The organism is Alishewanella aestuarii B11 (assembly GCF_000280055.1).
Lineage (GTDB): Bacteria > Pseudomonadota > Gammaproteobacteria > Enterobacterales > Alteromonadaceae > Alishewanella > Alishewanella aestuarii.
In genome coordinates, this window is the sequence record NZ_ALAB01000041.1 from 57,672 (window position 1) to 115,342 (window position 57,671).

A 57,671-nucleotide genomic window follows, 5' to 3' on the forward strand; every position below is an offset into this window, starting at 1 on the left:
TCCTGTTAAGATGCAGCCAATACCACGCATTCTGCAGGCAGCGGTATCGGTAAACCAACCTAAAGTGTACCTTAAGCCTGAACGCAGTACAGTAAAACTGAGGCCAACTGCGGGAATTTTCGCCAGTTAAAACGCGGTGTCTTGAAAGGATCACTTCTGACCAGCATTTCAGTTATACTGAGTGCCAAAAGTGCAAAAGGTTCACGCCGCGCGACGCTAGCGGCCAGCGTGAAACTGATAGTAGATAAATAACGGCGCAGACAAGGTGAAAGTATGCAGCAGGTGGTGATTAGCGGCTCAGGGTTATTTACCCCACAACACATTATTAGCAATGACGAGCTGGTCGTAAGTTTTAATCAATACGTTGATCAGTTTAATACCGAGCATGCGGCACAGATTGCTGCTGGTGAACTGGCGGCACTGGAGTATTCCAGCAGCGAATTTATCGAAAAAGCCTCCGGTATTAAAGCCCGGCACGTACTGTATAAGGATGGCATTCTTGACCCCAAGGTAATGCATCCGGTGTTTCGTAAGCGCGGCGAAGATGAACTGCCAGAAATGGTCGAAATGGCGGTGCAGGCGGCGACTCAAGCCTTAGCGCAAGCAAATAAAACCGCTGCCGATATTGATTTAATTATCTGTGCTGCTTCGAATATGCAGCGGCCTTATCCGGCGTTATCAGTGGAGCTGCAGCAGGCGTTAGGTGCCGGCGGCTATGCCTTTGATATGAACGTAGCGTGCTCTTCGGCGACCTTCGCGATCAGCAATGCGGTTAATGCTATCCGTGGCGGCAGTGCCAAAGTGGTGCTGGTGGTCAACCCGGAATTTGCCTCACCGCAGGTGGATTACCGCAGCCGCGACAGTCACTTTATTTTTGGTGATGTCTGTACCGCAACCATTATTGAAGCCGAGTCCAGCTGTACCAGTAGCCAGGCATTTCGCATTCTGGGTATGCGTCTAAAAACCACCTTCTCCAATAATATCCGCTGCGATATTGGCTATACCGAGCATTGCTTTAGTGAGCAGGACCCGAAGGCCCCGTTTTTTAAACAGCAGGGGCGTAAAGTGTTTAAAGAGCTGTTGCCGATAGTAGCTGAGGTGATTCTTGACGAAATGGCGGCACAACAGGTTACTGCCGACGATTTAAAACGGTTATGGCTGCATCAGGCCAATATCAATATGAATATCTTTGCGGCCAAAAAGATTCTCGGCCGCGATCCGTTGCCGGAAGAGGCACCGCTGGTGCTGGATACCTATGCTAATACGGCGTCGGCAGGCTCGATTATTGCGTTTCATAAATACCAGCAGGGGCTACAAAGTGGCGACAAAGCGATTCTTTGCTCCTTTGGTGCCGGCTATTCGGTGGGCTGCTTAGTACTGGAAAAGTGTTAAGGCGCTGCGCTTAAGCTGAATGGAGAAAGGGGCCTGGCCCCTTTTTTCAGAGCCGGATCACCGAGTTCTCGTCGTATGATACCCGCGATGGCAGATAGGCATCGGCGTCCTCGTCGTTAAGCCAGGTGTCACCATCAACCAGATAGCGGAATTGATACTCACTATTAACCGGCAAGGTTACAGTGGCACTGAATTCGCCACTTTTGCTTTTCTTCATCGGCAAGGCTGCCGGATCCCAATCGTTAAATTCCCCCAGTAAAGCAACCTGTGTCGCGGCTGGTAGCCTGTCGGCAGTCAGTTTAAAGGTCACTTTGCAAGCGGGTTTGGTCTTTAAATACTGCTTACTGATGCTCATTGCTCACTCCTGTTGCTTTGGCGTAACCGGTAACGCACCGGCTACCTGTTAAAACTAACCTAAAGTGGACTTTTTGCCAATGGTCAAAATTTACGCATTCGTTTGCAGTGCATAGCAGGTAACTTTGTAACAAAATATATTTCTGTTAACTCTATCGGCTGCGTTGTTTTAGTCTCTGATTAGTCAATAAATCTTTGCCAGGCTAATAATGGCGGGCTTTGTAAAATCTGCCAGTAAGTTATTAGCGTAATAGAAGCCTTGAAGGCCGGATATTTATGATTGAATTGAAATAAAAATTAACATTCATGCTACTGCAGCATTTTTCGTAGCAGGTAAAATTGGTAGCAGTAAAACTATAATTAGCGGGACATCAAGTTCATGGCAACAAAATTTATCAAAGTTGGATTACCGATCATTATTCTGATCAGTGCGGTGGGATTAGCTATAGGTTTAGGTGCAATGCGAAAGCCCCCGGCGAAAGTCGTTGAGCAGCGACTGCCGTTACTGGTCAATACCATTGAATTGGCACCTCAGGACCTTACCTACCGTATTGCCTCGCAAGGCACAGTGTCACCCAAGTTAGAAACCACGCTGATGTCAGAAGTCAACGGCCGGATTATCCGGGTAGCCGAGAATTTTGTTGCCGGCGGTTTCTTTAAAAAAGGCGATTTATTAGTTCAGGTTGAACCGGCAGATTATCTGACCGCGGTGAAAGCGGCAGAAGCGGCACTGGCCGGCGCAAAAGCCCAACTGGAAGAAGAGCGGGCGCGGGCGCGGGTAGCGGAAACCGAATGGCGTTCTTTTACCGAAGGTAAAGCTCCGGCTCTGGGTTTACGTCAGCCACAGCTGGCCAGCGCACTCGCCAACGTGCAGTCAAAAGAAGCCGAGCTGGAGCGGGCGCAGCGAGACTTGGCGCGTACCGAAATTCGTGCACCCTACGACGGGATGGTACGTAGCCGGATGGCCAATCTGGGCCAGTTTATCAGCCGCGGTAGCCAGCTTGGCAGCATCCTCGGTACTGAGGTCGCGGAGGTACGCTTGGCCTTATCCGATACCGATTTTGGATTCTTACCACAGCAACAGGGACAGGTGCAGCAGGTGCCGGTAGTGTTAAGCGCGACGATAGCTGGCCAGTCTTTGCAATGGCAGGCCAATATAGTTCGCACTGAGGGGGTGTTGGATGAACGTAGCCGGGTAATTTATGCCGTGGCGGAAATCCAGGATCCCTATCAGCGCGAAGGCACTGGCGTACCGCTGCAGTTTGGCCGTTTTGTGCAGGCTCAAATCAGCGGTATCGCAGCGACTCAGGTGACCAAGGTACCGAGGCATCTGTTACGCCCAGGCAATCAGTTATTGGTGGTTGATGCCGAGCAACAACTGCAATTTCGCCAGGTGCAACTTAGCCGCGCCGATGCTGACTTTGCTTATATCGGCAGTGGCTTTGAAGCGGCTGATCGGCTGGTCGTTTCACCTGTTACCAACCCGCTGGCCGGGACCCAGGTACGGCTGACCGAACAGCAAGCATTAGCTGAGACGGTCGCAAATGCCTCTGCAGTGCAGCAGGAGGCACAATAAGTATGGATACTAATAAAGGTATCATCGCCTGGTTCGCTCGCAATAGCGTGGCGGCCAATCTGTTAATGATCGTGCTGCTGTTGGCGGGTTTGGGCTCAGTCTTAACCATTAAAAAGCAAACTTTCCCGGAAATTGAAACCGAGGTGGTGACGATACGGGTGCCCTATCTGGGGGCTGCACCACAGGAAGTAGAATCCGGAGTTATTGATAAAATTGAAGAAAGTATTCGCAGTGTTAACGGCATTAAGCGGGTGCGCTCAACTGCGGTAGAAGGGCTGGCAACGGTCAATGTTGAAATCACATCCGGCTACAATATCAGCGAAGTGATGGAAGAGATTAAAACCCAGGTTAACTCCATCTCTACCTTACCCGAGCAAACTGAACGGCCTGTGGTATACCGGGTGCGCTTTCAGAGTAATGTGATGTGGCTATCTCTTTATGGTGAAGCCACTGAGGCCACATTAAAAGAACTGGCAAAAAGTATTCGGGATGAAATTAAAAAGCTGCCGGGTGTCAGTAAGGTTGATGTGGTAGCCGCGCGCAATTACGAAATCTCAATTGAAATCCCGGAACACCGGCTGCGTGAGTATGGCCTGACTTTTGAGCAGGTCGTCAGTGCCGTACGCGGCAGTTCAGTCGATTTACCCGGTGGCGCTATCCGCTCGGAAAGCGGCAATATTTTGCTGCGAACCAAGGGCCAGGCTTATTATGAAGATGATTTTGCCAGTATCCCGTTAGTGCGCAATGCTGATGGCACCCGTTTGCTGCTGGGCGATATTGCGACTGTTACCGACGGCTTTATCGAGCGGGCGCGGCTGGCGACCTTTAATGGTCAGAACAGTGTGTCGATCCGGATTGATGCAGTGGGTGAAGACGATACCTTGCGCATTGCCGGCACAGTAAAAAGCTATATTGAGAAAAAACGCCAGGAATTACCGGCAACCATTACACTCGATTACTGGGGCGACTCTAGCTATTACCTGCAAGGCCGTCTGGACTTGATGACCAGTAACCTGATTTATGGCGTTATTCTGGTACTGCTGGCGTTAACGCTGTTTCTGGAGTTCCGGGTGGCGTTCTGGGTGATGGTGGGTATCCCGATCTGTTTTCTCGGTGCCCTGGCGTTGCTGCCGCTGTCGTTTTTTAATGTCTCGATCAATATGATCAGCCTATTCGGCTTTATCCTGGTACTTGGGATAGTGGTCGATGACGCCATTATTATCGGCGAAAGCGCCTATAGTGAAATTGAAAAACGCGGTAAATCAACGGATGCGGTCATTGCTGGTGCTAAAAAAGTGGCAATGCCGGCGACTTTCGGCGTGTTAACCACCATTGCCGCCTTTGTGCCGATGCTAATGGTTGGGGGGGCGCAATCCGCGATTTGGGGCTCGATTGCCTGGGTAGTAGTGCTCTGTCTGGCGTTTTCTATTGTTGAATCCAAATTGATCCTGCCGGCGCATATCGCCAATATGAATACCAAACCATGGGATCCAAACCGTCGTGGTGTTTATGCCTTAGGACGATTCGGCAGTAATACTCTTAAGCGGGTGCGCGGCGCTGTTTCGCGGGTACTGTTTAGCTTTATTGAAAACCGTTACCGGCCCTTTATCGAGAGATGTATTGAGTTTCGCTATGTTACCATGGCGGTATTTTTTGCCATGTTGATTGTGATGTTTGGCGTGATGTCAGCAGGTTTTGTGCGTTGGGTGTTCTTCCCGAATGTGCCAAGCGACTTTATGCAGGCCAGTGTGCAGATGGAAGAAGGCGCCTCGAATGAGTCGACGGTGTTGGCGATCCAGGAAATCGAAGCCGCGTTGATGCGGGTTGATCAACAGCTACTGGCTTCAGGTGAGGACATGGTCGTGAAGCACCGGCTGGTGTTTTTAAACAGCGATACGGCCGGTCAGCTGGTGATTGAACTGGATAAAAGCGAAGGCCGCGAAATTGACGCCTTCGAGATCGCCCGCTTATGGCGCGAGCAAATTCCGGAGATCCCGGGTTTAAAAACCTTCCGTATCAATAATTCAACCATGGGTAGCGGTGCAGATATCGCGCTGCAATTACGTGGCCGTGATCTGCTGCAGTTGCAAGCCGCAACAGAAGAGTTAAAGGCGGCGCTGGCGGGTTATGAGGGCGTATTTGATATTGAAGATAACCTGCGTGGGGGCAATGATGAAATTGTGCTGGCGTTAAAACCGGAAGCCGATCTGTTAGGTTTGACTCTGGCTGATTTGGCGCGGCAGGTCAGAAATGGCTTTTATGGTGCCGAAGCACAGCGCGTGCAACGCGGCGGTGAAGAAGTAAAAGTAATGGTGCGCTACCCGCGGGAGGAGCGCCGTTCGTTGGGTGATTTGGAGAATATGCGGATCCGTACTGCCAATGGTGGTGAGGTGCCGTTCTCACAGGTGGCCAGCTATACCTTGCAACCAAGCTTTAGCGCCATTAACCGGGTCAATGGTGAGCGGGCAGTGACCATTACCGCTGCGGCAGATAAGAGTCTGGTGGAGCCTGGCAAGGTGGTGTCTGAAGTGCGTCGCGGCATCCTAAAAGAACTGGAGCAAAAATATCCCGGCGTCAGTGGCCAGTTGGATGGTGCCAGCCAGGATGAAATGGATGCCCAGCGCGATCTAATGAAGGCTGCTGTGTTTGCGATGTTCTGTATCTATGCGTTAATGGCGGTGCCATTAAAATCCTATACTCAGCCGCTGATTATAATGAGCGTGATTCCTTTTGGCCTGATTGGTGCGGTGATTGGCCATATGGTGCTGGGCTTGTCAATGAGCATTATGTCGGTGTTTGGCTTAGTGGCTCTGGCCGGGGTGGTGGTAAACGACAGTCTGATTATGGTGGACTTTGTTAACCGCGCCCGGGCACAGGGTGTGGCGATTAAGCAAGCCGTAGTCGATGCAGGAACGCAGCGCTTTAGGGCCATTTTACTGACTTCATTAACTACCTTTGTAGGTCTGGCACCGATAGTACTGGAGCGCAGTTTACAAGCGCAAATCGTGATCCCGATGGCAGTGTCGCTGGCATTCGGTATCCTGTTTGCAACCGTAATTACCCTGGTCTTGATCCCGGCACTTTATGTTATGCTGGAAGATGTAAAAAGACTGCTCCGTGGTAAGAAAGCCATAGCGGCGACCTCCGAGCAGGGCTTCTCTAAATAACATCTGCAACTGGCATAAGCGGAGGTTGAGTGACCTTGCTGCAACTGCTGACAGCGGCGATGCCGCTGTTCAGCGTTTTTATCCTCCTGGTATTATTGCGCCTGCCGGCCCGGCAGGCGATGCCATTGAGTTTACTGTTATCCGCGTTATTAGCCCTGTTGGTATGGCAGGTACCGCTATTACACTTAACGGCTGCCACCCTGGAAGGCCTGGTGATCGCTGCGACTATTCTGTGGATTATCTTCGGCGCTTTGGTGCTGTTAAAGGTCTTGCTGTTATCCGGCGCCATGGAGGTAATTAAACAAGGCTTTGCCCGGCTTTCTACCGACAAAAGAGTCCAGCTGTTGATTATCGGTTGGCTCTTTGTTGGCTTTCTGGAGGGCGCGGCCGGTTTTGGTACCCCGGCGGCGATCGTGGCGCCTTTGTTGGTGGCGCTGGGCTTTACTCCGCTCTCGGCTGTAGTGCTGGCACTGGTCGCGGATTCGGCGGCAGTGTCCTTTGGTGCCGTTGGGACGCCGGTGCTGGTCGGGTTGGCACAGGGTGTACCTGGGATCAGCGCGGCAGAGCTGCAACAAACGGCACTGCTGGCAATCAGTATCGATATCTTTGTCGCCAGTTTTTTACCTCTGCTGATGGTGCTGCTATACAGCCGTTATTTTAGTACTCAGGCTAACTGGCGTTATGGCCTGGCTGCCACGCCCTTTGCGTTATTCGCTGGCTTTGCCTTTACCTTACCAGCCTGGCTGGTGACCTGGTTGCTTGGTCCGGAGTTTCCCTCTGTCCTGGGTGCGTTATTGGGGCTGGCGCTAACCGCGACGGCTGCAAGTCGGGGCTGGTTAGTGCCAAAACCTGTGACAGCCGACAACAGTCTGCCTGCTGCAGAAAACACGCCTGAGAATACAGCGCACAGCAGCCAGATACCGCTTTGGCAAGCCTGGTTGCCCTATGCGCTGGTGGCCACATTATTGGTGTTAACCCGGGTGCCGGAGCTGCCCTTTCGAGCGATGCTGCAGGGGCTAAATTGGCAATGGCAGCAGATCTTAGGCTCTGAACTCAGTGTTACGGTGGCGCCGCTGTATTTACCGGGTACGGTATTCCTGCTCACAGCCTTACTGGCACTGTGGCTGTTTAAGGCTAAGTTCAGTATGCTGCAGCAGGCGTTAACCCAGAGTAGTAAGATGCTGTTACCGTCCTGTATTGCGCTCGGTGCGGCGGTGCCGATGGTGCGGATTTTCTTGCATTCCGATGTTAACAGCGCCGGTTTACCGGCGATGCCGCTGGCGCTGGCTGAACTGGCGGCGGCACACCTGGCAGATTATTGGCTGGGTTTTGCAGCCATTGTTGGCGCCTTAGGCTCCTTTATTGCCGGCTCCGCTACCTTCTCTAACCTGATGTTTGGCAGCTTTCAGCAGCAGATGGCGCTGCAGGCGGAACTGCCGCAGTCTCTGGTACTGGCGCTACAAATGCTCGGTGCCAACGCCGGCAATATGATTTGTGTGGTCAATGTGGTGGCAGCGGCCAGCGTAGTGAATTTACATGGCCGCGAGGGGGAGATTATCCGTTATACGCTGTGGCCGATGCTGTTTTATTGCAGCGGGGCGGCACTGGTGGCTTACTGGTTTTTCAGCTAAGCTGTCATAAAGAGGGGCGTTTATGAAAATTATCTTTCGTGCCAACGATATATTGGAAGCCCATATTATCGCCGGGATGCTAAATAGCCAGGGGATTGACACCTACGTCGGTGGTCATTATTTGCAGGGTGCGGTAGGGGATTTGGCCGCGCTGGGTTTTGCTAATGTGTTTGTCGCCGACGAGCAGGCGGAGCAGGCTGAACAATTATTGCAGGATTATCAGCAAGCGGAACTGGTTGATTTTCCGCTTACTGATGAAGATGGCCTGGCACCGGCCGGCTAGCCGGCACAAATAGCACCACAGCGCTTTAACACTCGATAATATTTACCGCCAGACCACCGCGTGAGGTTTCTTTGTACTTGGTCTGCATATCCTTACCGGTATCCCACATGGTTTTGATCACCTTATCCAGCGATACCTTGTGATCGCCACTGCCACGTAGCGCCAGTCGCGAAGCGTTAATGGCTTTAATTGACCCCATGGCATTGCGTTCAATACAGGGCACCTGCACTAAACCGCCAACCGGATCACAGGTTAAGCCCAGATTATGCTCCATGCCGATCTCAGCCGCGTTCTCAACATGCTGCGGGCTGCCACCTAGAATTTCGGTTAGTGCCGCTGCGGCCATTGAGCAGGCTACGCCAACTTCACCCTGACAGCCCACTTCGGCGCCGGATATCGAGGCATTTTTCTTATACAAAATACCAATGGCGGCCGCGGTTAACAGATAGCGACTGGCGATTTCCGGGCTGACCGGCTGAATAAATTTGTCGTAGTACATTAACACCGCCGGAATAATACCGGCAGCACCGTTAGTCGGTGCAGTAACGACCCGACCACCGGCGGCGTTTTCCTCGTTTACCGCCAGCGCAAACAGATTGACCCAGTCCATTACCTGCAGTGGATCGGCACTTTTCTCTGCCATCAGCTTTTTATGTAAGGCGGGGGCGCGGCGTTTCACTTTTAAGCCACCGGGTAAAATACCCTCGGTGCGAATACCGCGTTCAATACAGGCGCGCATGGTCAGCCAGATATTATTCAGCTCACTTTCAATTTGCGCACTGCTACGCAGTACGCGTTCGTTTTCATGCATCAAGCCCGAAATCGACAGGCCATGCTCTTTACACAGTGCTAATAACTCTGCGCCTGACTCAAATGGGTAGGGTGGTGGGTTAGCCGCGACGAACTGACTGGCTGCTTCTTTTTCTTTGGCAAAATCTTCGGCTTTCACGATAAAACCGCCACCAATGGAAAAGTAGACTTCGCTTAGCAGCACATTTTTCTCGCTGTCATAAGCAATCAGCTCCATGCCATTGGAGTGCTCTTTCAGCGTTTTACGGCGGTGGAACACAATGGCGCCGTCGCGTGGGAAATTCACCGCGTGTTGCTGTGCCAGTTGTAACTTTTGGCTGTCATGCACCTGGCGCAGAATACCTTCTACTGCATCCGGGTCGACGCTTTCCGGCAAGTAGCCAGACAACCCCAGGATCACCGCCTTGCCAGTGCCATGGCCAATACCGGTTTGGCCCAGCGAGCCGAATAATTCCACTTTTACGCTATCACAACGGCTTAACAGTTGCTGTTGTTGCAGCTGCTCAGTAAATTTCTTTGCTGCACGCATTGGGCCCACCGTATGGGAGCTGGAGGGGCCAATGCCGATGCTAAACATATCAAATGCACTAATGATCATAAATACGACTTATTATAGTTAGAGTAGGGAGCCTGATAGTCGGTATTCTAACTGATAGATGCCATGGCTGTCAGGGCGCCAGAGGTCTGTTCAGTATCTGCAACAGCTCTATTCAGTGTCTTTTTTCGCGCGAGAGTGCAGTTTTCTTTACAAAATTCGCATATTGCAGGCTGCGCTCAGCGGATCTGGGTTAATAATTGCTGAATAATGCCGGCTGTGGCGCCCCAAATCAGCTTGTCCTGATAAGGTATTACGGTCAGGTGTTGCTGTTTACCGCGCCACCAGACTGGCCATCCCTGCTGACTGGCAGGGTTCAGAAAAAAGCTAAGCGGCACTTCAAAGACTTCACTCACTTCCTGTTGATTCAAACGATAGGCCTGACCTGGCGTTACCAGGGCAACCACCGGACTGATATGAAAGCCGGTTAATGTTTGCAGTGGCTGTAACTCACCCAGTACCCGGATAGTTGTTGCTGGCAAGCCTATCTCTTCTTCGGCTTCGCGGCAGGCCGCCTGAATAGCCGTCTCACCTGTTTCCAGCATGCCACCGGGGAAGCTGATTTGCCCCGGATGATGGGCCAGTGTCAGAGCGCGGCGTGTCAACAGCAGGTGTAGCTCGTCTGCGTAGTGCAGCAGCGGTACCAACACAGCGCTGCGCCTTAGCTCTGCAACTAGCGGCTGTGGCGTGGTTGCAGGCAATGGTCTGAGTAGGTAGCGGTTCAAAAATTGTTCGGCTTGCACCTGCTGTTTATTCCTTTAAGCTCGCGGTATCGCAGTTAATACCGGCAGAATTTTTGCCACCTTATCCAGCGTTTCCTGATATTCGCTGTCAGCTTTCGAATCCGCCACCAGACCACCACCGGCCCAGCAATGGATCTGCCCCTGTTCGCAAACCAGAGTGCGGATAGCGATATTGGTATCCATGCGGCCGGTACTGCTGATATAGCCGATAGCGCCGCAATAGACGCTGCGCCGGTGGGGTTCCAGCTGTTCAATTAATTGCATGGCACTGATTTTCGGAGCGCCGGTAATAGAGCCGCCGGGAAAAGCTGCCCGCAGCAAATCACAGGCGGTATTCGGTGTTGCCAGGGTACCGGTAACGGTACTGACCAGATGATGCACGGCCGGAAAGCTTTCAATGGCAAACAAGGCCGGTACCTCAACCGAACCCGGCTGACATACTTTACCCAGATCGTTGCGCAGCAAATCGACAATCATCACATTTTCGGCGCGATCTTTCGTCGAGGTTTGCAGATTTTCGGCTTCAATCTGGTCGGTTTGGGCACAGAACCCACGCGGCCGGGTACCTTTTATTGGTTTGGTTTCAATCTGACCATCCTGCAGCAGCAGAAAACGTTCCGGCGAGATACTGAGCACCGCAGCGGCTGGCAAGCGGATAAAGGCAGAAAAGGGCGCTGCATTTTTTTGCCGTAGCTCTAGATACGCCTGCCATTCGTCGCCCTGATAGGCAGCGCTAAAGCGCTGTGCCAGATTGATTTGATAGCAGTTACCGCTGCTTAACTCTTGCTGTACCCGGGCGAATTTATGCTGATACTCAGCCTGAGTCATATTGGCTTGCCAGTCACTTTGCAAACTAAAGGGGCTGCTTAGCGGCGGTTGCGTGCGTAATCTTTGCTGCAACTTATGCCAGTGTTGTTCTGCATCCTGCCGGTAGTCGGTGTACCAGAGCTGCTTCTGTTGTTGATCATAAATCAGCGCCCATTGATACAGACCCAGCGCCATATCCGGAAGCTGTAAATCAGCCTGCGCCTGCTCCGGCAATCGTTCCAGATAGCGGCCCAAATCATAACCAAAATAACCAAGGGCGCCACCGACAAAGGGCAGATCACTGTGACAGGGCGTCGCAAAGTAACGCTTTAGCGCACAGTCTAATACCTTGAACGGATCGGTTGTGTAATGATGGCTGCCGTGCTCGTCGGTCAGAATGGTGTTACCGTGCTGGCTATGCAGGGTTGCCACCGGCTGTGCCACCATAATCTGGTAACGGCTGTTCGGGTGACTGGCATCCGCGGAATCGAGCAACATTGACCAGGGCTCGCTGGCAAAATGAGCAAAGATCTCCAGCAGAGAAAATTCGGGTTCAGATTTGGCGTCGTATATCAGATACTGCTGCATGATTTGGACTAGCCGCTGTTGGGGATGCGCGCTATCATACCAGCACCCACACTAATAGTTAAATGTCTCGCCGCTTGGGCGACAGAGGAAGGGCAAGCATGACGGTTATTCGCCAACAAGATTTTATTGAAAGCATCGAAGATGCGCTGCAGTACATCTCCTATTATCACCCGCTGGATTTTATTCAGGCACTGGAAGTGGCTTATCACAAAGAGCAAAACCAGGCCGCGAAAGATGCCATTGCACAAATTCTGATTAATTCGCGGATGTCAGCCGAAGGCCATCGTCCAATCTGTCAGGATACCGGCATTGTTACCTGCTTCGTTAAGATTGGCATGGATGTGAAATGGGATAAAACAGACCTGACGGTGCAGCAAATGGTGGATGAAGGCACCCGCCGTGCTTATATGAATCCGGATAACCCGCTGCGGGCCTCTATTGTTGCCGATCCGGCCGGTTTACGTAAAAACACCAAGGATAATACGCCAGCGGTAGTGCATATCGATCTGGTGCCTGGTCATCATGTCGAAGTGATGATCGCCGCTAAAGGCGGTGGTTCAGAGAATAAAACCAAGATGGCAATGCTGAATCCGTCCGATTCTATTGTCGATTGGGTGCTGGAAACCCTGCCCAAAATGGGTGCTGGCTGGTGTCCGCCAGGCATGCTTGGCATCGGTATTGGCGGTACGGCGGAAAAAGCCGCGGTGCTGGCGAAAGAATCGCTGATGGAGCCGGTGGATATTCAGGAGTTGCTGGCCAGAGGGCCGCAAAACGCGGAAGAAAAACTGCGGTTAGAGTTGTATGAAAAAGTGAACAAACTGGGCATTGGCGCCCAGGGCTTGGGTGGCTTAACCACGGTCGTAGATGTCAAAATCAAATCAGTACCCACCCATGCGGCCTCATTGCCGGTGGTGATGATCCCGAACTGTGCCGCCACCCGCCATGTGCATTTCCATTTAGATGGTTCTGGCCCGGCCGATATTACGCCGCCGAAACTGGAAGACTGGCCGCAGGTGACCTGGGAGCTTGGTAGCAATGTGCGCCGGGTCAATCTGGATACCGTGACGCCAGAGGATGTACAAAGCTGGCAAGCCGGTGAAACTGTGCTGTTAAGCGGTAAGATGTTAACCGGCCGTGATGCGGCACACAAACGCATTGCCGATATGCTGAATAAAGGCGAAGGTTTACCACAAGGTGTGGATCTGAAAAATAAATTTATCTATTACGTTGGCCCGGTTGATGCCGTACGTGATGAAGTAGTAGGCCCGGCCGGCCCGACAACCGCGACCCGGATGGATAAGTTTACCGATATGATGTTGTCGCAAACTGGTCTGCTGGGCATGATTGGTAAATCCGAGCGCGGTGATCAAACGGTTGAGAGTATCAAACAGCATAAAGCTGTTTATCTGATGGCCGTGGGCGGCGCCGCTTATCTGGTGTCGAAAGCCATTAAGAAAGCCCGGGTCGTGGCCTTTGCCGATCTGGGTATGGAAGCGATCTATGAGTTTGAAGTCGAAGATATGCCGGTAACTGTAGCAGTGGACAGCAACGGTAATAACGTGCATAAGCAGGGGCCGGCAATTTGGAAAGCCAATATTGCTGAGCTGGATGCCAAACTGAAAGCCTGATTCTAACAAGGCCGCAGCGATGACTGCGGCTTTTTACTAACTGGGGGAACCATGAAACATCAGAGTTTAGTGGCGTTAGCACTCTTTAGTGCTGGTGCGCTGGCCAAGGGACCACTGACGGTCGAACATCTGAATCAACATAATAAAGTTGGTAATCTGGCTTTGTCGCCGGATGGCCGTTCGCTGGTTTATAGCCAGACTAACGGCGGTTTTGCGCCGGCTGATACCAGCCATGATCTCTATTTAATGCAACTGGGTGAAAATCGGCAAGTTCGCCGTTTAACCGAAAACAGCAGCCGCGAAACAGCGGTGCAGTGGCACCCGGATGGCAAGAGTATTTTCTTTTTAGCTAATCGCACTGGCAGCACCCAGCTGTGGCAACTGTCGCTGGAAGGCGGTGAAGCCCGGCAGGTGACCCGGCTACCCTTACCAATTAACGGCTTTAAACTGGCCAGCGATGGCAAAACCCTGGCGCTGAGTTTAACAGTGAAACCCGGTTGTCAGACGCTGCAATGTACGCTGGATGCCAAAGCCAAAGAAGCGGAGCGCAAAGATACTGCGCTGGCCTATGACCAGTTGATGGTACGGCACTGGGATCACTGGCTGGATCAGTATCGTGAACATCTGCACGTGGCCGTGCTCGGCGATGCCCCTGTTACCGATGCGAAAAACCTGATGGCCGACTGGAATACCAATATCGCCGGCATCAGTGAAGTCGCCTTTACGCCGGATAATCAGCAACTGGTGTTCAGTGCCAAGATCCCGGCGGTTGATCAGGCCTGGCACACTAACTTTGATTTGTTTCAGGTGTCGATTAATGGTGGTGAGAAGGTCAATCTGACGGCCGACAATCCGGCCTGGGATGCCAAACCCAAGTTCTCCAATGATGGCCGTTTTCTGGCCTATCTGGCGATGCAAAAGCCGGGCGCTGAGGCAGATCGTTTTGGCCTGATGTTGCTGGATTTGATTACCGGCGAGCGCAAAGAAGTGGCGCCGAACTGGGATCGCTCGATTTCTGATTTCTATTTTGGCCGTGATAACAGAACCATCTATGTCACCACTCAGGATGTCGGGCAGTACAGCATCTACGCCATTAACACCAGTTTTGGCGATGTGATTAAACTGTATGGTGATGGCTATGCCGGTAATCTGCAAGTTGCGGCGGATAAGCTGGTATTTACCAATCACCGGCTGAATATGCCAGCCGAAATTTTCCAGACCAATGCGGATGGTTCACAGCCACAGCAGTTAACTCAGGTTAATGCCAAATGGGCTGAAGGCATTCAGTTTGGTGACTTTGAGCAGTTTAGCTTTAAAGGCGCGGAAGATGCGACCGTCTATGGTTATCTGGTTAAACCCTGGAACTTTGAGCCAAACAAAAAATACCCGATGGCCTTTTTAGTGCATGGCGGCCCACAGGGTAGCTTTGGCAATATGTTTAACGAGCGTTGGAATGCCCAGCTTTATGCCGCCAAAGGCTATGCGGTGGTGATGGTCGATTTCCATGGCTCTACCGGCTATGGTCAGGCCTTTACCGACTCGATCAGCCGTGACTGGGGTGGCAAGCCGCTGGTTGATTTACAAAAAGGCTTTGCGCATGTGGTGCAGGCTTATCCGTGGATCGATGGCAACCGTGCCTGTGCACTCGGCGCCTCTTATGGCGGCTTTATGATGAACTGGATCGCCGGTAACTGGCCGGATGGCTTTAAGTGTCTGGTCAACCATGCCGGTTTATATGATATGCCAAGCTTCTACGGCAGCACCGAAGAGCTCTGGTTCCCGGAGTTTGATTTAGGTGGCACCGCCTGGAACCCGGAGTCAGACTATCAGAAATTTAACCCGGCGGCGCATGCTGATAAATGGCAAACGCCGATGCTGGTGATCCATGGCCTGAAAGACTATCGGGTACCTTATGCGCAAGGCTTAGGCGCCTTTACTAACCTGCAGCGCAAGGGTATTGAGTCGCGCCTGGTGATTTTCCCGGATGAGAACCACTGGATCTTAAAGCCGGATAACCGGGTGCGCTGGTATAACGAAGTGTTCCAGTGGCTGGAAAAGTATACCCGTTAAAATGCTAGGTCGTTGTGAAAACCCCGCGCTGTTTGACGGGGTTTTTATTTGCCAAAGTGCGACACGAAATGACGTTAGTACTCGGCAAAAGGCTTTTCATTGCGCGAAAGCTGGCGTCGCGGTGCTGGTACGCCGTATTTTAACCGCAGACGCTCGGCAAAACCTTCACGCTCCAGCTGAAACAACATCTGCGTTAGCCTCGGGATCAGCTCCTGATGTTGTCGGTGTAGAAAATGATAATCCGGCAGGCTTTGTAGAATTTGCTCACTGATCGGGAATGGGCTAGTGGCATTGAGTTTGTATGCCGGAAACAGTACGCCATCGACTTTGCCAGTCAAAAACATTTGTTTGGCGGCATCCAGACTACCGCTGCCAATCACCTGACGCGAGGCGGGTAACTTCCGCAGTAACTCTTCGACAATTAAGGTGCCGCGAACATAGGCCAGGCTTTGGACTTGTGACAGCTGACAACCGGCACAGCGTTGCTGGTTAACATAGAGGTAAACATGGGTATCAAACAGCACATAAGGCACTGGCAACAGATTCTTATACTGTTGGTTAATATGCAGCACGCGCGCCAGCTCACCGGCCAGATTACCTTTATCGGATTCGATTAAACTGCGACCCAGCGGCACCTCGATAAACCGGGCTTCGACACCAAGCCGTTGATAAGCTTCTGTTAGCAGGCTTTGGCTATAGCGGGAAGCCGGTGAGCCCAGCGCCTGGCGAAACTCCAGCACAGACTCAGCCGGCGCGGTGGCATAAACCGGCAGCATAACACTCAAAGCTAATAACAATCCCAGAATCCGCATCAGCTATTTATAAATCCTTTTATCACCCAACACTCACCTGGCACTCACCCAACATAGCTATGGCTGACGCCTTGCAGGCAAAGACCAGGCATTGCGCCCTTAAACACGCGATATTATAACACTATTTTCGCTTACGTCAGCCAACAGGCAGGCTTAATTGTTTCTGCCAAAGGGACAATGCTTGCAGCAATTGCCGGATATTGTCCTGGATCTTTTGGTCCAGCAAGTTACCCTCGTGGTCAAAGGCGCCGCTAAAGGCATTAGCAAAGACTTCCGGCTTATTCAGGGGGTGTAAGTCCAGATAAACACAGACCTGGCGTAAATGGTATTGTGAGCGCGAGCTGCCCATACCACCGGCAGAGCCGAGGATCGCCACCGGTTTGCCGCGTAACAAGTGGTTATCCGGCTCCCGTGAGGCCCAATCCAGCGCATTTTTCAACGCTGGCGCCAGTGAGTAATTGTACTCCGGACAGGCCAGTAGCAGGGCATCCGCCTCGGCAAACTCTTGCAGCAGGGTGCTTACGGCCGCGGGTTTCTCTGCCAGATCGGCATTATAGAAAGGCACATCCAGCAAATCGGCAATATGGATCTTCATGCCGGTGGGGGCGTTTGCCTGGGCAAAACGCAATAAACCGCGGTTAGTCGAGCGGGCGCGTAAACTACCACAGATCGCAAGCACCTTAATTGTCATAACTTATCCTCGTCATAGCTAAATACCCTTAACAGCTTAGCTGAATTTAGGGTGTGTTGACGTTTGCTGCTTAGATTTTGTTCGCTAGCGCGGACTCTTCAGGCCGCAAACATCACTACGCCCATGGATTTTTACTGCAGTTCGACGCTCTGGCAGTTGGCGGTCTTAGCTGCTAGAATGCCGCAGTCTGGTGAGCAACGTGCTTGAAAAGGGAATCAGGTGGAATACCTGAACTGTACCCGCAACTGTGAAACGCGCTGCAGCTAATACCACTGTGTCAGTATTGATAACGGGAAGGTGGCTGTGGGTTATCGCGTTAAGTCAGGAGACCTGCCAGAACACGAATTATGCCTTTGATACGCCCGTGCGGGAATACACGGTAGCGCCTTTGCCCTGCCTGCAGCTTGCACTGCCGGTTGTCCTTGGTTGCTGCCCATTAACTAACTGGACAATCGCGTGAGCGCCATTTATTCATTACAGCAAATTAGTCTGAGCTATCCGCAGCAGCGCCAGCGCACTCAGGTGCTGCAGGATATTAGCCTGGAGCTGGCACCCGGTGAGCTGGTGGGAATTATTGGCCCGAATGGTGCCGGCAAAAGCTCTTTGCTGTCGCTGTTAAGTGGTTGTCCGGCGCCGGACAGTGGCAAGCTGTTGTTTGCCGGTAAATCTCTGGCCAGCATCCCACTACGGCAATTAGCCAGGCAGCTGGCATTCTTACCGCAGCATAATCCACCTTTAACCGGTTTAAGCTGTTATCAGGTGGCTGCACTTGGGCTCTTGCCGCACAAAAGTTGGTTTGAACCGGATAACGATTATGACCGGCAACAAGTGTTGCTGGCGCTCAGTCAAACCGGTTTGCTGGAGAAACAACAGCAGCCGGTCGAGAGCCTGTCGGGTGGCGAATGGCAACGCCTGACGTTGGCCCGGGCACTGGTACAACAGGCCAGTGTGTTATTGCTGGACGAGCCGACTAATCATCTGGATGTGAAACATCAGCATCAGTTGCTTCAACTGCTGTTGCAGCTGAAAAAAACCGTCATTTGCGCTATCCATGATCTGGATCTCGCTGCGCGCTATTGTCACACATTATTGCTGTTGGACCAGGGCAAGGTGCGTGCCTTTGGTCGTCCGGATCAGGTGTTGCAACCGGCATTACTGAGCGAGGTATTTGAGTTACCGGTAGCAGTCAGTCAGCATCCGCAATATGGTTGGTGGCAGGTACAGTTTATCAGCCCGCAGGTCGCATTATGAGCCGCTGGAGCCGTTATTACCCGTTGGCGTTAACTGCGCTCGCACTGGTGTTGCTGGTAAGTGTCGTGATAAGCCTGTTGCTTGGCAGTGTCTCCTTTCCGTTGTCGACGCTGGCGGCGGCACTGCAGTTCAACGGGACTGAGCCACTGGCCGAAACCATTATCTGGCAATTGCGGTTGCCACGGGTACTGACTGCCTTACTGGTTGGGGCTGGCTTAGCGGTCAGCGGCGCTGTGTTACAAAATGCCAGCCGTAATCCACTGGCCGATCCTTATTTATTTGGTTTGATGGCCGGTGCAGCACTGGGCGCGACTATTGTCAGCATCGTGTTGCCAGAGCAGCAACTGAGTATGGCGCTGGGTGCCTTTGTCGGGGCTATGCTGGCGATTGTGCTGGTGCTGGCGGTAGCCATGCGTCAGCAACGACAACGTATTGAGATCACGCTGTTAGCCGGGGTGGCGGTATCCTTTATGCTCAGCGCCATCAGCAGCTTTATTTTGTATTTTGCCGAGCCCTTTGCCGCCAATCGGGTGATCTTCTGGTTAATGGGCAGTTTAAGCCGCAGCAGCTGGCAAAGCTTAATGTTAATTGGCCCTCCGGTCGTCTTGCTGCTGCTGCTGGCGCTGGCACTACGACGGCAACTGGATGCACTGTTATTATCAGACAGTAGCGCCCGCAGCCTCGGCATCCGGCCCGAGCGGCTGCGCCTGGTGTTGCTGATTGCCACGGCGCTGGTCAGTGCGGTGATTGTGTCACAATGCGGCGGTATCGCCTTTGTCGGTCTGTTGGTGCCACATATGGTGCGTTATTTGTTTGGTGTCACCGCTGTGCCCTTGCTGCTGGGATCGGCCTTATTGGGCGCGGTCTTTATGTTATGGGTCGATAATCTATCGCGGACCTTGTTGGCACAGCAGGAAATCCCGCTAGGGGTCATTACCTCAGTGCTGGGAAGTCTCTTTTTCTTATTGTTGCTACGGCGACGGGTGTAATGGGGAGTACAGATGTCAGAGCAGCTTAAACAACAGCAGCATCAGGCCAGACAGCAACGGCTAAAAGCTCAGGTTGATGCGGCGGTAGCCCGTGCCAATATTGAGAAAGGGCTGCTATTGGTGTTAACCGGCAATGGTAAGGGGAAGTCCACAGCCGGTTTTGGTACTGTGGCCCGTGCCGTCGGACATGGCTTAACGGCAGCGGTGGTGCAGTTTATTAAAGGTAGCTGGGACTGTGGTGAGCGTAATTTACTGCAGCAACATGGCGTGGAGTTTGCGGTAATGGCCACCGGCTTTACCTGGGATACGCAGGATCGGGCCGGTGATATTGCCGCGGCAGAGTTGGTGTGGCAGGAAGCGGAGCGCTTTTTGGCTGACGACAGCATCGATCTGGTGCTGCTGGATGAACTGACCTATATGCTGACCTTCCATTATCTGCCGCTGGAGCGAATTGAACGGGCGCTATTAAATCGGCCAGCAAAACAACATGTGGTGATCACCGGCCGCGCCTGTCATCGTCGTTTAATTGAGTTAGCTGACACGGTCAGTGAGGTACAGGTGGTGAAACATGCTTTCGATGCTGGTGTCAAAGCACAGCGCGGTCTGGATTGGTAAGATGCGCCCATATCTGCTGCTTTGCCTGCTACTGTGGCTGCCTTTAAGTAGCCAGGCCGCGACCAGCGCAGTACCGCAACGGCTGATCAGCCTGACCCCGCATCTGACCGAATGGGTGTATTTGCTCGACGCCGGTGAGCGGCTGGTGGCGGTAAGCGATTATTCCGATTATCCGGAGGCGGCCAAATCCTTGCCGTCCTTTAATACCTTCGGTGCCTTAAATGTCGAGGCGATCCTGGCGCTGAAGCCAGATCTGGTGCTGGCCTGGCGTGGCGGTAATCCGGAGGCCGATTTACAGCGCCTGCAGCAATTCGGCATTCGGGTGTTTTATTCTGAGCCAGTATTACTGGATGATATTGCCAGCGAGCTTGTTGAGTTAGGGCTGCTACTAGGTCAGGTAGAGCAAGGACAGCAGCAGGCCGCTGCTTTCCGGCAACGACAACAGCAACTGGCGGCACAGTATCAGGCCAAACCAGCAGTGCCGGTATTCTTTGCGCTCGGGACTGAGCCTTTAATGACGGTTGCCAATCAAGCCTGGCCAGCGCAGGTATTATCGCTGTGTGCGGCACAAAATATCTTTGCCGATGCGAAAACCGATTATCCGCAGGTAGCGCTGGAGCAGTTGTTAGCCCGCCAGCCAGCAGTAATAGTGCAGGCTAGCCGCGAAGCGAAAACTGAACATAATGCGTTCTGGCAGCGCTTTACGCAGCTACCGGCGGTACAGCAGCACGCCTTTATCACGCTGGATGCTAATCAGCTATACCGCGCGACGCCACGGATCCTGGATGCTGCAGCGACCTTGTGTCAGCAGTTGGAGATTTATCGCGAGCCCTTGCTACAGTAACTCAAGTTGATAATCGCCGCTGGCAAAGGCGGCGGCCAGTTCATGTGAGCGCTGCAGGACTTCCTGCCAATAGACGATACGCTCAGCATCGGGCAGTTTAAAGTCTTTGCGATCCGGTATCTTGGCATAGGGCAGGCTGCGCACCCAGGCGTCGCTGGGACAGAGGATCACCACATTATGCAGCAGCGCCGGCTTCACCCGGCGCCAGGGCAGGGCTTTATCAAACCAGCCCGGCGTCAGGCTGGGGTAAAAATGTGGGTAGAGTACCAGTCCCTGTTCAGTAAAGGACTGATTAAAATGATAGTCGGTAATGCCGCCGTCAAAATAGCGGCCCGGTTTGGCGTGGCTGATATTCTCAATCGGTTCCAGTACCATCGGGATGGAGCCACTGGCAAGAATCGCCGCTTTCAGATTGTCATCGTTTAGGGCGACATGTTCGGTCGGCAGTTCCGCACTGTGCATCAGAGAGGCGCAGGCTCCGGGCGCATAAAAATGTACCCGCTGATAAAAAAACTGCAGTAAGGAGCGGTTCAGCAGGTTGGCAGTAGCGGTCAGGCCGAGCGCTGCACCCTGTAACAGGCTGTTGCGGGTGCGGGTCAGACCTTTCGCCCGATCAACAATCAGATGTAGCTTCATCACCGGATTATCCAGCACTTCGCGACAATGGTTGGCTGTTGGCAGGACCTGGTCGATAATGGCATGCGAGATCCGGGTAATCAGCTTCAGATCGGCACCTTTCGGGTAGCAGATCTCAGAATAGGCTTTGGCGAAACGGGCTGATGCGGCGACGGCATCCTGCTGGGCATAGCAGCTAAAACGCCAGGCTCCGGCGGAGCTGCCTAATAAATGTAATGGTTTCTGACGGCCGGCAAAAAACTCAGATAACAGATACTGATCTAAACCATAGAGGCAAAACCATTTCGGACCGCCGCTGGCGCCGACCATCACCTCAATATCATCCGCCTTCAGGCCAGCCTGCTGGATATGGCGCCAGGCGGTAGCACCGGCTAATACGCGTAGTGGTGACTGCACTGTCACTCCTTTTCTGACTGATAGTGTTCTTTCCAGTTAATTATGAATGATTCAGTCGGAATTAAAATGCCCTCAGGCAAGGCGCTTGTTTGCAGGTTTAGTGGCGCTAAATCAAAAACAAGCAACGATGTCTGAGGGCATTTTAAGCCGACCCTGCGGGCGTTTGCCAGGACTTCCAATGCCGCGTTGTCTCGTCTTGACAGAGCACCACTATGCCTTCAACGAGTCGCCTTGCCTTGAAAGCCCTGGCAAACGCTGAACACGTCATAATTAACTGGAAAGAGCACTAGTTCCCAAACAATGTCTGATGCATCCGTTCGGCGTAATCGTCAGTCATTCCGGAAAGATAATCGCAAATAACCCGCTGTTTGGCAGTGTTATCAACCGCAGCCTGCCAGCGGGCCTGGGTATTTAGCGGTAACAAGCGCTGTGGATCTGAGCTAAAGGCATCGAACAACTTTAACAGCATATTCTGACAGCGAAAACGCGACTGCTGGATCTCCGGCAGCTGGATCACGCAGCGGTAAACCAGATTTTTCAGGGTCTGTAACATATGCTGCTCAGCATCTGCCAGCCGGGCATTGTAGCGGATCAGCGGTTCTTGGCAAGACGGCAGGCTTTGATAGAGGCTAACCGAGGTAATTAACTGATTAACCAGTGAGCCAATGGCATCTTTGCGTAAATGATGTTTGGGACTAAATAACTTAGTGGCCAGTTCGGCCAGCTGTCGCTGATATGCTTGATCCAACTGGGCAAAAGGTGCGGCAGTAAAATCCTGCCATTGTTGATAGCGCAGGTTGCCAAGCACTATCGCATCTTCCAGATCATGCACGCCATAAGCGATATCGTCGGCCAGTTCCATAATGGAGGCATCCAGAGACTTGTGGCAGGACTTTTGCCACGGCGACTGTGTCAGCTGTTGTACCTGCTGAAAGCTTTGCCGATCGGCTGCACTGAGCGGCGCCAGCACCCAGTCCAGAATATCACTGTCGGCGGCGAAAATGGCCTTAGCCGGTTTCCAATCGGCCAGACTCAGTGGATTATCGACGCTGGGCAGCAGTGGGATTTCGGGTTGTAATACCGGGTACTTCAGCAAGCCAAGCAGGGTGCGGCGGGTAAGGTCCATACCATGAAACTCGGTATAGGGTTCGAGCTTGGCAACGATCCTTAGCGTTTGGCCATTACCCTCAAAGCCACCATAGGCTAACATTTTAAAATTCAGTGCGGTTTCACCGCCATGACCAAAGGGCGGATGCCCCAAATCATGCGCCAGACAGAGTGCTTCCATCAGGCTATCATCGGGTAATAAGCCTTGCAGCGCCGGTGGACAATTTAACCTTAGTTGGTTAACCAGGCCGGTGCCTATTTGCGCGGCTTCCAGCGAGTGAGTCAGGCGGGTGCGGTAAAAATCGTTCTGACCGATGCCGAGGATCTGGGTTTTCGACTGCAGACGGCGAAATGCTGCCGAGTGCAATACTCTGGCCCGGTCGCGCTGCCAGGGCGTACGGTGATCTCTGGGTCTGTTATCCGGCGCATCAGAGCGCCGGGCTTGCCATTTTTCCGTCATCCTAGTCCACCAATTAATAACGATTCAGTAACTTATCATAAAGTAAATGCGATCCAGAAGCGATGCTAGACTTCCCTAAATTTATACTGTATAAATAAACAGTTTCGGATAATAACGCAGTCAGCGTACTGAGGAGTCAAAAAATGGCAGTGATCACCAAATATGTCGTGGAACGCAGTGGAGTAGAAAAAATGACCTTTACCAGTAAAGCGGAAGCCGATGCCTACGATAAAATGCTGGATACGGCTGATGCGCTACAGGTGTTGTTGTCTGCGTCTGGTCAGCTGACAGATGAAGCTCAGGCAGAGGCGCTGGCACTGTATCTGGCGCAGCAAAAAGAGCCCTTGCTGGTGGCGCTGGGCGTTAAAAAAGCGGCCAAAGCCGGCAAGCAGGACAGCGAGGAGCAGTCCACAGCAAAGCAGGATGATACCAACAGCAAAGGGCTGAAAGCTGTTGCTGCCGGCCACGCCGCCTGATTTGGCATCGCATCACGCCAGGATCCCCTAGGACAACGCTAAGCCATCCGCTTTATGCGGCGGCTTAGCGATTGCCTTGGGCTAAGCCTGTTTACCGGCTGTGGCTCGCGCCGTGATTTTTTGCTGCCAGTAATGCTGCAGATCGCGTTTTACTTCCGGCAATAATAAGTACAGCGCCAGGATATTCGGCACTGCCATCAAAAAAATCATCGAATCGATAAAATCAAACACCGCCATAATGCTCGGCACCGCTCCCATCGATACCATGCCACAGAACAGCAGTTTGTATAGCGTAGTGAGTCGGGGGTGGGTGCCGACGATATAACGCCAGCCGGTCAGGCCATAGTAAGACCAGCTGAGTACCGTCGAAAAGCCAAACAGCAGCAAGGCCACCATCAAGACCAGTGGGAACCAATCGAATACCGAGGCAAAAGCACTGGAGGTAATTTGTACGCCGTCCAGCCCCTGCATCTGATAGGCACCGGTCAGAATAATCACCAGTGCAGTAATAGTGCAGATCACCACCGTATCAATAAAGGGCTCTAGCAGGCCAACAAAACCCTGGGATACTGGATCCTTGGTTTTCGCGGCGGCATGGGCGATCGGTGACGAGCCGATGCCGGCTTCATTGGAGTAAGCGGCACGGCGAAAACCCTGAATTAACACACCAATAAAACCACCGTAGGCGGCGTCGGGAGCAAAGGCGCTTTGGACAATCAGCCAAAGTGCAGCCGGTACCGCAGAGAGATGGCTGCCAATCACGATCAGCGCTGCCAGCAGGTAGATGGCGCACATTAGCGGCACCAGCTTGCTGGTGACATTGGCGATACTTTTAATGCCGCCGATAATCACAGCGCCAATCAACGCAGCGTAGATCGCGCCAAACAACCAGGCATTATCAAAGCCAGTGACGCTTTGTACCTGCACAAAGCCCTGATTCACGTGCACAAAGCCAGCTGAGCCAAAGATCACGGCAATGGAGAAGAATACTGCCAGCGCGCTGCCAAACCAGGGTAACTGATATTTATCCAGCGCCGCCTTAATATAGTACATCGGCCCGCCGGAGACGCTGCCATCCGCATTAAGCTGGCGGTACTTCACCGCCAGCGTACATTCCACAAATTTGGTCGACATGCCAAGCAGGCCGGCCATAATCATCCAGAAGGTCGCGCCGGGACCACCCAAACTAATGGCTACTGCCACCCCGGCAATATTACCGGTACCAACGGTACCGGATAAGGCTGTGGTCAGGGCTTTATAGGGCGAAATCTCGCCGCTGCTGCCGGCTTCCGGCTTGGCAAATAAGCGCCGGATAGCGTAGCCAAAGCCGCGGATATTAATAAACCCGAGATAAAAGGTAAAAATCAGGGCGCCACTGATCAGCCAGATCATCACCAGCGGGATTGGTACCCCATTAAAGGAAAAGGCATAAAACACTACAGCGGCCAGCTGATTGGTAAAGGCTTCAAAGCTGGCCTGGAACGAGAACTCTGCAGACATATTGCTATCCGGATGGCTATTGACTGTCGGAGCATACCTGCTAACTGTGGCGCTGACAATACAGCAGGCTCTGACAGTACCCTGAATGCGATTAACCGCGGATTCAGATAGTTGAGCTAAGCTCTATGCTGTTAAGGTCGCTAAGACAGTCAAAGAGGAGAGGGACTATGTGGATAAAAACAGCTTTGCTGGCGGTACTATTATTTATGCTACAAGGCTGCGCCGCCGGGTTAAATGCTACCCCGACTGAGCAGCGTACTGCTATTAATGAGATGCGGCAGCAGGTGCTAACTGAGTTGTATCGCGAGAAAGCCAGTGCCCGGCCTGAAGTCGCCAGCGCACCGGGCTATGCGGTATTTAGCAATGCCAATGTCAATCTGCTGCTGGCCAGCTTTGGTGGGGGTTATGGCGTGGTGCGTAACAACCGTAGCGGCGCCGATACCTATATGCGCATGGGCGAGGTCGGTGTCGGCTTGGGCGCCGGTGTGAAAGACTTTCGCTTAGTGATGGTGTTTCACACTGAGCAGGCGATGAACCGTTTTATTGAACAGGGCTGGGCCTTTGGTGCTCAGGCGGACGCCGCCGCCAAAGCCGGTGACAAAGGCGCTGCCGTCGGGGCTGAAGCCAGTGTTGATGAGGTGACTATCTATCAGTTTACTGAAGCAGGCCTGGCGTTACAGGCTACCATCAAAGGAACTAAATTCTGGGTCGACCGTAAGCTGAACTAAGCGCCAGGTTAAGAGCCGCTGCGGCCTGTTGTCAGGCCGCAGCCATATGCAGCTTAATATTGACTGTAGCTTTGTAAGAACTGGCCCAGGCGGCTAATCGCCTGCGTCAGTTGTTCTTTGTGCGGTAGCGTGACAATACGGAAATGATCCGGCTCTGGCCAGTTAAAAGCCCGGCCATGCACCAGTAATACCTTGTGCTGGCGCAGAAAATCCAGCACAAACAGCTCGTCGTCCTGAATCCGGTATTTTTTAAGATCGATCTTCGGAAACAGATACATCGCTCCCTTGGGGCGCATACAGCTGATGCCATCAATCTCGGTCACCAGTTTGTGCGCCAGATCCATCTGATCATATAACCGCCCACCCGGTACCACCAGCTCATTAATACTCTGATAGCCACCCAGCGCGGTTTGTACTGCATGCTGGCAGGGCACGTTGGCACAAAGCCGCATCGAGGCCAGAATATTCAAGCCTTCGATATATTGGCGTGCCGCCTGCTTGGCGCCGGAAATAAATAACCAGCCAATGCGAAAACCGGCGATGCGGTAATTTTTTGATAAGCCACCAAAGGTCAGCATCACCAGATCGTCGGCCAGCGCGGCAGTGCTAACATGCTCAGTGCCATCGTACAGCACCTTGTCGTAGATCTCGTCGCTAAGCACCACCAACTTATGCTCGCGTGCGATCTGCAGTAACTGACGCAGAAAATCCGCACTATAGACAGCGCCGGTCGGATTATTCGGGTTAATCAGGACCAGGGCCCGGGTTTTTTTGCTGATTTTCGCTTTGATATCATCCAGTGCCGGCAGCCAGTCCTGTTGCTCATCACACAGGTAATGTACCGCCTTACCACCAGCCAGATTCACTGCGGCGGTCCACAGCGGATAATCCGGCATCGGCACCAGCACTTCATCACCATTATTCAACAGTGCCTGCAGCGACATCAGGATCAGCTCCGAGACGCCATTACCGATATAGACATCATCCGCATCGGCACCGAGAATACCACGTTGCTGGTAGTACTGTGCTACCGCCACGCGGGCTGGATAGATACCCTGTGAGTCTGAGTAGCCCTGTGCCGTTGGCAGGTTGTGGATCACATGCTTAAGAATTTCATCCGGCGCTTCAAAACCAAAGGGCGCCGGGTTACCAATATTCAGTTTCAGAATGCGGTGGCCTTCTTCTTCCATCCGTTTCGCTTCACGTGCCACCGGGCCACGAATATCGTAACAGACCCCATCCAGTTTATTTGACCGTTCTACCGCTTTCATCTTGTTTGCCTGCTTCAGTAAAATATCCATCCAGACAGCTAAAACTGCCTATGGCAGTGTTTCTCAGTACAGAAAAATTTGCAATATTTTCAGGCAATAAAACAGAAAAAAAGCGCAGTTCGAACTTTTTCATCGAATCCTGGCCTCATTGGCGGTAGAATATGCGGCCGTTTTGGTCGTTATTTGTACAAATCCAGTATTAAAGGTGGTGAATGCTCTTAATTCGTAAATTGATTCTGCTACTGTTTTGGCTTTGGGTAGTTATTGCTATCGCCAGCCCTTTTAGTCAGCTGGAACCAATTAAAGAGCCGGAAGCCTTGGAAGAATGGCAGATCCCAAGCCGGCTGACTGCGTTATCAGAAGCGGATCAGAAAAAGCTACTGCAGCGCCTGGCGTATCCGAAAGCAGATATTCCAAAACAGCCATTACCGGACTTTAATGCGATCCGCGACATTAACCGCAAAAAACAGGCCTTTTTTGATTACCTGCGGCCACATGTAAAACGCGAGAACCAGCGTTTACTTTGGTTGCGCGAGCAGCTATTAGATATTGCGGAAAAGAAGCAGAAAAACCTGCGTATCTCGCTGGAAGAATACGCTTTTTTATACAGCCTGTATGAAGAGTTTAAACTGGATGTGGCCGAAACCGATCCGCAGGCGTTGCAGGAGCTGTTAAAGCGGGTGGATATTCTGCCGGAAAGTCTGGTGTTGATGCAGGCTGCCAATGAATCCGCCTGGGGTACCAGCCGCTTTGCGGTCGAGGGCTATAACTTTTTCGGGCAATGGTGTTTCCGGGAGGGCTGTGGCCTGATCCCACAAAATCGTGCCGAAGATCAGTTTCATGAAGTCGCCCGCTTCGATAGCCCGGCGGCCAGTATCCGTAGTTACTTCTACAATCTGAATACCTTTCATACTTATGAGAAGCTGCGGCATATCCGGGCTGAGCACCGCGCCGAGAATAAGCCGCTGCGTGGTGAAGCCCTGGCGCACGGTTTAAGCGCGTATTCTGAACGCGGTCATGAGTATATTGAAGAAATCACTGCCATGATCCGTTTTAATCGCCGTCTGCTGGAAGAATAAGCAAGCTAGAATTAAAAAGCCCGGTTTTAACCAGGCTTTTCTAAAGCAAAATACTTAAGGTAGATTGCGGCTAAACTAGCTTAGTTCTACCGTCTGATGCACGCTCAGCTCTTCATCATCCTGCTCAAAACCTACCGGTACTGATGGTACGGCCGGTTTATCAAAGGCGGTATCACCATCGCCGTTTAACGGGCTGTCTTTGCTGATGGCTTTAAAATCGAACAAACTGTTATCGGCCAGATGCGAAGGTACAATATTTTGCATCGCCTGGAACATGGTTTCAATGCGGCCGGGGAAGCGCTTATCCCAATCCTGCAGCATTTCTTTTACCACCTGCCGCTGTAAACCATCCTGTGAGCCACAGAGGTTACAGGGGATAATAGGGAAGCCTTTCGCCACTGAGTATTTTTCAATATCTTTTTCTCTGCAGTAGGCCAGTGGCCGGATCACGATATGTTCACCATTGTCGCTGATCAGCTTGGGCGGCATCGACTTCATCTTGCCGCCGTAGAACATATTTAAAAACAAGGTTTCCAGCATATCATCTCGATGATGACCCAGCGCTATCTTGGTCGCGCCCAGCTCCTTTGCCGTGCGATATAAAATACCGCGGCGCAGCCGTGAACACAGTGAGCAGGTGGTTTTACCTTCCGGGATCTTCTCTTTGACGATCGAGTAGGTGTCTTCAGTAACAATTTTAAAATCGACGCCGATGCTGCTTAAATATTCCGGCAACACATGCGCCGGGAAGCCGGGTTGTTTCTGATCCAGGTTAACTGCAACGATGCTGAAATTCACCGGCGCAGATTGCTGCAGATTAAGCAGGATATCTAACAGCGTATAGGAGTCTTTGCCGCCGGATAAACAGACCATGATCTTGTCACCTTCGCTGATCATGCCAAAATCAGCAATGGCCTGGCCGACATTACGGCGCAGCCGTTTATGCAGCTTGTTCAGATTATATTGGGCTTTCGCTTGTGCCGCGTGAGACATCATTAACTACCAGACAGAAAAAAGGCGCACATTATACCCAAGGGTGCGCCCGTTCAAAAGAGGCAGAGGCTGGAAGGCTAGGATTTCTCCAGCGGACAGACAAAATTGGCCGGTTTTAAGGCCAGCACATCACAATCCAGACGGTCAATCACATGCTCAGCGGTATTACCGATAATGGCCGCCGATAAGCCGGTGCGGCCGATAGTGCCAATTAGTACCATCTCGGCATCAAGCTGCCGTGCCAATTTCGGGATCACATCTTCCGGCATCCCTTCCAACACATGACATTGCTCTGCCGGGATCTGATGTTCGGCTGCCAGTTGTTTCACCGCATCCTTATGATGTCGCTGCATGGTGCTGTTATATTCCTGCGGATTAAATTCCGGGATCTCGATAGCGATATTAACCGGAGTACCGGGGTAGGCATTCACCAGATGTACCCTGGCATTTAGCATGGCAGCCATTTGTTTAGCTTTATCAATCACCCTGTTATTCAGGGATTTATGATGCTCCTGCTCACTGCCGGCATTAACAGCGGCGATAATATTACCTTGCGCCGGCCAGGCATGCTCTTTTACCAGCAGCACCGGGCAGGGGCATTTGCGCAAAATATGCCAGTCAGTTGGGGTGAAAATCATGGATTTCAGCACATCGTGGTCATGGGTGCCTTTGATCACCAGATCAAAGTTATGCTCCAGCACAGCTTTGACGACGGCTTCGAACGGTCTGTTATGCCAGACCACCTGAATACTGATCTCCAGTCCTTGCGCCTGAGCCTGCTGCAGTAAGCCACTGACCCAGATTTCGCGATCTTTAATCACCGCCTGCTTCATTGCTTCGCGTTCGTCACCGGATAGCATGGTGGTCATCTCATAGGAGAATTCGTATACCGATAAAAACGCGGTCAGTTTACCGCCTTGTTTGCGGCTTAGCTCCAGGGCGCGGTCGAGGGCTTTCTGTTGTTCAGTCGTGGGATCTAATACCACTAAAACATTGTTATAAATCGACATAATGACTCCGGTTACCAGGTTGATGCACGCAATCTGTTAGATTAAGTGTAGTCAACATAACCGGAGTTGGTAGGCTGGCCTTTGTGTTAAATCAACAAAATACCGATTAACACTGACCGGCGAGGTTACTTAAGGCAGGGGCATCTAAAATGGTTATCAGTTTGCCATCCACTTCGATGATCTGATCTTTATGTAATTTACTCAGCAGCCGGCTAATGGTTTCAACGGTTAAACCCAGGTAATTGCCGATATCACTGCGGGTCATGGTCAGGCGGAAGGCTTTGGAGGAAAAACCACGGTTACCGTAGCGCGAGGCCAGATGGTTTAAAAAGGTGGCCAGTTTTTGTTCGGCAGTTTTGCGGTTTAACAGCAACAACATCTGCTGATCAGCCTGGATATCCTGACTCATCAGCCGCATCATCTGCTGCCGTAACTTGGGTAGCTGGTCCAGTAACATTTCCAGGTTGTTAAAGGGGATCTCGCAAATCATGCCGGTTTCCAGCGCTTCGGCGTAGCTCATATGCTGCTGGGTATTAATCGCATCAAAACCGATAATATCGCCGGGTAAATGGAAGCCGGTAATTTGCTGCTCACCTTGCTCGGTCAGGGTAAAGGTTTTAAAGGAGCCGGTACGCACAGCATACAGTGCTTTCAGGGCGGTGCCGCTTTCAAACAGGATATCGCCTTTATGCAACGGTCGTTTGCGCTGAATAATGTTATCCAGCTTGGTCATTTCCTGATCGTTGAGTGAAAACGGCAGGCACAACTGACTAAAACCACAATCCTGACAATTAATCGCCGAGCGTTGCATCGAATAAACCCTGAATTCCCTAATATAGTAGCTAGCTTAAAAAACTAACCTCTGCAAAGCAAGCCATATCGTATAAATGCCGTAGATAGCCAGTATAGCGGCGGTGCTATAGCGAAACCACAAGGCGTTTTTCAACTGGCGTAGCAGCTGTGCGGCGCCACCAACGGTCAGGATCGCCGGCAAGGTGCCCAAGCCAAAACTCAGCATCAGCAGGGCACCATGCCAGGGACTCCCGCTGGCCAGACTCCAGCTAAGGGTCGAATAAACCAAGCCGCAGGGCAAAAAGCCCCACAGCAGGCCATAACGATAGGCTTTCGTCGCTGAGTCAAGTGGTAACAGCGCCTTGGTATAGGGCTGGACGCGTTGCCAGAGCTTTTGCCCGAGCCGTTCCAGCTGCGTCAGGCCAAACCAGAGTCGGGCGATATAGAGCGCCATAGCAACCAGTAAGACGCCTGCCAGCAACCGTAACCAGAGCATGGAGGCACCGGCCAGCTGCATCGCGGTCAGGCCAAAATAGCCGACCAGGGCACCAAACAGGCTATAGGTAGTTAAGCGGCCGGCACTGAGTAACAGGGGGTAAGTATAACCTGAGTTGCTGCGCTCAGCCGGCACGCTCAGTTGCAAGGCACTGGCAATACCGCCGCACATCACCAGGCAGTGACTGCTGCCCAGCAGGCCGATCAGCAGCGCGGCCAGATAATCAGGGCTCATCTTTGTCCGCGGGTGGTTTTGGCTTATCGTCCTCGTCAAACAGGATGCTCAACCCTTCTTTTTCCAGATCTTCAAACTGTTTCGAGCGCACCGCCCAGAAGAAAATCCAGATCCCCATCGCAACAAAGAAGATGGCTATCGGGATAAGTACGTAAATGATGCTCATTTCTTTAGTAACCTCAATGAATTCGATACCACCAATAACGAGCTGAACGACATACCGATCACTGCAATATAGGGCGAGACAAAACCAGCTACGGCCAGCGGAATAATAATCAAATTATAACCGACAGACCATCCGAGATTTTGCCTTATCACGCTGGCGGTGGTTTTGCCACCTTTAAGCAATGCGGCTAACAGACTCACATCGGGTTTTAACAACACGACATCAGCCTGATTTTTAGACAGATCGGCGCCTGAGTGCACTGCAACCGAAATATGGGCAGCGTTAAAGCCCGGGCTGTCGTTAATGCCATCGCCCAGCATCAGTACCTGCTTGCCTTCGCTAATCAGCTGCTGGATATGCGTCACTTTTTGTTCTGGCGTACAGCCTTTATGCATAAAGTTAAGCTGTAATTCGCTGGCCAGTTGCTCGGCCTGTGATGAGCTGTCGCCGGTTAACATCCCCAATTGATAGCCCTGTTGTTGTAAACTGGCGAGCAGCGCCGGAACTTCCGGCCGTACTCTGTCACTCAGGGTCACAGCGGCTATCGGCTGCTGGTTAATCGTCAGATAGACCATGGCGCCGCTGACAGTGCGGCTTAGCTGACAAAAACGGGCACTGCCGACCCGCACCGCGTGTTGTTGCCAGTACCCGCTGATCCCGGCACCGACACTGACCGTTACCTGTTGCAGCTCTTCGGCAGCTGTCTGATAGGGCGCAAAGGCTCGGGCTATCGGGTGTTCGGAGTAACGTTCCAGATTTGCAATCAGATTCAGTGCCTGTTGCTCAGTGTAAGCCGTGCTTAGCATCTCGACGCTTTCGACACTAAACTTACCTTCGGTCAGGGTGCCGGTTTTGTCCAGTACAATATGGGTGATCTGTGGCAAGGCTTCTAACGCCTGAGCGTTTTTGATCAGTATGCCCTGGCGGTTGAGGCGGGCGAGGGCACAGGTAATGGCGGTCGGCGTCGCCAGGCTAAGGGCACAAGGGCAGGTTGCCACCAACACCGAGAGCGTCACCCAAAATGCGCGATCCGGATTCCACCAGAAATACCAGAGGCCGAAAGTCAGCACGGCAATTACCAGTAAACGCTCGACGAAGTATTTTGCCAACTGATCGGTTTTCTCGACCAGTTTGGGCTTTTGACTCAGGGTTTGTTGTTGCAGCTGGATGATTTGTCCCAGCCGGGAGTGTGCCAGCACTTCAGTCACCTGAATGGTCAGTAAGCCATCGTGATTAATACTGCCGGCCAACACCTGCTCACCGGCCATTTTGCTGATCGGCCGGTATTCACCGGTCAGCATCGATTCGTCAACCGAGCTTTGACCTTCCAGTACCAGACCATCAGCGGGCAGGGTTTCACCGGCCTTTACCAGGATCCGATCACCCGGTTGCAGGCGCCGCGCCGACGTCGCTTGCGGCCCGTTAGCAGTGAGCTGGGTGGCGGTTACCGGCATAATTTTCAACAAGTTGCTGGTGGCTTCGCGCGCCTGTGCCCGGGCCCGGTATTCAAAAAACTTGCCCAGTTGCAGCAGGAAAATAAACATACAGACTGATTCAAAATAGACTTCACCGGTATGAAAGACGGTGGCATAGGATGACGCCAGATAGGTATACCACAGCGCCAGGCTGACCGGCACATCCATATTCATCTGCCGGGCCTTAATGCTGCGCCAGGCGCTAACCGTAAAGGGCTTACCGGCATACAACAACACCGGTAGCGTTAATAACAAACTGATCCAGCGCAGGTAGCCTTCGTGCGATTTTTCAATGCCGGTGAACTCACCAAAATACAGGCCAAAGGCCAGCATCATCACCTGCATGGTCAGAATACCAGACACCGCCAGTCGTTTCAGGTAGCGGTTCAGTTCCTGCTTAAAGGTTTGTTCTTCCTGATCGGCGACAAAGGGGCTGGCCTGATAACCAAGGGCGGCGATGCGGCCTAAGACCTGGCTTAGTGGCAACGCCTTGCTATCCCAGCGCAATAAGGCGCGCTGGGTGGAGGAATTAATAGTTACGCTGGCGATCTGCGGCTGTTTTTTTAGCTGCTTTTCAATTAACCAGGCACAGGCGGCGCAGCTCATGCCGGAGATGGACAATTCCAGCTCGGTCAGCTCGCCCTGCTGCCGGCTGATATCGGCCAGCACCTCGGGCTGATCAAAGTTTTCCAGCTCTGCCGCCAGTTGCGCCGGCATGGCCGCAACCTTAGTCGCTGACTCAGTACGAAAGCGGTAATAATCGGCTAAACCATTCTGGATAATGGTATCGGCCACAGCCTGACAGCCAGCGCAACAAAAGGGCTGCGCTGTGCCATCAATCTGCAGGGTAAAACGGTCGCCAGTGAGCACCGGCTCATGGCAGTGAAAACATTTCAGGTCGCCCAAGACGCCTATTCCTTCGTACTTAAGGTTAGTTATAACCGAGTTTAATTTCCTGCTCTGCCGGCAGGGTTAGATTGGCTTTTAAGCGCCATTCATTAGAGTCATCTGAGACGGTCAGGCGCCAGCGGCCATTCGGTGTCAGCGGCAGGGTTGCTACGTACAGCAATTCGCCACTACGTTCAGCGTCGACAGCAAAATCCTGCGCGCCGAGGGTCGGATGGTAAAAATCAAGGTGGATCTTGTCACCCAAGACGGCATTTTCGGCAAAACGCACCACAGCACGGTTACCGGCTACCAGTATATGCGCGTCCAGATTACGCAGGGCGGCTTCACGATATTTGGCTAGCTGCAGATTTATACTTCTGCCCGCGGCATAATAATCGTCGATCACCACTTCCGGCTTATGCTGTTGCATCACTACTATGGTGTGCACAGCTTTTAATGCCGTAATCACCGGAATGGCAATCAGGATCCAGGGCCAGAGTTGTTTATACCAGGGTTTGGTGTCCAGTTGCATCAGTTACCTCTTTTATAAAACTAAGCCCCGGAACGGGGCTTAGATTCTAACAGAATGTCAGGCTGAGTGTCAGCGCAGGTCTTCCGGATTCGCCAGACGATAGACGTAGGCTGTCAGGATATGTACCTTATCTTCGCCCAGTGTCTCCTTAAAGGCTGGCATCACACCAAAACGGCCATGACGCAGCGTTTCTTCGATATCCTTGGCAGAGCCACCGTATAACCAAATATTATTGGTCAGGTTTGGCGCGCCAAACGGCAGATTATGCGCCACGCTACCGCGACCATCAACACCATGACAGGCGGCACACATACCAAACTTGGCTTTACCGGCTTCGGCGTCTTTTTCATTTACCGCACGGCCAGACAGTTGCAGTACATAGGCCGTCATCTCGCGGATACCCTGATCGCCCAGCGCAGCTTCCCAACCTGGCATGGCCGCTTTACGACCGTATAGCAGGGTTTCTTTGATTTTCTCCGGTGTGCCGCCATATAACCAGTCATTGTCGGTCAGGTTCGGATAGCCACGCTGACCGCGGGCGTCTGAGCCGTGACACAGGGCGCAGTTCTGCAGGAACAAGCGCTGACCGATCTTCAGGGCTTCGGTATCATAGGCCAGATCCAGCACATCACGTTTGGCGAACGCCTGGAACACCGGGCCAAATACCTCATCGGCACGGGCATTTTCCACATCCAGCTGCACATGGCGGCCTTCAGCGCGGGCTAACTCCACCGCCTGGCGTGATTCCTCCAGAGACTTAATTCCCTGGTTAGAGCTGGTCCAGTTCAGGAAACCCTTATAGTTACCCAGGCCCGGATAAGCAGCCAGATAGAAAACCGACCAAATCAGGGTGGCGAAGAACATATAGGTCCACCACTTTGGCAGGGGGTTATTCAGTTCTTTTAAGCCATCCACTTCATGATCGGTGGTTTCGTCTTCCGGCACACCGACATAGTTTTTCAGGTTCCACACCAGCAGCACTACACAAAGTACTAATACTGGGATAGTCAGTACCCAAATCCAAAGATTCCAGAAGCTACTCATGCTCCTTCTCCCGTTTTGAATGTTGTTTTTCTGAATCCGGTTCGTCGTCAAACACCAGGTTAGCGGCCTCATCAAAATCTGGCTTACGCTTCTTGCTGTAAGCCCAGATAACAAAGGCGACAAAGCCAACGAACAGGATCACGGTCAAAATGCTGTGAACTGTTGCAAATTCCATAGCGCTTACTTCAGGGCTGTGCCCAGTGATTGCAGATAGGCAATCAGGGCTTCCATTTCGGTTTTACCTTTCACTGCATCTGCAGCACCGGCGATATCTTCGTCGGTATAAGGCACACCAAAGCCACGGAAGATTTCCAGCTTACGGGCCGTGTATTTACCATCCAGAATATTACGGTCTAACCAGGGATAGGCCGGCATATTGGATTGGGGTACAACTGAACGGGGATCCATCAGGTGCGCATGGTGCCAGTCATCGCTATAGCGACCGCCAACCCGAGCCAGGTCAGGACCAGTGCGCTTCGAGCCCCACAGGAACGGGTGCTCCCACACGCTCTCACCGGCAACCGAATAGTGGCCATAACGTTCCACTTCGGCACGGAACGGGCGGATCATCTGACTGTGGCAGTTGGTACAACCTTCACGGATAAAAATATCCCGGCCTTCCATCTGCAGGGCAGTGTAAGGTTTCAGGCCATCGACCGGCTGGGTGGTTTCATCCAGAAACATCAGCGGGGTGATTTGCACTAAGGTACCAAAGCTGATGGCGACAATGGTGAAAATGCCCAGTAAACCAACGCTTTTTTCGACTTTTTCGTGATGATTTTTTGACATTTCGCTCTCCTTAGGCGGCTGCTGCAGCAGGTTGGGCTGCTGGTGTTTTACTGCTTACTGTCTTGTAGACGTTGTAAGCCATCAGCAACATACCGGCGACGACAAAAACACCACCAATAAAGCGCATCAGATAGAACGGCATTGAGGCTTCCAGGCTTTGTACAAAGCTGTAAGTCAAAGTACCGTCCGTGTTAACTGCGCGCCACATCATGCCTTGCATAATACCGCTGATCCACATTGCTACGATGTACAGCACCACACCGATGGTGTGCAGCCAGAAGTGGGTGTTGATCAGTTTTAAGCTATACATGCCGTCTTTGTTGTATACGGCCGGGATCAGGTGATACATAGCACCGATAGAGATCATGGCAACCCAGCCAAGCGCACCCGAGTGCACGTGACCTACGGTCCAGTCAGTGTAGTGTGACAGTGCATTCACTGACTTGATGGCCATCATCGGACCTTCGAAGGTCGACATACCATAGAAAGACAGTGACACAATCAGGAAACGTAAGATTGGATCGGTTTTCAGCTTATGCCAGGCGCCTGACAGCGTCATAATACCGTTGATCATACCGCCCCAGCTTGGTACGAACAGCACCACTGACATCACCATACCCAAGGACTGAGTCCAGTCAGGCAGGGCAGTGTAGTGCAGGTGGTGTGGACCCGCCCAGATATACAGCGCAATCAGCGCCCAGAAGTGGACGATCGATAAACGGTAAGAGTAGACAGGACGACCTGCTTGTTTTGGTACGAAGTAATACATCATACCCAGGAAACCTGCAGTTAACAGGAAGCCTACGGCGTTATGACCATACCACCACTGGACCATCGCATCGACGGCACCGGCATAGATCGAATAAGACTTACCTAAATGCAGCGGGATAACCATGCTGTTGACGATATGCAGCGCGGCAACAGTGATAATAAAGCCACCGTAGAACCAGTTTGCCACGTAGATATGGCTGGTTTTACGCTTAATCAGGGTGCCGAAGAATACAATAGCAAAGCTGACCCAAACAATGGTAATCAGAATATCAATTGGCCATTCCAGTTCAGCGTATTCTTTACTTTGGCTCAGACCCATCGGCAGCGTAATGGCCGCAGCCACGATAACGGCTTGCCAGCCCCAGAAAGTAAACATGGCCAGCTTTTCCGCGAACAACCTTACCTGACAGGTACGCTGTACCACGTAGTAACAGGTGGCGAATAAAGCACTGGTACCAAAGGCGAAGATCACCGCGTTGGTATGAAGAGGACGAAGACGGCTGTAGGTCAGCCAAGGTGTATCAAAGTTAAGCGCCGGCCAGTATAACTGGGCTGCAATTAACACACCCACCACCATGCCAACAATACCCCAAAGAACGGTAGTGATGGCAAAGAGGCGGACAACGCTATAGTTGTATTCAACATTTAACGGTTTGGTCTGGCTCATGTTGAGTTCCGCTGCAGTTTTGCTGGTTACTAAAATACCACCTGAGGGTGGCCCTTCTTATTATAAGTGGCTACGTCCGCTGCAAGAGCTGATACAGTTGGTTGTACCCACTTTATTTGGCCCGAATGATAAGGCCTTTACCCCATAAAAGATAGGCGAAGCCGCCTATTTTATGATGTAGAACAAAGTTGCTGTTCAATTTTCAGGCAATTAGGCCTGTTGCTGGTTTTTTGCCTGTTGTTAGCGCTAAGATAGCCACTTCTACGAGTTTAGCAGGCATTACCCTGAGATGAAGTTTGCAGTGAAGTTAGTGTTATGTTTCATTTTTTTATTTGTACTGCAGGCTTGTACACCCGCCGCTAATGATAACAGCCAGCTGACCCTGCTGCAAACCGCTGACCTGAGTGTACAAATCAGTCCGGCAACAATACCGGTGGAAAGCCCGCTGACGCTAACGGTGAAAACAAACCTTGATATTCAGCAACTTAGTGGTGAAATTCGCGGCATTTCGATGTATATGGGGCGGATCCCGTTACACTGGCGTAAGGTCAGCGACACAGAGGGCACCGTCTGGCAAGCGGAGTTTTTGCTCGGCGCCTGTACCGATCCGCAAATGCGCTGGCAGTTGACGCTGACGATGGAAACCGCAAGCGGGCAGCAGCAACTGCAGCTGATCGATTTTACGTCAAGCTGGTAAGGTGCTGGCACAGCTGTAATGGCGCTGCAGAGGTCAAATCCAGCCGTGCTGTCTCAACACAGACAAATTGCTGATAGCCGTCTGCTTCAAGATCAAAGATGGCCTGGCTGCGTTCCCGCCACGGATTCCAGACCACAGTGGCATCCTGGCCCTGTTGGCTGATTTTTAACTGCTGTGCGCCGCTTTCTAACAGCAGCTCTGCCGCTGGCTCTGGATACACCCGATCAATTTCCCGCTCAAAGCGAACCGGCGCAGTGCTTTGCACCCGCTCGCCGCCCAGTGTTTTATCCAGATAGGCGCCGGGTAAAGGACTTACACGGGTGTCTGACAGTGACGGTACCGCAAAATAGCTGTGTAACGCAGCTTGTTGCAGCATCGGCTCGGCACAGTCCAGCTGTAAAGTCAGAGTGTCTGTGGTCAGCTTCAGCGTCAGGTTTAACGTTACGCTGTTATGCAGTGTCGGGATATCATCAACATCGATGCTTAAGGTAACCAAAGCTTGCTGTGCCGACGGCTCCGCCTGCACCTGACGCCACAGTCGGTTACGCACTAAACCATGGTTGGGCAGTTTAGCCGCGCTGGTATTAAAGGGCTTGCCCGCCGGGCCAAACCAGGGCCAACATACCGGCACGCCGCCGCGGATCGCTTGTTGCTGTTGCCAGACCGCTTTCGGGGATAGCCATAGCAGCTCGCGCCCGGGCACTGGCTGATAGGATAACAACTGAGCACCATACAGCGAGATCACAGCCGAGGCCTGGCCGCAGACTAATTTCAGGCAGGGCAGGTCAGTTAAATGGGCAAAGCCGGTCTGGGTACTGATTTGCGATATTGTCTGCGACATCCTGATTCCTTATTACTCGCTCAACGGGTGGTAAAATAACGTGTTAAATCCACTGCCTTAAAATGCATACAGCCAGCAAAAGCTGGCTGTAGTGATTAGCAGGAGACAATTAGAACTTCATTAGCTCAACCGTGTTATCCAGCATACGGTTACTAAAGCCCCACTCATTATCGTACCAGCTCATCACTTTGACCAGCCGGCCCAGTACCCGGGTTTCAGTGGCATCGAATACCGACGACATTGGGTTGTGGTTAAAGTCAATTGATACCAGCGGCAGATCGTTCACCGCCAGTACTTCACTCATTGGGCCGCTGCTGGCAGCCTTACGGATAATATCGTTCACTTCTTCCGCCGTGGTATCGCGGCCGGCAATAAAGGTCAGGTCGACTAAAGATACGTTAATCGTTGGCACCCGTACTGCCAGGCCATCAAATTTGCCTTTTAGCTCTGGTACCACTAAACCGACAGCAGCAGCGGCGCCGGTCTTGGTCGGGATCATCGACATTGCCGCGGCGCGGGCCCGGCGCACATCAGTGTGATAAACATCACTTAAGCGCTGATCGTTAGTGTAGGCGTGGATGGTGGTCATTAAACCAGATTCAATACCCAAAGCTTCATACAGAGGCTTGGCTACCGGCGCCAGGCAGTTGGTGGTGCAGGACGCATTAGAGATAATGTTCATCTCAGGCGTCAGGATCTGATGGTTTACGCCGTAGACCACAGTGGCGTCGACATCTTTACCCGGTGCTGAGATGATGACTTTTTTCGCGCCGGCAGTTAAATGGGCGCCTGCGGTTTTACGATCGGTGAACAGGCCGGTACATTCCAGTACCACATCGACTTTCAGCTCGGCCCACGGCAGCTCGGCCGGATTACGCACGCTGAGGGTACGGATTTCGTCATTGTTCACATAGATGGCTTTGTCATCGTGGCTGACGTTGGCAGCAAAAATACCGTGCGCGGTGTCGTACTTTAACAGGTGGGCGTTAATTGCCGCATCGCCGAGATCGTTGATGGCTACGATCTTAATGTCATAGCTTTTGCTGCTTTCATACAGTGCCCGCAGCACGTTACGGCCAATCCGGCCAAAACCATTAATCGCAACACGAATAGTCATAAGAACCCCGCTGTTAAAGTGTTAAACTGTTTGAAAACGTATTCATCAGGTATTTGTAGTAAAATTACATTATTCAGGGCAATTTTCAAGCTTAAAAGCATTTTTGTTGCTGACTTTGTAATTTAATGACATAAATGACCATGACAAGCTGCAAACCGCTCCTTACAATAGACTGCTCTTTAGCATAACAAGCATGCAGACTCTATTTTAGGCACATAAAAACAAGGATTTCCAATGGACGCCGTCTTACTCGCCGAACTGATTGCCTTTAACGGCATTGAAACCACCTTTAATGATGCCTGGGGGCAGCCGTGTCAGGTCAGCGAGCCGGATCAGTTAGCGCTGCTCAGTGCCATGGGATATCCGGTACAAGATGAAGCCGCCTGCCGTCAGGAGCTGTTACAGCGGCAACTGGATTACTGGCAACAACTGATCGCGCCGGTATCGGTGCAGCAGCAAGATGAGCTGGGCTGGCAGCTGGAGGTGATGGTGCCACTGGCGCTGGCGAATACCGATTTTACCCTGACGCTGACTACTGAGCAGGGCGCAACACAGCAGTGGCCACTGCTGCCGGTAGATGGCGAGCTGACACAGGTGGTGGTGTTAGATGGCGAAGAGTATCAGCAGTATCTGCATCATATCGCCTACCCATTAACAGCCGGTTACCATCAGTTGGAGCTGCGCTGCAGTGGTACCGATTTACTGGTCAACCAGCAACTGATTATCAGCCCTGGTCATTGTTATCAACCGGCAGAGTTTAGCCAGCGCAAACAGTGGGGTAGTGCGATCCAGCTTTATGCGCTGCGCTCGGAGCGCAACTGGGGGATCGGTGATTTTAGCGATCTGCAAGCGCTGATCCGCTATCTGGCGAAGCAGGGGGCAGATTTTATTGGTCTTAACCCCATTCATGCGCTCTATCCGGCCTTAGCGGATAATGCCAGCCCTTATAGCCCGTCGTCGCGGCGCTGGCTCAATATTATTTACCTTGATGTGACCGCCACACCTGGCTTTAACGATAACGCGGCGCTACAGGCGCATCTAAAGCAACCTGCGGTGCAACAGGCAATAGTGGCAGCGCGGCAGCAGGACTGGGTCGATTACCCGGCCGTGATGGCACTAAAGCTGCCAGCATTAAAGCTGTGTTATCAGTGGTTTATCGACAACAAAGCCGCGCAGCCTGAACTGGCTGCCGCCTTTGATGCCTTTAAAGCCGCCGGCGGCAACAGTTTAGCGCAGCTGGCGCTATATGATGCGCTGCATGCCTGGCTGTATCAGCAAGACAGCCAATACTGGGGCTGGCCAAACTGGCCAGAGCAATACCGGGATCCGGACAGCGACGCCGTGCAGCAATTTGCTGCTGAGCACGCAGCTGAGCTGGATTTTTACATTTATCTGCAATTCCTGGCGCAGCAGCAGCTCTCAGAGGCCCAGCAACTGGCAACAGCGCAGGGCATGTTATTAGGTTTGTATCGTGATTTAGCGGTTGGCGTCAGCGAGGCCTCCACCGAGATCTGGGGTAATCCTGAGCTGTATTGCCGTGACGCCAGTGTCGGTGCGCCGCCGGATCCACTGGGACCGACCGGCCAAAACTGGGGTTTGCCGCCGATGAAGCCGTTTCAGCTGTACCAGCAGGGCTATCAACCCTTTATTGAGCTGTTGCGTGCCAATATGCAGCATGCCGGTGCGCTGCGGATTGACCATGTGATGGCGCTGCTGCGGCTATGGTGGGTACCAAAAACGGCGGCTAATGCCGGCTCCGGTGCCTATGTTTATTACCCTATTATGGATCTGCTGGGCATTCTGGCGCTGGAAAGTCAGCGTCAGCAGGTGGTAGTCATTGGCGAGGATCTGGGCACCGTACCTGAGGGCATCCGCGAGTTACTGCAGCAATTCGGTATCTATTCCTACCGGGTCTTCTTCTTTGAAACCGCGCCGGATGGCGGCTATATTTCGCCGGCACATTATCCGCTGCAGGCGATGGCGACCTTAAGTACCCACGATTTGCCAACCTTAATCGGTTTCTGGCATTGTGAAGACTTAAAACTGGGCCAGCAACTGGGCTTGTATCGCGACGAAGGCCAACTGCAGCAACTCTATCAGCAGCGCCATGCCAATAAACAGCGTATTTTAGATTCGCTGCACGGTCATGGCCGCTTACCGGCTGATTACCCGCGCAGTGTCGACCAGCTTGCCATGGACCGCACTTTGAATTTCGCCATGCAGCAGCATCTGGCCGCCGGCGCCCAACAGCTGTTATGCCTGCAAATTGAAGACTGGCTGGAAATGACCCAGCCGGTGAATGTGCCTGGTACCAGTAATGAATATCCAAACTGGCGGCGCAAATTGAGTCAGCCGCTGGAACAGTGGACGCAAGAGCCGCATATTGCCGCCTTATTGCAGCAATTAACGGCGCTGCGACGCCAATAAATAAGCCGCCGTAAGGCCCATTCAGGTAACTCTCAGACATTTTATTAAGGACAGAATCATGACTGCACAGCTGTTAACCGAAGCCCGTTTAAATCAGCCGTTTGGCTTTTTAGGTTGGCAGCCGCGAATGCAGGACGGGAAAGCGCGTGGCCTGTTGCTGCGCTGCTATCTGCCGCATGCCAGTGCGGTCAGTGCTTTCGATAGCAAAACCAATAAACTGTTAGGTGAGTTAACGCCCGATAGCAGTTGTCCCGGTTTGTTTGTGCTGGAGTTACCCACTAAGCGTAAGGCGGTGCCCTATCGGTTACAGGTTACCCAGGGCCGCTATCAGCACCAGTTGTTTGACCCTTATCAGTTTACTGAGCAAGCCTATTATGCGGTGCACTTTGTACAGCATCAGCCGGAAAATCTGTACCGGCAGCTTGGCGCCCAACTGATTGAATTGGATGTCGCCGGCAAACGGCTGCCGGCAACCCGTTTTGCCGTCTATGCACCCAATGCCAGCAGTGTCAGTCTGGTCGGTGACTTTAACCAGTGGGATGGCCGCTGCCATCCGATGCAACGCACCGACTGTGGCCATTTCGTGCTGGTGCTGCCGGAAGTAGCCGCCGGCGTGCGCTATAAATTTGAAATTAAAGATCAGCATGGTCATCTGTTACCACACAAAGCCGATCCGCTGGCCTTTTATGCTGAGCAATATCCGTCGCATGCCTCGCTGGTTTACGATCATCAGCAGTATCAGTGGCAGGATCAGGCCTGGCAAAACCGCACTGCGCCCAATCCATATCAGAGCCCGATGAGTATTTATGAAGTGCATCTGGGCTCCTGGCGCCGCGGGCCGGACAATCAACCGCTTAATTACCGTGAGCTGGCGGCGCAGCTGATCCCTTATGTGCTGGATCTGGGCTATACCCATATCGAACTGTTACCGGTGATGGAGCATCCGTTTGATGGTTCCTGGGGCTATCAGCCACTGGGGCTATTTGCCCCCACCTCGCGCTTTGGCCATCCGGATGATTTTAAAGCCTTTGTCGATGCCTGCCATCAGGCCGGTATCGGCGTTATTCTTGACTGGGTACCGGCGCATTTTCCGGAAGATGGTCATGGTTTAGCCCGTTTTGACGGCTCGCATCTTTATGAATACGCCGATCCGCGCCGTGGCTGGCACCCGGACTGGAATTCCTGCATCTATGATTTTGGTAAGGATTATGTGCGCCAGTTTCTGGTAGCCAGTGCGCTGTATTGGCTGGAGCACTTTCATATCGATGGCATCCGCGTTGATGCGGTGGCCTCGATGCTGTATTGGGATTACTCGCGCAAAGCCGGGGAATGGATCCCGAATATCGACGGCGGCAATCATAACTATGAAGCCATTAGTCTGTTCCGCTGGCTTAACCGCGAAGTGTATAGCAAGTTCCCTAATGCCATGACCATTGCCGAAGAGTCGACGTCTTTCCCGATGGTGTCACGGCCGACCGATATTGGTGGCCTGGGCTTTGGCTTTAAATGGAATATGGGCTGGATGAACGATAGTCTGCGCTATATCAGTAAGGACCCGGCTTACCGGCAGTATCATCATAACGATCTGACCTTTTCGATGGTGTATGCCTATAACGAGAATTTTATCCTGCCGTTATCGCACGACGAAGTGGTGCATGGTAAAGGCAGCTTACTGCAAAAAATGCCGGGCGATGAGTGGCAGCAGGCGGCGAACTTACGTGCCTATATTGCTTTTATGTACGCGCACCCGGGTAAGAAAATGAATTTTATGGGGAATGAGCTGGCGCAAAGCCGCGAATGGAATCATACCCAGAGTCTGGACTGGCAGCTCTTAAGCTATGATAAGCACCGTGGGGTACAGCAGCTGTTCCGCGATCTGAACCTGACTTATCGGCGCTGCGCACCGCTGTATCAGCTAGACTATGAGCCAGCGGGCTTTGGCTGGCTGGAGCATCAGGATGCAACCCATAGTACGCTGAGCTTTTTCCGGCAGGATGCGGCCGGCCAGCGTATTTACGTGGTCAGTAATTTTACGCCGGTGCCGCGCCAGCATTTTGCGCTTGGCGTGGCGGAAGAGGGCGAGTTTGAAGTGATCCTCAATACCGATAGTGAGTATTTCTGGGGCAGTAATTATCCGGTGCAGCAACAGGCACTGGTCAGTATTGCTGAAGCCTGGCAGGGCCAACCACGGCGGCTGAGCTTGAATTTACCACCGCTGGCAACCCTCTATTTACGAGTTAAACCTTAGGATCCGCGCGATGGCCGATCAGATAGCACTGCTCAAAATGAGTCCTGGCAAGCCGGCGCCATTGGGGCCAACGCAACTGAGTGCCGGCTGCTGGAACTTCGCCGTCTATGCCCCGGATGCGACCGGGCTGCAACTGTGTTTATTTCGCCCGGATACGGAAGAGCTGCTGGCGGAAATTCCTTTTAGTGGCCGCACCGGTGAGATCTGGCATTTGCAGTTGCAGGGCGTCGCTGACGGCACCCTCTATGCGCTAAAAGCCGCAGGCCCGAACCAGCCAGACCGCGGCTTATTGTTTGACAGTAACAGGTTGTTACTGGACCCCTATTGCCGGCAGTTAAACCGGCCGCAGTACTGGCATGAACAGCAATATGTAAGCCGTAGTCACTATTCATTGGCCAAAGGCGTACTCAGTAGCACTGAGTTTGACTGGCAGGGCGTCACTAAACCACAGATCCCACGCGAAAAAACCGTACTGTACGAGGCGCATATCAAGGGCCTGACCATGCAGCATCCGGCGGTACCGGAAGCATTGCGCGGTACCTACCTTGGTCTGTGTCAGCCAGAGGTGATCGCGCATTTAAAAGCACTGGGTATTACTACGGTGCAGTTACTGCCGGTGGCGGCCTTTATGGCAGAGCCACGCTTAAGCAGTCTGAAGCTTACCAACTACTGGGGTTACAACCCGCTGGCATTTTTTGCACCCGAGCCACGCTATCAGGTAGAAGATGCGGTGCAGGAGTTTAAAACTCTGGTTCGCACCCTGCATCAGCACGGGCTGGAAGTGATTCTGGATGTCGTTTTTAACCACACCGCTGAAGCGGGCGAAGATGGCCCGGTGCTCAGTTTCCGCGGTCTGGCCAACCGCCAGTATTATCTGTTTCACAGCCATGGTGAAATGATTGATTATCAGAATTACTGCAACTTTACCGGCTGTGGTAATACGCTAAACCTGTCACACCCGGCGCTGCAAAAAATGGTGCTGGACGCGCTGCGGTACTGGCTGACTGAGATGCAGGTTGATGGCTTCCGCTTTGATTTGGCGGTAACGCTGGGCCGTGAGCATAAACGCTTTAATCCCTATGCGGCCTTTTTCCAAATTATTGCTCAGGATCCGGTGCTGTCGCAGGCCAAGCTGATTGCCGAGCCCTGGGATGTCGGGCCCTTTGGCTACCATCTGGGGCAGTTTCCGGCGCATTGGTCTGAGCTTAACGACAAGTTCCGCGATACCTGCCGTGCGTTCTGGCGCGGTGACAGTGGCACCTTACCGGAATTTGCCACCCGCTTACTGGGCTCACGCGATATTTTCCAAAAGCACCATAAGCCGGCCAGTTGCAGTGTCAATTATCTGTGTTATCACGATGGTTTTACGCTGCAGGATCTGGTCAGTTATCAGCATAAACATAACTGGTTGAACGGTGAAGAAAACCGGGACGGTCATAGCCATAATCTGAGCTGCAATCATGGCGTCGAAGGCCCAAGCTCAGATCCGGCAATCGTCGCCGCCCGCTATCAGCATAAGCGTAATCTGGTGGCCACTTTGCTGCTGAGTCAAGGCATTATCCACTGGCTGGGCGGTGATGAGCTCAGCCATAGCCAACATGGCAACAATAATGCGTACTGTCAGGATAATCCGATTTCCTGGCTTAACTGGCAATTGGATGGTCATAGCACGAAGTTTTTGCAGTTTGTACGCCAGATGATGGCACTGCGTAGCCAGTTTAGTTGCCTGCAGCAGCTGAGTTTACTGGACGATCAGTATCAGCTGCATGGTGACAAACATCAGGTGCACTGGTATTTACTCGATGCCACGCCGATGCAGGAACAACACTGGCATCAGGCCGAACTTAACTGCTGTATGCTGGAGATTATCAATACCAACAGCCAGCAAAGCCTGCTGGTACTGATAAATGGTTCGGCCCGTAACGAAGCCGTGTTATTTCCGGGCAACAGCCGGCAACTGGTGTTTGATACCGCGCTGGATGATGGTTTACAACCGGTTAAACCGCTGCAAGCCAGCCAATGGCTGCAAACGGCGCACAGCCTGTCAGTCTGGCAGTAGGCTTATGCCGGTTATTCGGCTATAATGCCGGCCATTTTTCGAGCCGCGCCAAGGCGCATTTCTCTGCTGTTTAAAGGATCGTCAAATGACAGACAACACACCACTGTGTGATATCGGCTTCGTTGGAGCCGGCGTAATGGGCAAAAACCTGATCTTAAACCTGGCAGATCATGGTTACCGGGTGGCGGCCTTTGACCTCGATCTGCAAAAGCTCGAAGCCGTGCTGGCGCAGGATACCGCAGAGCGCGGTGACCAGCCGCCGCGGGTAATTGGCTGTAGCTCCTACACCGAATTATTATCCCGCCTTTCTGCCCCCCATCTGATTGTTCTCTCTGTTCCCGCCGGTAAAGCCGTAGATGATGTCTGCCACAAGTTGATTGACGCCGGCATTCAGGCCGATGATATCGTGGTCGATACCGGTAACAGCCTGTGGACCGATACTGTCGCGCGGGAAAAGAGCTTTGAAGGCAAGTTTATCTTTTTCTCCACCGCCGTTTCCGGTGGTGAAGTCGGTGCCCGTTTTGGCCCCTCCTTGATGCCAAGTGGCGATCCCTATGCCTGGACCCGGATTAAACCTTTATGGCAGGCCATTGCGGCCAAGGTTGATCCGGCCACCGGCAAAGCTATCGAACGCTTTGAGCCGGGTAATCCGGTTAAAGAAGGTGAGCCATGCGCCAGCTATATTGGCCCCAGCGGCTCAGGCCACTATGTGAAGATGGTGCATAACGGCATTGAATATGCCGATATGCAGCTGATTTGCGAAGTGTATCAGGTGATGCGCGATGTGCTGGGTATGTCGGCGCTGGCGATTGCCGACATTTTCCGGCGCTGGAATGAAGGCCCGCTGCATAGCTATTTAATTGGCATCAGTGCCGAGGTGCTGGCCACCAAAGACAGTGAAACCGGCTTGCCGCTGGTCGATGTGATTGTCGATAAAGCCGGCCAAAAGGGCACCGGCCTGTGGACTGCGGTCAGTAGCCTGCAGCTGGGCAGCCCGGCGCCAACCATAGCGGAAGCGGTGTACGCCCGTTCTATCTCTGCTCTTAAAACCGAGCGGGTCAAGGCCGCGACAGTGCTGGCGGGTCCGGCGCAAAACCTGTATAGCGAAGCGCAGCAGGCGGAGCTGATTCAGATGCTGCATGATGCGCTGTACTGCGCCAAGATCTGTGTTTACGCCCAAGGCTTCCATTTAATGAAAACGGCAGCGGAAGAGCAGGGCTGGCAGCTGAATTTCGCCGAAATTGCGAAGATCTGGCGCGCCGGCTGTATTATCCGCGCGGTATTCCTGCAGTCGATCAGTGAAGCTTATGAGCGCAACGACGAGCTGGAGAATCTGCTGCTGGATCCGTTTTTCTCCAAGCAAATTTCGGTCTATCAGCAAAACTGGCGTAAAGCGGTTGCCAATGCCTCGCTGGCAGGTATTCCGGTAGCAGCGCTGAGCTCAGCACTGAGTTACTACGATGCGTACCGTACTGCAGTGTTGCCAGCCAACCTGCTGCAAGGGCAACGCGACTATTTTGGTGCCCATACCTTTGAGCGTACCGACAAGGCCAAAGGTAAGACTTATCACGTAGATTGGAGCCACCCAGAGCGGCCAATGGTGAAAATTAAATGACGACGATAATCGGAACCCCGGGTACCAGCAGTAGCACCAAGGTGCTGTTATTAGGTGCCGGTGAGCTTGGTAAAGAGCTGTGTATTGAATTAAAGCGCTACGGCTGTGAAGTAATTGCGGTTGACCGCTATCCGAATGCGCCGGCGATGCAGGTGGCTGATAAAGCCGTGGTGATCTCGATGCTGGATAACGCCGCACTGCGCCAGCTGGTGATCAGCGAAAAGCCAAGCCTGATAGTGCCGGAGCTGGAAGCCATCGCCACCTCGGTATTGCTCGAGCTGGAGCAGGCCGGATTTAACGTGGTGCCCAGCGCCAAAGCCGTTAATCTGACGATGAACCGCGAGGGGATCCGCCGTTTAGCCGCCGAGCAGCTGCAATTACCGACTTCACCCTATCAGTTTGCGGAAGATAAAGCCGGCTTTCTGGCTGCGGTGGCGGCTATTGGTTATCCCTGTGTGGTTAAACCTATTATGTCCTCCTCAGGGAAAGGCCAGAGCGTGCTGCGCTCGGATGCCGATCTGGAGCAGGCCTGGGCCTATGCCCAGGAAGGTGGCCGTGCCGGTAAGGGCCGGATCATCGTAGAAGGCTTTATCGATTTTGACTATGAAATTACTTTGTTAACAGTGAATTCGGTGTCCGGGATCCAATTTTGTGCGCCCATTGGGCATCGCCAGGAAAAAGGCGATTACCGCGAAAGCTGGCAGCCACAACAGATGTCAGCTATGGCACGGCAAAAAGCGGAAGCCTATGCGACTGCGGTAGTAGAGGCACTGGGCGGTAAAGGCTTATTCGGTGTTGAGCTCTTTATCAAAGGCGACGAGGTTTGGTTTAGCGAAGTGTCACCCCGGCCACATGATACCGGTATGGTGACGTTGATATCGCAGCAACTAAGCGAGTTTGCGCTGCATGCGCGCGCCATTCTGGGTTTACCTATTCCGCAAATCAAGCAGTACGGCCCGGCCGCATCAGCCGTGTTGCTGGTGCCGGGGCAAAGCCAGAATATTCAGTATGCCGGCTTAGCCGATGCGCTGCGTGAACCTGATACGGAGCTGCGGCTCTTTGGTAAGCCGGAAGTGCAGGGTGAGCGGCGAATGGGCGTGGCGCTGGCGCTGGCAGAAAGCACTGAGGCGGCGACAGCTAAAGCCTTGGCGGTAGTAAAGCAGCTACAGGTGAGTTTGCTGTAAAGCGCCATGGCGTAATTGACCACGGCTTAGTTGACCACATAAAAAAGCCCCGAATCTCGGGGCTTTTGCATATCAGGTTGTATTGGAAGCTTAGGCTGGATTAAAAGCCAAACACCCAGCGCGCCAGGGTTAACGTCAGGACACTGATCACCAGTACTGAGAAGATATTCAGCGCAAAGCCGGCTTTAACCATATCGGCAATTCTAAGCTGACCGGAAGAAAATACGATAGCATTGGGTGGGGTTGCCACCGGCATCATAAAGGCACAGCTGGCCGCGATGGCCGCCGGGATCACCAGCGTTAACGGCGTGCCGGACATCGCCAGCGCCACCGGGGCCAGTAGCGGTAAAAAGCCGGCTGCGGTTGCGGTGTTGCTGGTAATTTCGGTCAGGAACACGATCACTGTGGTGACCACCACTATCATCACCCAGAACGGCACATCACCCAGCAGGATCACCTGATCGGCAATAAAGGTCGCCAGCCCGCTTTTGGTGATCAGCGCGGCTAAACTCAGGCCGCCACCAAACAGCATCAGAATCCCCCACGGCAGCTTTTGGGTTTCATCCCAGGTCAGGATGCGGGTATTCTTGCGATCCAACGGCAATACCAGCAGCAATAACGCGGCGGTCATGGCGATAGTGGTGTCATCCAGTGGTAAGCCGCTCCAGCTGGCCAGTAACGGCCGGAAGGTCCAGCACAGCGCCGTCAGCACAAAGATGATCAGCACTGCTTTTTCACCACGTTGCATCCGGCCCAGTGTGGCCAGTTGTTGCCGGAATAAGCCCTTGGTTTCAACCGCAACCACCTTATCAACCTGATAGGCGGCCCGGGTCAGCCAGAGCCAGCTAATTGCCAGCAAAATCATGCTCAGTGGCAAACCCACCAGCATCCACTCAGCAAAACCAATCTGGATCTGATAGTTATCGGCAAGAAAGGCTGCCATCAGCGCGTTGGGCGGGGTGCCTATTAAGGTCGCCAGACCACCGATAGAGGCGGCGTAGGCAATGGCCAACAGCATCGCTTTGCCAAAGGCGCTGTCTTCCTGATCCTGGTGCAACAGTTGCATAATCGACAGCGCAATTGGCAGCATCATCACTGCCGTTGCGGTATTTGACATCCACATCGACAAAAAGGCAGTGACGATCATAATGCCGCCAATCTGCTGGCTGGGTTTGCTGCCTACCAGCAACATGGTATGCAGTGCAATGCGTTTATGCAGTGACCAGCGCTCCATCGCAATGGAAATAATAAAGCCACCGAGAAACAGGAAAATCAGCGGGTGAGCATAAGGCTGCGCCGTTGCCGCCAGGCTATTCAGATCCAGTAGTGGTGCGATCACCAGCGGTAAAAAAGAGGTCACCGGGATTGGCACCGCCTCAGTGATCCACCAACTGGCCATCCAGCATGTCAGGCCCAGTACCAGCCAGCTTTCCTGGTTCATGCCAAAGGGCGCTGTGGTGAGCAACGTAAGCAGCATAAAAGCCGGGCCAAGCAGTAGCGCGTATAAAGGAGTTGTTGTTTGCGGCATAAGGGCTCTTCTGGCGGTGGTTTTCGATATCGGTGACTACTATACCTAAAATGCCGCTATGGCTCTATCCATATGGGGTGCTAGTTGTTTTCGGCCGACAACTTACTGTAATAGCGAAACTTCTACACGATTTATTTAGATCCGGCTATGCTTAAGAAAAATACCAAAAAATTCGACAGGAGCAGGGCTATGGGATTTTGGTCAACCGCGGCGGGCCGCTTATTAATTGTTCCGTTACTGGCGTTAGCCGGCTTTCTGGTGATTGCCGCCGTGGCGCTGGATGCGCTGCAGCAACGGCTGACGGAAGGACGCGAACAACGGGTGGTGGCGGTGATTGATGTGGGGATGACCCTGGTTAAGCACTACCAGCAATTGGAAAAAAGCGGCGCCTTAAGCCGGGAGCAGGCACAACAGGCTGCATTGTCGGCGATCCGTGCCATTCGTTATGACAAGGTCGAGTATATCTGGATCAACGATCTGGGGCGGCCCTTCCCGAAAATGGTGATGCATCCTACCGTGCCCGCTTTGGAGGGCACAGTACTGGACCGGCCAAGTTTTAATTACGCGACGTTAATGCGTAGCCCCGACGGTCGTCAGCAGCAAAAACTGAATAACCAAAACCTCTTTGTGACCTTTGTTGAGACCATTGGCCGTTATGGCAGTGGTTTTGTTGAATATCAATGGACCAAGCCGCTACCCGGTGGTGGTGTTACCGAGGAGCGTTATACCAAGCTGTCCTATGTGATTGCGGATCAGGAGTGGGGCTGGGTATTGGGCTCCGGCATCTATATTGATGATGTGCAAAAGATGTTCTGGCAAACCGGTTTACGGCTGGCATTGGTAATAGTGCTGGTGATGTTACTGACAGTTGCCGTTTCGCTGTATATCCGCCGTTGGTTGTTGCGCCAGCTGGGTGGTGAGGTTGCCTATACCCGGCAATTGGTGCAACAGGTTGCAGCCGGTGATTTTAGCGCCAGCATTAGCCTGCAAGCAGGTGATCAGGATAGTCTGCTAGCCGCAGTTGCTGCCCTGGTTGGCCGCTTGCGTGAACTCATCGGTCAGCAGCGGGCTCTGGTGAGCGGGCTGAATCAGCAATCTGAGGCGCTGGATAGTTCCAGCCAGCAAAGTCAGGCCTTACTGCAACAGGTTATGGAGCAAACCACCCAGGTTGCGACTGCAGTGCACGAAATGAGCACCACCTGCGATGATATGGCGCGTAATGCGACTACGGCGGCACATTCGGCACGGGATGCCGATCGTGAGGCGGCTGCCGGTACTGCGGCTGTTGGTCAAACCTTACAGGCTATTAATCAGTTACAAAGCAAAGTTGAGCAAGTAGCGGCGGTGTTATCGGAGCTCTCCGACAGCAGTCAGCAAATCGGTGCCGTGACGGAGGTGATTGGCAGCATTGCAGAGCAAACCAACTTGTTGGCACTAAATGCCGCCATCGAGGCCGCCCGTGCCGGTGAACAGGGACGGGGCTTTGCGGTGGTTGCCGACGAAGTCCGCACCCTGGCCAGCCGTTCGGCCAGCTCTACTCAGGATATCAACAGCAAGGTGCAGGAAATTCAGCAGGATGCCGCCCGCGCCGTCAGTTCAATGCAACAAAGCCAGCAGGAAACCAGCCTGACCATCGCCCGTTCTTCTGAAGCCAGTAGCGCCTTGCAGCGTATCAATGGCGCTGTTGCTCAGATCACCGACGTCAATGACCAACTGGCCAGTGCTACCGAAGAGCTGGCGATGGTTGCCGGTGGTATTAACCAGAATATGGAGCAAATTGCCCAAGCGGTGCAGCAAACCCATGAACAGGCAGCACAGTTAGCGGGCGCCAGTAGCCAGTTACGGCAAATGGCACGGGAATTAAATAATCTGTTAGCCGGCTTCCGCGTATAATGGTTTAAGTGAGAATTTCTGTGATGTGCTGAGGTACAGATGAAACTAACAGAACAGCAATGGCGGGAACGCCTGACTGACGAACAGTATCGGATCACCCGTTTAAAGGGCACCGAGTATCCGTTCAGTGGAGAATTGTTGCACCATACGGCTGATGGCACCTACCACTGCATCTGCTGTGGTACCGTGTTGTTTGATTCGGCGACTAAATTTGATGCCGGTTGTGGCTGGCCGAGTTTCTATCAGGCGATAGAGGGTAAAGTCAGCTATAAACCGGATCACAGCCATGGCATGCACCGGATTGAAATTCTTTGTGCCGCCTGCGATGCCCATTTGGGGCATGTGTTTGACGATGGGCCCTTGCCAACCGGGCAGCGTTACTGTGTCAACTCGGTATCGCTGCGCTTTCAACATACTACCAAGGTCTAAAAAATTCTGTAATTGTTGTGGTAGGCTTTCATAATCCATTACAATAGGCCGCCTTTCAAAACCGCTGTACCCTACATAAAAGCGGCAAGGGCAACTCCAATTAATTCATCTTATTGAAGTAAAAGGCCTGAACATGACCCTATCACACGCAGAGCAGTACCAGAAGAGCTGGCAGGAGCGCCAGGAATACGCCGAAAATATGTTGCCAATTATTGGCCGTCTGTACCGTAACAAAGGCATCGAAGTCGTGATTTACGGCCGTCCGCTGGTCAACGCTACCATCATCGATATCATCAAAGCGCACAAAACTGTGCAGCGTTTCGAGGGGCAAAAACTGCGGTTACGCGAAAGTTTCCCGGTACTGGAAGCGATCAGCAAGATGAATCTGGCCCCAGGCCGCGTTGATATCGGTAAGCTGGCTTATGCTTTCCTGTACAAAAACGTCGCAGAAGGTTTAACGCTGGAGCAGTATCTGGCCCGTGAGTTGTCACAAATTCTGGATCATGAAGATAAAGTGAAGCCGGTTGACGTGGTGCTCTATGGTTTTGGCCGGATCGGCCGGCTGTTAGCCCGTCTGATGTTAGAGCGCTCTGGTCCAAGCGTTAAATTACGCTTAAAAGCCATTGTTGTGCGTGGCGGTAAGCAGGGCGATCTGGAAAAACGTGCCAGCCTATTGCGTCGCGATTCTATCCATGGTCCTTTCAATGGCAGCATTACAGTCGATGAAGAAAACCAGGGCATTAAAGCCAACGGTACCTTTATCAAAGTGATCTATGCCAATTCGCCGGAAGAAGTCGATTACACAGCCTATGGTATCGACAATGCGCTGGTGGTTGATAACACTGGTATCTTTAAAGATGACGTCGGTTTGTCGGTACATCTGAAGAGCAAGGGTGCGGCCAAGGTGCTGCTGACGGCACCGGCCAAAGGCGATGTGCCAAACATAGTGTATGGCGTAAACCAGCATATGATTACCCCGGATCGCACCATCGTATCAGCGGCCAGTTGCACCACCAATGCTATTACACCGGTATTAAAAGCACTGAACGATGAGTACGGTATCCGTAATGGTCATGTGGAAACGGTACACTCTTATACCAACGATCAGAACCTGATTGATAACTTCCACAAAGCCGAGCGTCGTGGCCGGGCGGCACCATTAAATATGGTACTGACCTCAACGGGCGCTGCCAGTGCCGTCGCTAAAGCGTTACCAGAGCTGAAAGGCAAGTTAACCGGTAATGCGATCCGGGTACCAACACCTAATGTGTCAATGGCGATTCTGTCGCTGAACCTGAACCGCGAAACCAGCAAAGACGAGCTGAACAACTTCCTGCAAAACACCTCTTTGTTCTCTGAACTGCAGGATCAGATCGACTTTACCAGCTCAACCGAAATCGTATCATCCGATCTGGTTGGCTCGCGCTACGCCGGTGTGGTTGACTCACAGGCGACCATCGTTGATGGCGACCGCTGCGTGTTATACGTTTGGTACGATAACGAGTTCGGTTACAGCGTACAGGTTACCCGGGTGATGAACGAAATGGCCGGCATTACCTATCCGACACTGCCTGTCGCCAAATAAGCTTAACCCGCCACTAAAAAACCCGCCTCGCAGCGGGTTTTTTTATCCACAGCCATAAAAAAAGCCAGCGCTAGGCTGGCTTCTTGGAATTCGGTATCGAATTAGCCGATAACAGTTACGTTAGCAGCTTGTGGGCCTTTTTGACCTTGTTCGATTTCGAAAGCAACTTTCTGACCTTCGTTCAGAGTTTTGTAGCCTTCAGTTTGGATTGCACGGAAGTGAACGAAAGCGTCAGCGCCGCCGTTATCTTGAGTGATGAAACCGAAACCTTTGTCAGCGTTGAACCACTTAACTACACCAGTTACTTTAGCCATGAGAGACTCCTAAAATTTTGATAAATGTAATAACGCAAAATGCGCTGTTAGCCTGACTGTTACTTATGTGGCCAAACGTGCGTGAATCTTCAGGACATGACTTACAAGCGAAGCTGTGTAGCGAAGTTTTCAAAAACAAGTTGTTACATAGGTCTGTACTACAGGCCGGACATCACTATAACAGGTATTGCAGGAATGTATAGCTTTATCGGTGAATAATTTAGCGAAATCACAGGCTACAGCAACTGGCGCTATTTTCACCGCAGTTGGCGGCCTGATTTTCGCGAAAAGCGGCAGCGCCGGCATAAAAAAAGGCCGGATAACCGGCCTTAATTAAAGCAAGCTGAACTTAGCCGGCGATCGCAGCAGCCGGTGCTACGAATGGCAGGTTCAGTGCCTGAGCTACGCCCTCGTTGGTCACTTTGCCACGGTAGACGTTCAGGCCGGCCAGCAGATGCTGGTCATCCAGCAGTGCTTGCTTATAGCCTTTGTTGGCTAAGCGCAGAATAAACGGCAGGGTAGCGTTATTCAGGGCGAAGGTAGAAGTGCGTGGTACCGCACCTGGCATGTTTGCCACGCAGTAATGCACCACATCATCAACGATATAGGTTGGTTCAGCGTGCGTGGTTGGCTTAGAGGTTTCAACACAGCCACCCTGATCGATTGCCACGTCAACAATAGCTGAACCTGGCTTCATCCGCTTGATATGCTCTTTGGTCACCAGTTTAGGTGCCGCAGCGCCCGGTACCAGTACACCACCGATCACTAAGTCAGCCGCCAGCACTTCCTGCTCCAGCGCATCAGCAGTAGAGTACACTGCTTTAACGGCACCGTTAAACTGGGCATTAATACGACGCAGTACATCAACACTGCGATCCAGTACGGTAACATCAGCACCTAAACCTACCGCCATTTGCGCGGCGTTAGTACCGACCATACCGCCACCGATCACCACGACCTTGGCTGGTGCTACGCCTGGTACGCCACCTAACAGCATACCGCGACCACCACAGGATTTTTCCAGTGCCCGGGCTCCGGCCTGAATGGACATCCGGCCAGCCACTTCTGACATTGGCGCTAACAGCGGTAAACCGCCTTTGCTGTCGGTCACAGTTTCATAGGCGATACAGACAGCGCCTGATTTAATCAGATCGGCAGTTTGCTCCGGATCCGGCGCTAAGTGTAGGTAAGTAAACAGGATCTGGCCATCGCGCAGCATGGCGCGCTCAACGGCTTGTGGCTCTTTTACCTTAACAATCATCTCGGCTTTGGCGAAGACTTCAGCGGCAGTGCTCAGCACAGTGGCACCGGCAGCCTGATAATCTTCATCGGTAAAACCGATGCCAATACCGGCATTGTGTTCAACAAAGACGCTGTG

General features: G+C 52.6%; 50 protein-coding genes and 1 riboswitch (1 of these 51 only partly in view). Of the genes, 23 read left to right on the top strand and 27 right to left on the bottom strand.

Going from position 1 to position 57,671, the window contains the following annotated elements:
• The first annotated feature begins 273 nt into the window (after positions 1–273).
• On the top strand, positions 274–1,392 hold the full coding sequence (locus AEST_RS15705; protein ID WP_008610227.1) for a beta-ketoacyl-ACP synthase III: 1,119 nt from the start codon (positions 274–276) through the stop codon (positions 1,390–1,392).
• A 46-nt stretch (positions 1,393–1,438) separates the two neighbouring features.
• Here AEST_RS15705 and AEST_RS15710 read toward each other — a convergent pair whose 3' ends face one another.
• Entirely contained in the window at positions 1,439–1,747 is a 309-nt protein-coding gene (locus AEST_RS15710) for an isoamylase early set domain-containing protein (RefSeq protein ID WP_008610228.1), read from the bottom strand.
• A gap of 378 nt (positions 1,748–2,125) precedes the next feature.
• On the opposite strand from AEST_RS15710, the gene AEST_RS15715 reads away from it, so the two are divergent.
• The 4 genes from AEST_RS15715 to AEST_RS15730 are packed head-to-tail and all read left to right on the top strand — an operon-like array spanning position 2,126 to position 8,403.
• Complete coding sequence (locus tag AEST_RS15715; protein ID WP_008610229.1) at positions 2,126–3,322, top strand: efflux RND transporter periplasmic adaptor subunit; 1,197 nt, start codon at positions 2,126–2,128, stop codon at positions 3,320–3,322.
• Between the two features lie 2 nt (positions 3,323–3,324).
• Positions 3,325–6,489: an efflux RND transporter permease subunit gene (locus tag AEST_RS15720; RefSeq protein WP_008610230.1), complete on the top strand. Its 3,165-nt coding sequence runs from the start codon at positions 3,325–3,327 to the stop codon at positions 6,487–6,489.
• A gap of 29 nt (positions 6,490–6,518) precedes the next feature.
• A complete protein-coding gene (locus AEST_RS15725) occupies positions 6,519–8,120 on the top strand; it encodes an L-lactate permease (protein ID WP_008610231.1) in 1,602 nt (533 codons plus the stop codon).
• A 22-nt stretch (positions 8,121–8,142) separates the two neighbouring features.
• Positions 8,143–8,403: a putative signal transducing protein gene (locus AEST_RS15730; RefSeq protein ID WP_008610232.1), complete on the top strand. Its 261-nt coding sequence runs from the start codon at positions 8,143–8,145 to the stop codon at positions 8,401–8,403.
• 25 nt (positions 8,404–8,428) lie between these two features.
• Here the strand turns inward: AEST_RS15730 and AEST_RS15735 are convergent, their stop codons facing one another.
• The 3 genes from AEST_RS15735 to pabB form a co-directional block, all read right to left on the bottom strand.
• Complete coding sequence (locus AEST_RS15735) at positions 8,429–9,808, bottom strand: L-serine ammonia-lyase (RefSeq protein WP_039925683.1); 1,380 nt, start codon at positions 9,806–9,808, stop codon at positions 8,429–8,431.
• A gap of 179 nt (positions 9,809–9,987) precedes the next feature.
• Positions 9,988–10,551 (bottom strand): CoA pyrophosphatase, encoded by a 564-nt coding sequence (locus AEST_RS15740; RefSeq protein ID WP_008610236.1) that lies wholly within the window; start codon positions 10,549–10,551, stop codon positions 9,988–9,990.
• Between the two features lie 15 nt (positions 10,552–10,566).
• Positions 10,567–11,946 carry an aminodeoxychorismate synthase component I gene (gene pabB / locus AEST_RS15745; RefSeq protein ID WP_008610237.1) on the bottom strand — a complete coding sequence of 460 codons (1,380 nt, stop codon included), beginning with the start codon at positions 11,944–11,946 and terminating at the stop codon, positions 10,567–10,569.
• Positions 11,947–12,044: 98 nt separating this feature from the next.
• Between pabB and AEST_RS15750 the strand changes: the two genes are divergently transcribed.
• Positions 12,045–13,574 carry a fumarate hydratase gene (locus tag AEST_RS15750; RefSeq protein ID WP_008610238.1) on the top strand — a complete coding sequence of 510 codons (1,530 nt, stop codon included), beginning with the start codon at positions 12,045–12,047 and terminating at the stop codon, positions 13,572–13,574.
• Positions 13,575–13,625: 51 nt separating this feature from the next.
• Positions 13,626–15,644: a S9 family peptidase gene (locus AEST_RS15755; RefSeq protein WP_008610239.1), complete on the top strand. Its 2,019-nt coding sequence runs from the start codon at positions 13,626–13,628 to the stop codon at positions 15,642–15,644.
• 74 nt (positions 15,645–15,718) lie between these two features.
• Here the strand turns inward: AEST_RS15755 and AEST_RS15760 are convergent, their stop codons facing one another.
• Both AEST_RS15760 and AEST_RS15765 read right to left on the bottom strand, forming a co-directional pair.
• The gene (locus AEST_RS15760; RefSeq protein ID WP_008610240.1) at positions 15,719–16,456 is read right to left on the bottom strand and encodes a hypothetical protein; all 738 of its coding nucleotides are present in this window, start codon (positions 16,454–16,456) and stop codon (positions 15,719–15,721) included.
• Between the two features lie 136 nt (positions 16,457–16,592).
• A complete protein-coding gene (locus AEST_RS15765; protein WP_008610241.1) occupies positions 16,593–17,147 on the bottom strand; it encodes an NADPH-dependent FMN reductase in 555 nt (184 codons plus the stop codon).
• Positions 17,148–17,318: 171 nt separating this feature from the next.
• Positions 17,319–17,499, top strand: a riboswitch (cobalamin riboswitch).
• A gap of 104 nt (positions 17,500–17,603) precedes the next feature.
• Between AEST_RS15765 and AEST_RS15770 the strand changes: the two genes are divergently transcribed.
• From AEST_RS15770 to AEST_RS15785, 4 genes are read left to right on the top strand one after another with little or no spacing between them, the layout of a single operon-like run.
• Entirely contained in the window at positions 17,604–18,398 is a 795-nt protein-coding gene (locus AEST_RS15770) for an ABC transporter ATP-binding protein (RefSeq protein ID WP_008610242.1), read from the top strand.
• Positions 18,395–19,387: a FecCD family ABC transporter permease gene (locus AEST_RS15775; protein WP_008610243.1), complete on the top strand. Its 993-nt coding sequence runs from the start codon at positions 18,395–18,397 to the stop codon at positions 19,385–19,387. Before AEST_RS15770 ends, AEST_RS15775 begins: the two co-directional genes overlap by 4 nt.
• A gap of 12 nt (positions 19,388–19,399) precedes the next feature.
• On the top strand, positions 19,400–20,002 hold the full coding sequence (gene cobO, locus AEST_RS15780) for a cob(I)yrinic acid a,c-diamide adenosyltransferase (RefSeq protein WP_008610244.1): 603 nt from the start codon (positions 19,400–19,402) through the stop codon (positions 20,000–20,002).
• A gap of 1 nt (position 20,003) precedes the next feature.
• Complete coding sequence (locus tag AEST_RS15785; protein WP_008610245.1) at positions 20,004–20,846, top strand: cobalamin-binding protein; 843 nt, start codon at positions 20,004–20,006, stop codon at positions 20,844–20,846.
• On the opposite strand, the gene AEST_RS15790 is transcribed toward AEST_RS15785, so the two are convergent.
• Positions 20,838–21,878, bottom strand: coding sequence for a patatin-like phospholipase family protein (locus AEST_RS15790; RefSeq protein WP_008610247.1), 1,041 nt, complete (start codon positions 21,876–21,878; stop codon positions 20,838–20,840). The two genes, AEST_RS15785 and AEST_RS15790, sit on opposite strands and share 9 nt — an antisense overlap.
• Positions 21,879–22,164: 286 nt before the next feature.
• Complete coding sequence (locus AEST_RS15795; protein WP_008610248.1) at positions 22,165–23,445, bottom strand: anti-phage deoxyguanosine triphosphatase; 1,281 nt, start codon at positions 23,443–23,445, stop codon at positions 22,165–22,167.
• A gap of 143 nt (positions 23,446–23,588) precedes the next feature.
• Between AEST_RS15795 and AEST_RS15800 the strand changes: the two genes are divergently transcribed.
• Positions 23,589–23,921 carry a YebG family protein gene (locus AEST_RS15800; RefSeq protein WP_008610249.1) on the top strand — a complete coding sequence of 111 codons (333 nt, stop codon included), beginning with the start codon at positions 23,589–23,591 and terminating at the stop codon, positions 23,919–23,921.
• 81 nt (positions 23,922–24,002) lie between these two features.
• Here the strand turns inward: AEST_RS15800 and AEST_RS15805 are convergent, their stop codons facing one another.
• Complete coding sequence (locus AEST_RS15805) at positions 24,003–25,421, bottom strand: alanine/glycine:cation symporter family protein (protein WP_008610250.1); 1,419 nt, start codon at positions 25,419–25,421, stop codon at positions 24,003–24,005.
• Between the two features lie 167 nt (positions 25,422–25,588).
• On the opposite strand from AEST_RS15805, the gene AEST_RS15810 reads away from it, so the two are divergent.
• The gene (locus tag AEST_RS15810) at positions 25,589–26,149 is read left to right on the top strand and encodes a lipid-binding SYLF domain-containing protein (protein ID WP_008610251.1); all 561 of its coding nucleotides are present in this window, start codon (positions 25,589–25,591) and stop codon (positions 26,147–26,149) included.
• A 53-nt stretch (positions 26,150–26,202) separates the two neighbouring features.
• Here AEST_RS15810 and AEST_RS15815 read toward each other — a convergent pair whose 3' ends face one another.
• Both AEST_RS15815 and AEST_RS17220 read right to left on the bottom strand, forming a co-directional pair.
• Entirely contained in the window at positions 26,203–27,420 is a 1,218-nt protein-coding gene (locus AEST_RS15815; protein WP_008610252.1) for a pyridoxal phosphate-dependent aminotransferase, read from the bottom strand.
• Positions 27,395–27,553, bottom strand: coding sequence for a hypothetical protein (locus AEST_RS17220; RefSeq protein ID WP_008610253.1), 159 nt, complete (start codon positions 27,551–27,553; stop codon positions 27,395–27,397). Before AEST_RS17220 ends, AEST_RS15815 begins: the two co-directional genes overlap by 26 nt.
• A gap of 79 nt (positions 27,554–27,632) precedes the next feature.
• On the opposite strand from AEST_RS17220, the gene AEST_RS15820 reads away from it, so the two are divergent.
• On the top strand, positions 27,633–28,499 hold the full coding sequence (locus tag AEST_RS15820) for a glucosaminidase domain-containing protein (RefSeq protein ID WP_008610254.1): 867 nt from the start codon (positions 27,633–27,635) through the stop codon (positions 28,497–28,499).
• Positions 28,500–28,574: 75 nt separating this feature from the next.
• Here the strand turns inward: AEST_RS15820 and ttcA are convergent, their stop codons facing one another.
• The 11 genes from ttcA to ccoN all read right to left on the bottom strand — a co-directional run bounded on the left by ttcA (position 28,575) and on the right by ccoN (position 38,356).
• Positions 28,575–29,492: a tRNA 2-thiocytidine(32) synthetase TtcA gene (ttcA, locus tag AEST_RS15825; RefSeq protein ID WP_039925673.1), complete on the bottom strand. Its 918-nt coding sequence runs from the start codon at positions 29,490–29,492 to the stop codon at positions 28,575–28,577.
• Positions 29,493–29,569: 77 nt separating this feature from the next.
• A complete protein-coding gene (gene uspE, locus AEST_RS15830; protein ID WP_008610256.1) occupies positions 29,570–30,502 on the bottom strand; it encodes a universal stress protein UspE in 933 nt (310 codons plus the stop codon).
• 106 nt (positions 30,503–30,608) lie between these two features.
• Positions 30,609–31,313, bottom strand: a complete 705-nt coding sequence (fnr, locus tag AEST_RS15835; protein ID WP_008610257.1) for a fumarate/nitrate reduction transcriptional regulator Fnr — start codon at positions 31,311–31,313, stop codon at positions 30,609–30,611.
• 36 nt (positions 31,314–31,349) lie between these two features.
• Positions 31,350–32,024, bottom strand: coding sequence for a sulfite exporter TauE/SafE family protein (locus AEST_RS15840; protein ID WP_008610258.1), 675 nt, complete (start codon positions 32,022–32,024; stop codon positions 31,350–31,352).
• Positions 32,014–32,190: a cbb3-type cytochrome oxidase assembly protein CcoS gene (ccoS, locus tag AEST_RS15845; RefSeq protein ID WP_008610259.1), complete on the bottom strand. Its 177-nt coding sequence runs from the start codon at positions 32,188–32,190 to the stop codon at positions 32,014–32,016. The genes AEST_RS15840 and ccoS overlap by 11 nt, the downstream gene beginning before the upstream one ends.
• The gene (locus tag AEST_RS15850) at positions 32,187–34,571 is read right to left on the bottom strand and encodes a heavy metal translocating P-type ATPase (protein WP_008610260.1); all 2,385 of its coding nucleotides are present in this window, start codon (positions 34,569–34,571) and stop codon (positions 32,187–32,189) included. The genes ccoS and AEST_RS15850 overlap by 4 nt, the downstream gene beginning before the upstream one ends.
• A 25-nt stretch (positions 34,572–34,596) precedes the next feature.
• Positions 34,597–35,085 (bottom strand): FixH family protein, encoded by a 489-nt coding sequence (locus AEST_RS15855; protein WP_008610261.1) that lies wholly within the window; start codon positions 35,083–35,085, stop codon positions 34,597–34,599.
• A gap of 69 nt (positions 35,086–35,154) precedes the next feature.
• Positions 35,155–36,129 carry a cytochrome-c oxidase, cbb3-type subunit III gene (gene ccoP, locus AEST_RS15860; protein WP_008610262.1) on the bottom strand — a complete coding sequence of 325 codons (975 nt, stop codon included), beginning with the start codon at positions 36,127–36,129 and terminating at the stop codon, positions 35,155–35,157.
• Complete coding sequence (locus AEST_RS15865) at positions 36,122–36,304, bottom strand: cbb3-type cytochrome oxidase subunit 3 (RefSeq protein ID WP_008610266.1); 183 nt, start codon at positions 36,302–36,304, stop codon at positions 36,122–36,124. The genes ccoP and AEST_RS15865 overlap by 8 nt, the downstream gene beginning before the upstream one ends.
• A 5-nt stretch (positions 36,305–36,309) precedes the next feature.
• On the bottom strand, positions 36,310–36,918 hold the full coding sequence (gene ccoO, locus AEST_RS15870; RefSeq protein WP_008610268.1) for a cytochrome-c oxidase, cbb3-type subunit II: 609 nt from the start codon (positions 36,916–36,918) through the stop codon (positions 36,310–36,312).
• A gap of 10 nt (positions 36,919–36,928) precedes the next feature.
• Positions 36,929–38,356: a cytochrome-c oxidase, cbb3-type subunit I gene (ccoN, locus tag AEST_RS15875; protein WP_008610270.1), complete on the bottom strand. Its 1,428-nt coding sequence runs from the start codon at positions 38,354–38,356 to the stop codon at positions 36,929–36,931.
• 310 nt (positions 38,357–38,666) lie between these two features.
• On the opposite strand from ccoN, the gene AEST_RS15880 reads away from it, so the two are divergent.
• Complete coding sequence (locus AEST_RS15880; protein ID WP_238534625.1) at positions 38,667–39,053, top strand: hypothetical protein; 387 nt, start codon at positions 38,667–38,669, stop codon at positions 39,051–39,053.
• On the opposite strand, the gene AEST_RS15885 is transcribed toward AEST_RS15880, so the two are convergent.
• Both AEST_RS15885 and gap read right to left on the bottom strand, forming a co-directional pair.
• The gene (locus tag AEST_RS15885) at positions 39,037–39,894 is read right to left on the bottom strand and encodes a D-hexose-6-phosphate mutarotase (protein ID WP_008610272.1); all 858 of its coding nucleotides are present in this window, start codon (positions 39,892–39,894) and stop codon (positions 39,037–39,039) included. The genes AEST_RS15880 and AEST_RS15885 overlap by 17 nt on opposite strands.
• Positions 39,895–40,003: 109 nt before the next feature.
• Positions 40,004–41,011 carry a type I glyceraldehyde-3-phosphate dehydrogenase gene (gene gap / locus AEST_RS15890; RefSeq protein WP_008610273.1) on the bottom strand — a complete coding sequence of 336 codons (1,008 nt, stop codon included), beginning with the start codon at positions 41,009–41,011 and terminating at the stop codon, positions 40,004–40,006.
• 234 nt (positions 41,012–41,245) lie between these two features.
• On the opposite strand from gap, the gene malQ reads away from it, so the two are divergent.
• The 5 genes from malQ to purT all read left to right on the top strand — a co-directional run bounded on the left by malQ (position 41,246) and on the right by purT (position 50,544).
• Entirely contained in the window at positions 41,246–43,438 is a 2,193-nt protein-coding gene (gene malQ / locus AEST_RS15895) for a 4-alpha-glucanotransferase (protein ID WP_008610275.1), read from the top strand.
• Between the two features lie 55 nt (positions 43,439–43,493).
• Positions 43,494–45,686 (top strand): 1,4-alpha-glucan branching protein GlgB, encoded by a 2,193-nt coding sequence (glgB, locus tag AEST_RS15900; RefSeq protein WP_420794945.1) that lies wholly within the window; start codon positions 43,494–43,496, stop codon positions 45,684–45,686.
• Between the two features lie 10 nt (positions 45,687–45,696).
• Positions 45,697–47,745 (top strand): glycogen debranching protein GlgX, encoded by a 2,049-nt coding sequence (gene glgX / locus AEST_RS15905; protein WP_008610277.1) that lies wholly within the window; start codon positions 45,697–45,699, stop codon positions 47,743–47,745.
• 85 nt (positions 47,746–47,830) lie between these two features.
• The gene (gene gndA / locus AEST_RS15910; protein WP_008610280.1) at positions 47,831–49,360 is read left to right on the top strand and encodes an NADP-dependent phosphogluconate dehydrogenase; all 1,530 of its coding nucleotides are present in this window, start codon (positions 47,831–47,833) and stop codon (positions 49,358–49,360) included.
• A 5-nt stretch (positions 49,361–49,365) separates the two neighbouring features.
• Entirely contained in the window at positions 49,366–50,544 is a 1,179-nt protein-coding gene (gene purT, locus AEST_RS15915; protein WP_202948025.1) for a formate-dependent phosphoribosylglycinamide formyltransferase, read from the top strand.
• 100 nt (positions 50,545–50,644) lie between these two features.
• Here purT and AEST_RS15920 read toward each other — a convergent pair whose 3' ends face one another.
• Positions 50,645–52,072, bottom strand: coding sequence for an SLC13 family permease (locus AEST_RS15920; protein ID WP_008610282.1), 1,428 nt, complete (start codon positions 52,070–52,072; stop codon positions 50,645–50,647).
• Positions 52,073–52,261: 189 nt separating this feature from the next.
• On the opposite strand from AEST_RS15920, the gene AEST_RS15925 reads away from it, so the two are divergent.
• From AEST_RS15925 to AEST_RS15935, 3 genes are all read left to right on the top strand, one after another.
• Entirely contained in the window at positions 52,262–53,965 is a 1,704-nt protein-coding gene (locus AEST_RS15925; protein ID WP_008610284.1) for a methyl-accepting chemotaxis protein, read from the top strand.
• 39 nt (positions 53,966–54,004) lie between these two features.
• The gene (gene msrB, locus AEST_RS15930) at positions 54,005–54,394 is read left to right on the top strand and encodes a peptide-methionine (R)-S-oxide reductase MsrB (protein ID WP_008610285.1); all 390 of its coding nucleotides are present in this window, start codon (positions 54,005–54,007) and stop codon (positions 54,392–54,394) included.
• Between the two features lie 133 nt (positions 54,395–54,527).
• On the top strand, positions 54,528–55,979 hold the full coding sequence (locus AEST_RS15935) for a glyceraldehyde-3-phosphate dehydrogenase (RefSeq protein ID WP_008610286.1): 1,452 nt from the start codon (positions 54,528–54,530) through the stop codon (positions 55,977–55,979).
• 101 nt (positions 55,980–56,080) lie between these two features.
• Here the strand turns inward: AEST_RS15935 and cspE are convergent, their stop codons facing one another.
• Together cspE and ald are read right to left on the bottom strand one after the other, a co-directional pair.
• Complete coding sequence (gene cspE, locus AEST_RS15940; protein ID WP_008949373.1) at positions 56,081–56,293, bottom strand: transcription antiterminator/RNA stability regulator CspE; 213 nt, start codon at positions 56,291–56,293, stop codon at positions 56,081–56,083.
• A gap of 349 nt (positions 56,294–56,642) precedes the next feature.
• On the bottom strand, positions 56,643–57,671 hold the 3' portion of the coding sequence (gene ald / locus AEST_RS15945; protein WP_008610289.1) for an alanine dehydrogenase. It continues 90 nt past the right edge of the window; 1,029 of the gene's 1,119 nt are visible here — the last part of the coding sequence; the start codon falls outside the window, past its right edge; the stop codon is at positions 56,643–56,645.

Excerpts from the sequence above, each read along its gene's own strand:
- ccoP (WP_008610262.1), bottom strand. The coding sequence starts at position 36,129 with ATGAGTAGCTTCTGGAATCTTTGGATTTGGGTACTGACTATCCCAGTA.
- glgX (WP_008610277.1), top strand. The coding sequence starts at position 45,697 with ATGGCCGATCAGATAGCACTGCTCAAAATGAGTCCTGGCAAGCCGGCG.
- AEST_RS15800 (WP_008610249.1), top strand. The coding sequence starts at position 23,589 with ATGGCAGTGATCACCAAATATGTCGTGGAACGCAGTGGAGTAGAAAAA.
- AEST_RS15840 (WP_008610258.1), bottom strand. The coding sequence starts at position 32,024 with ATGAGCCCTGATTATCTGGCCGCGCTGCTGATCGGCCTGCTGGGCAGC.
- AEST_RS15765 (WP_008610241.1), bottom strand. The coding sequence starts at position 17,147 with ATGACAATTAAGGTGCTTGCGATCTGTGGTAGTTTACGCGCCCGCTCG.
- AEST_RS15855 (WP_008610261.1), bottom strand. The coding sequence starts at position 35,085 with ATGCAACTGGACACCAAACCCTGGTATAAACAACTCTGGCCCTGGATC.
- ccoO (WP_008610268.1), bottom strand. The coding sequence starts at position 36,918 with ATGTCAAAAAATCATCACGAAAAAGTCGAAAAAAGCGTTGGTTTACTG.
- AEST_RS15935 (WP_008610286.1), top strand. The coding sequence starts at position 54,528 with ATGACCCTATCACACGCAGAGCAGTACCAGAAGAGCTGGCAGGAGCGC.
- AEST_RS15785 (WP_008610245.1), top strand. The coding sequence starts at position 20,004 with ATGCGCCCATATCTGCTGCTTTGCCTGCTACTGTGGCTGCCTTTAAGT.
- ttcA (WP_039925673.1), bottom strand. The coding sequence starts at position 29,492 with ATGTCTCACGCGGCACAAGCGAAAGCCCAATATAATCTGAACAAGCTG.
- AEST_RS15925 (WP_008610284.1), top strand. The coding sequence starts at position 52,262 with ATGGGATTTTGGTCAACCGCGGCGGGCCGCTTATTAATTGTTCCGTTA.
- AEST_RS15775 (WP_008610243.1), top strand. The coding sequence starts at position 18,395 with ATGAGCCGCTGGAGCCGTTATTACCCGTTGGCGTTAACTGCGCTCGCA.
- AEST_RS15715 (WP_008610229.1), top strand. The coding sequence starts at position 2,126 with ATGGCAACAAAATTTATCAAAGTTGGATTACCGATCATTATTCTGATC.
- uspE (WP_008610256.1), bottom strand. The coding sequence starts at position 30,502 with ATGTCGATTTATAACAATGTTTTAGTGGTATTAGATCCCACGACTGAA.
- AEST_RS15920 (WP_008610282.1), bottom strand. The coding sequence starts at position 52,072 with ATGCCGCAAACAACAACTCCTTTATACGCGCTACTGCTTGGCCCGGCT.
- AEST_RS15815 (WP_008610252.1), bottom strand. The coding sequence starts at position 27,420 with ATGAAAGCGGTAGAACGGTCAAATAAACTGGATGGGGTCTGTTACGAT.
- AEST_RS15810 (WP_008610251.1), top strand. The coding sequence starts at position 25,589 with ATGTGGATAAAAACAGCTTTGCTGGCGGTACTATTATTTATGCTACAA.
- fnr (WP_008610257.1), bottom strand. The coding sequence starts at position 31,313 with ATGCAACGCTCGGCGATTAATTGTCAGGATTGTGGTTTTAGTCAGTTG.
- AEST_RS15720 (WP_008610230.1), top strand. The coding sequence starts at position 3,325 with ATGGATACTAATAAAGGTATCATCGCCTGGTTCGCTCGCAATAGCGTG.
- gndA (WP_008610280.1), top strand. The coding sequence starts at position 47,831 with ATGACAGACAACACACCACTGTGTGATATCGGCTTCGTTGGAGCCGGC.
- cspE (WP_008949373.1), bottom strand. The coding sequence starts at position 56,293 with ATGGCTAAAGTAACTGGTGTAGTTAAGTGGTTCAACGCTGACAAAGGT.
- AEST_RS15820 (WP_008610254.1), top strand. The coding sequence starts at position 27,633 with ATGCTCTTAATTCGTAAATTGATTCTGCTACTGTTTTGGCTTTGGGTA.
- AEST_RS15750 (WP_008610238.1), top strand. The coding sequence starts at position 12,045 with ATGACGGTTATTCGCCAACAAGATTTTATTGAAAGCATCGAAGATGCG.
- gap (WP_008610273.1), bottom strand. The coding sequence starts at position 41,011 with ATGACTATTCGTGTTGCGATTAATGGTTTTGGCCGGATTGGCCGTAAC.
- AEST_RS15795 (WP_008610248.1), bottom strand. The coding sequence starts at position 23,445 with ATGACGGAAAAATGGCAAGCCCGGCGCTCTGATGCGCCGGATAACAGA.
- msrB (WP_008610285.1), top strand. The coding sequence starts at position 54,005 with ATGAAACTAACAGAACAGCAATGGCGGGAACGCCTGACTGACGAACAG.
- AEST_RS15865 (WP_008610266.1), bottom strand. The coding sequence starts at position 36,304 with ATGGAATTTGCAACAGTTCACAGCATTTTGACCGTGATCCTGTTCGTT.
- AEST_RS17220 (WP_008610253.1), bottom strand. The coding sequence starts at position 27,553 with ATGAAAAAGTTCGAACTGCGCTTTTTTTCTGTTTTATTGCCTGAAAAT.
- AEST_RS15710 (WP_008610228.1), bottom strand. The coding sequence starts at position 1,747 with ATGAGCATCAGTAAGCAGTATTTAAAGACCAAACCCGCTTGCAAAGTG.
- AEST_RS15730 (WP_008610232.1), top strand. The coding sequence starts at position 8,143 with ATGAAAATTATCTTTCGTGCCAACGATATATTGGAAGCCCATATTATC.
- ccoN (WP_008610270.1), bottom strand. The coding sequence starts at position 38,356 with ATGAGCCAGACCAAACCGTTAAATGTTGAATACAACTATAGCGTTGTC.
- pabB (WP_008610237.1), bottom strand. The coding sequence starts at position 11,946 with ATGCAGCAGTATCTGATATACGACGCCAAATCTGAACCCGAATTTTCT.
- AEST_RS15885 (WP_008610272.1), bottom strand. The coding sequence starts at position 39,894 with ATGTCGCAGACAATATCGCAAATCAGTACCCAGACCGGCTTTGCCCAT.
- AEST_RS15760 (WP_008610240.1), bottom strand. The coding sequence starts at position 16,456 with ATGCGGATTCTGGGATTGTTATTAGCTTTGAGTGTTATGCTGCCGGTT.
- cobO (WP_008610244.1), top strand. The coding sequence starts at position 19,400 with ATGTCAGAGCAGCTTAAACAACAGCAGCATCAGGCCAGACAGCAACGG.
- AEST_RS15755 (WP_008610239.1), top strand. The coding sequence starts at position 13,626 with ATGAAACATCAGAGTTTAGTGGCGTTAGCACTCTTTAGTGCTGGTGCG.
- malQ (WP_008610275.1), top strand. The coding sequence starts at position 41,246 with ATGGACGCCGTCTTACTCGCCGAACTGATTGCCTTTAACGGCATTGAA.
- AEST_RS15705 (WP_008610227.1), top strand. The coding sequence starts at position 274 with ATGCAGCAGGTGGTGATTAGCGGCTCAGGGTTATTTACCCCACAACAC.
- AEST_RS15805 (WP_008610250.1), bottom strand. The coding sequence starts at position 25,421 with ATGTCTGCAGAGTTCTCGTTCCAGGCCAGCTTTGAAGCCTTTACCAAT.
- ccoS (WP_008610259.1), bottom strand. The coding sequence starts at position 32,190 with ATGAGCATCATTTACGTACTTATCCCGATAGCCATCTTCTTTGTTGCG.